A 48,202-nucleotide genomic window follows, 5' to 3' on the forward strand; every position below is an offset into this window, starting at 1 on the left:
GGACACATCCCACCACCTAACCGCATCGAAGCCGCCCTTCAGGCTTAAGATAGTAGGACGTCGTGAATACAATAACGTTATGGGAAATTACTGAAAAAAATAAAAATCTAGAACTAAGGAGCAATAGATGAAGAAAAAAATTATCATAACATTATTTATAATACTTATCCTTTTATCTTTTATATATTTTCTTCTTTGCCTACAGGAAAAGAAGAATGTGAAAACTACATTAAATGGATTCTACGAGGATTTCATTGATGAAGAGTATGCGGATCTTTATAAATATTTTGATATAAAATACAGAAATGACTTGGATTTTACCGAAAAACAAGGTTCTATTGCAACATTTCTTATAAATTATCGACATTGGTATGGTGATATTAAAGGAATTCAATATAAGCCAATACTCTGGCTTGGTAAAAATAAGCGATATGTTTTCGTTGAAGTAGAATATGGACATGATAGTACTACGACAGAGACGGATAGGATTATACTTGAGAAAATAAATAAAGAATGGGTAATTACTCAATATATTTCAGGATCACCTATTAAATTGCCATGACCGCAGATAAATATTTTTGTAAGTCGTTCGTAGGAAGTCAGTAAAATCACATAACACCCCATCCACACATCGAGCTGGCGCTCTCGGTCTGCCGAGGAATTTCGAGGAGGAGGAATCAGCAGATACCCTCACCGACTAAGATAAGAGCTATCTAAGTCGGTGGGGTTCGCGAATGTGACGACGTTATCAGAAAGACCATAAGGGGTGAAAAATATGAAATTATTTAAACCTAGCACAACAATAAAATTTAATGAGTGCAATACTGAACCATCAATTATTACTCCGTTGGGTACAGTTAATCTATCGCTTTATTATGGTGATCTTGATATCTTGTTAGAGAAACCGAATTTTAATAAAGTACTTACATCCGGAGGACGGATATATGGATGGGAAGCTAGAAACATTATTGTTGAAACTGTAATTTCTAATCCACCAATTTATATTCCGGAAACGATGAAAATAGATAGTGCTGTAGGTATTCTAATAAGAATATTATGTGAAACAGATAACATTTCCCTGAGATTTTTAACGTATTGGTCACAAAGATGTTGGGAAGATGGGGGAAGTGATACAGGACAATACCTGGAAGCATCGACTTGGGATAAAGATTGTCGGCGTCTATCTATAGGAGCCGAGGACTCGGAATATATGGTTCAAAGAATGAATGGTAATAAGTTAATGCCTATAAGATTAAGAGATTCGTATGATTTAGTAATGAGTAATGAAGAAGGGTTAACAATAGAACTTCCGAGTATTAGAGTTAATGAATTATGCCAATTTCATGTATATATAGCGTGGAATTCTATTTCAAACAAATATGATGCTTCAACTTGGTATGCTGTAGATCAAAGTTCTGAACAAATACTTTCATTTGAAGCTTTACTATAGAAACTCATGGAAGAATGGTCCCTCTGATAACACCATATTCACGCATCGAACCATTCGAAGAGCTATCTAAGGGGAATGAACGTCGTGAATATCTGAACGTTAGACGAAATTAACAAGATTTAAAAACATAAGAAGGACGTAAGTAACAGGAACAATCGATCTTCTTTTTTTGGTATATCATGGTAGAATAGTAAAAGACAATTGAATCTTGGGTGGGCATAGTATCCCTTCGAGCATAAGCTTACGAAGTAAGTTTCCTTCGGAAACTTTGTAGGAGGTGATACTATGGAAGTAAAAGATGCAATAACGATTATGTTCCTATTTGGAATGTTTATCCTTGCACTTTTAACATACATCAGCGATAACAACAAGAAAAAGTAAGAACCCACCCCAAGGTTGACGCCAAAGGTGGGTTCTTATTCCTCTTTAGACTCTAGAAGGGATAAACCCATCCAAGCCAATTGTTCAGCCGAGTGTTTGCCGCACTCGGCTTCTTCTAAAATATGATAACACAACTGGAAAAAGAAGTGAACAGAAGAGTGTTGAGAAAATGAATTAAGGCAATATAAAAATAAACTTAAATTATAAAGACATGTAAAGGCATTAAGAATAATTGTGTGCTTTTACAAGAAGCGTTAACTTCGCCTAACACCATATTCACGCATCGGGCTTACGCTCTCGGTCCGGTAGAAGTTGTTGAACAAGTAAGCGGAATTAGCCGGACACATCCGACTTCGTCGGACGTCGTGAATATCTGAAAGTCAAAATTTCTACTGATGAAGGAGAAAATCAATGAGTAAAGCAAGGGAAGTTTTTCAATTCAAAATCACCTTAAAAGGCACAAAACCGCCAGTTTGGAGAAGAATACAAGTTCCTAAAACTTATTCGTTCTGGGACTTACATGTGGCAATTCAGGATGCAATGGGATGGACCGATACTCATTTACATGAGTTCTCTATCGTAAATCCAAAGAACGGGAAGAAAGTTTTTATTGGTATTCCCGACGAAGAATTTTCGAGCGGAACTCTTCAAGATTGGAGTAATAGGATATCAAGATTCTTTACATCAGAGAATAAGGTTGCTGCATATGTTTATGATTTTGGAGACTATTGGGAACACCGGATTGAATTTGAGGGAGTATTTCCGGGAGAAGACAAGAAAAATTATCCAACTTGCTTGGCAGGTAAGAAAGCACGACCACCTGAAGATTGTGGCGGGATCTATGGCTTTCGAGAAATTTTGGAGGGTAATCATCCAATGCAAGATGAATACGATTGGTTTGAACCAGATGATTTCGATTTTAAGAATGTAATTTTTTCTGATCCCAAAGCGAGATTCGATCAGAATTTTGAGTTGATTTAGCGAGCTCAAAGAGGTGTAGAAACTTCGTCTAACACCGTATTCACACGTCGAAGCCTGGTGGCTGCTCAGTCCGCGCGATGCAATATCATTGAAGTCAACTCAGCGGACAACCCTACGAACCTAACCGCGTCGCAGCCGCCCTGTTGGGGATTAAGGTTCTCGGGTTCGTGAATACGAGGGACGTTATGCGAAATTAACGAAGTTTAAGAGCAACAATGATTTATTAAACCATTTTGTTGGTATAACATGGTAGAATAGTAAAGACAATTGAATCTTGGGTGGGCGTAGTATCCCTTCAAGCATATGCTTTCGAAGTAAGTTTCCTTCGGAAACTTTGTAGGAGGTGATACTATGGATATAGAGGATGCAATAACTATCATGATTCTTTTCGCTACATTTGTCATTGCACTTTTAGCATATATTGCAGATAATTACAAGAGAAAGTAAGAACCCACCCCAAGGTTACACGCCGAAGGTGGGTTCTTTTACCTTTTAGACTTTAGAAGGGATAACCCTATCCAAGCCAAGTGTTAGCCGCACTCGGCTCTTTTAAAATATGATAACACAATTGGAAATAGAAGTGAACAATATGAGTACTGAATTAAAGAATATAGTGAAGCATTAAGAAGAGTTGTTATGCTAGTTAGTCAAGAAGAGTTAACTTTGTCTAACATCATATTCACGCATCGATTCTTTTGGATCCCAGTGCACAGAAGAGATTTCGGGAAGCTATAAGCTGCGGACACATCCATTCCCCTAAGGTAAGAGCAGCTATTTGTGGGGAATAGACGTCGTGGATCTGAATGTTAGCTGAAACGCCACAAATTCAAATTTATTATTACGTCTTACAGAATAAATAATATGTAAGGAGTATAACTTGAAAAAAACACTTTTAATAGGACTATGTGTAACTTTAATTTTGATCTTTATACTAAATATAAGTATACCGAACGATCAAAAATACATTGATTGGTTACTAAGTGAACATGGTATTTCATGTACTAGTACAAATATTATGAATGATTGTACGCTAATGAATGAGAATAAACCTATTGATTGGAAATCAAGACATGTTCGAAACACTGGAATATACATTACAACAAGGGATAATTTTAAAGATCAGGAAGGAAATTTATATGTCGTTAAGTCAATTGGAATTATGTTAAAGTTCTATAGAAGGTAGGTGTAATTCTAGGAGATGGACAGGCGGACAACCCTGCGAGGTTATGTGGCCAAGCTACCTGGGTGACTGTCGCTTTAAAATTTTAGGGTTCAAGAATATAAGTACTTTAGTTAAAAAACTAGTGCGAGAAAGGAAAAAACAAAATGATTAATCTAAGACTTACAAAAGATTTATTGAAAGACATGAAAATAACTTCAGTTCAAGACATGAATGTGCCGTTATTTTTAAGTTGGCATGTAAATATTTATAACTTGAACAAACGCAAACATATCGTCTTTGTGAACGATTTAACAAGATTAGCTATAATCATTGATGGAATAAGAACAGGACAGTTAGAGCGTTTGAAAGAGAAATTCTTGTTGACTCTTCATGAATACTTGCACATAGAGGGAGTTAAAGAGAATTTGATCAATACATATTTAGAGTATGGTTCGGAAGTAGTTATTTCAAAGACAAACAGTAGAAGTGTACTAGGAACGATGAAGGAAGTTACGTTTTTCATTGAAGATGATTTTAAAGATAATTTTGAACGATTGAAGTGGCTGAACAGATTAATTCATAAACCAATTGATTATGCGAAACCAATAGATTTTTTTAAGGAATCAATTAAAGATCATAAGAACTACAACACATTGTGAATACGAACTCAGGGAAAGAGGTGATGTGGTATGAAAATGTTCCAGCATCAATTAGTTGCATTGTCGGAGAGGATTATTAATTAAGTAGAGAGTTCGAGATATCGGATTTCTCTACAATATCAGGAGGAGTCCGAAATGATTTTATTAAAAGCAATTGATAAGAGTAATTGGGAAGAATGTATTCAACTTAAATCAAGTCCAAATCAAAAAGGATTTATTGCTTCTAATCTTTACTCGATTGCGGAAGCGCAATTTTTAGAAGGATTTAATACTAAGGCAATCTACTACGGTGAAATTATGATTGGTTTTACAATGTTTGGTCTAGATCCGGATGATGGAAACTATTGGATTTACCGATTCATGATTGACGAGCGATTTCAAGGTCGAGGATATGGTCATCAAGCAATGCAATTGGTAATTAGTGAGATTAGAAATGCCAATGATCGAACCAGTATTGTGATGCTTGGTTATAAACCAGACAATGAACGCGCGAAAAAGCTATATGCAAAAACGGGATTCAAAGAAGAAGGCATGGCTCCATGGGGAGAAATGCTTGCGAAGTATACTTTTTCGTAAGGCATCCCAAGGAGGACACGAATATCGTCGTCTAGCATCGTATTTATACTGAGGGACATAATGGTCCCTTGCTTCGGAAGCTGAAGTGAAGAAACGATTATCGGGACATATCCATTTTCCTAAGATAAGACTATCTAAGGAAAATGGATGTTTTGAATGCGCAAACGTAAGCTGAAATCTTCAGAAAAAGAGCCAAACTATTGAAGACAATTACTGTTTGTATACGAGTATTCAGGGGAATACCCCAATAATAGCGGGAGGCGAAAGTATACTATGTCTGAGGGGATGAATTTAAAAGATACAACAATCAAATGCACGAGTGACCAAAAAGATGAAGTTAACTTGATTGCAGCTGAATTGGGATCAAATTCTACGCAAAAAGACGCGATCGATCATTTACTCCGATTAAATCGTATGAAGAGAGAAGAAGAGGCCGGTCGTACCATTCCACGATTAGATGATCTTCGCTACCTCTTTTCGAGATTCGAAGGTATATACTCAGAAATGTATCTATCAGCGCGTGACCAAGAAGAGCATTCAGTTCAGATTATCGAGATCCGTAGTAAAGAAATAGACGATCTAAAGTTACGATTATTTGAGATGAAAGAAATGTTGGAGAATACCCAGCAAGAGGCTTCACAACAAATAGAAGAAATGAACAACTCAGTAAGTAGAATCGTAGAGGAGAAGGATTCCGAGGTTAACAGAGTCAGAGGTGAAATTGCCTTAGTAAAGGAAGCATCCGAAAAAGAATTAGAACAGATGAGGTTACTCGTTAAGGAGTCACAGGAATCAAAAGAACAATCATCTTAGTACTTGGGAAAATAACAATGGATAGATCCCTAATACATCAGTAATGTTGATTCCCCAAGCCATCAATGTACCTTCTTCCATTAGTGCTGCTGTTTGTCTAGAGGCCCCTGCCAATTGCTTCACATTTGTTAGACCAGTCACTGTAATTGGAAAAAGACGACATATTGTTGTCCCATCTCCTAATTCGCCATAGGACCAATCCCTCACCGTACCATCTGTCATTAGCGCAAAGGACTTTCGCTCCCTGTTGACAGTTGCTTCACATTTGTTAAGCCTGGCACTGTTGTTGGTATAAGTTTTGACGTAGTTGTTCCATCCCCTAATTGACCACTATTGTCCCCCCCCAAGCCTTCACCGTGCCATCTTCCAAAAGAGCTGATGCATTGATAAACCTTTCCATTAATTAAAGTCATCACCAGTAAAAATACTGGAATTAATTGCGTTTGGAGCAGCATAAACATTTTGCTTTGAATGAATATAAACAATAGATTGTAGAAAAATAGTTAAAACAAAAATCTAATACATGGTATACTCTTTATCCTCAAAATATCCATCCCTTCTGTACAACTTTAAAATGAAACTTCTAGATACCTTTTTTAGTTAAATAAGACATCTGAATTATTTAGTCGAAACTGCGGAGAGCTGCATGGGTAGAAAACTTACAAAAGTAGAAGCTCGCACAATGAATTGGTTGTCTAGCTGTGAGCCAGACACATGTAATCACATAGTAAATTTCATAAATGAAGCCGCTCATCGACAACAACATACATAAATGTCGGATGACAAGAATATGAGCCGATTAATTACCGCGTAAATCGCGGTTTTTTTGTTTTATCGGTACATAAACACGATAATTGACAATTTTCCGTCTTTAGGTATAGCAATCGCTAAATATCATTTTACTTTTTTACATAATTCGATCTTATTTCTTTAGTTTCGACAATCAATTACAAATTAACCCTCTATCCAAAAAAGTTAATATATGGACAATTAAGATATAGATTAAATTTTGTTTTTTGAGGGTGGTATTTAATCGAAATTATGAAGCAGTAGGAATTACAATCAAATGATTATCTTATAATAGGCCTCATAGGATACAAATACGACAGTAATGGTAGGCTAACCGAATTTATCCTTCTTGAGACCGCATCGTACTGTTGTACGATTTAAACGGAAATCTAATATCAAAAACGAGAGTTCCACAGAGTTAAGGTAATATCGTTTTTTTGTACCATTATTAATAATTATGTAGATAATAATCAGTTATGTAAAAACGTAAGAATCTATTGTAGCGGAGGTAAAAAAATGAAGAAGAAAAACCGCATTTTATCATTCATTCTTATCATTTGTATGGTAGTTAGTATCTTTACCAATACCAGTATTACCCAGAAAGATAACGCTTTCGCAGAGGGAAACGAAGAAGTATTTACCTTATCCATTGAGTCTATTGTAAATAGATATGAAACGACTGATTTATTTGTACAACAGCAGCTTGACGCAGGATATTCATTGAATCAAATCTACACGGTATTCTTTCTTGCTGAACGAGAAAATTCAAATTTCGAACAAGCGTTAGCAGCCTTGTATCCATCAGAGGTTAATCTATCTGCCGAAGTGCAAGGAACAGTAGTAAACGAATTAGGCGATCCGATGTTAAGGGATGTTACGGTAGTAGAAGCGACCTACTTCGAATTGGAAGAGTTGATCGGGACATTTACTAAGAATGTTACTGTAGAAGAAGCCACCTCTCTATCGAAAGAACCTGATATTACGACAATTGATTCAGATGTTCCAGTTGAGGAGAGTCCCACTTTAGAAGACGAGGAGTTGCTTCTAGCAGCTAATTTTTCAGCAGAGCCACCGATTTAGGAACACCCACCAGTTTATGATAAATCTTCTATAAATGAAGCACCTTATAGTGTTGGTATTAACAATGAAACCATTTCTACTTTAACAGGTAGCTTATCTATGCAACAAACGGACTTGACGCTACCCGGAAGAAACGGATTATCCTTTGAATTAACCAGAAAATATGATTCTAAATCTGCTCAGTTCTATGAGATAGAGCACGGTGAAAATTACTATGATGCACCTGTTTATCTCTATTTTGTAACATTTAATGCTGTCAAAAAGCCTCTTATTCCTCAATATATTGTGAAATATGTAGAACAAAAATTCTCCGAGGAAGACTATAACAATGATGGAATTCCAGATTTTAGAACCGGTATTTTGTCGGGGACTACTAAAACTTGGGGGGTATATCCTACACAAGCACTAGCTGACCAAGCAAAGAATGCGGGTCTGTATTATAGCACGCCCACCGCAGCTGATACTAAAACTGTTAGTGAATATAGAATCAGTAGCACAGCTCCAACTATTCCTTACAATTCAGGAGGATATAGCGGGACATTGACTAAAGACGGGGCTCCAGAAGTATACGATGGAAGCTATACACCACAACACTCAAAACCAATGACTAGCACATGCGTAAACACGCGTCCAGGAATGTATGATGCACAAGGTCAGTGGACTGCCAGTGGGGATTGGACAAATCCTTGTCCAAGTTCAATCCAGTATAACAGCGGCGGTTATTAAGGAACACTACAACGTACCCCTATCACCACTGAGAATGAAGCATGTGCTAAAGATCCTAATAGAAAAAATCAATCATGTACACGGATGTCTACAGCAAACTATTCCGGTACAGTAACTAAACCAGCTTCTGCTGATACAAGACGATATATACAAAAATATACCGGTAATGTTACAAAACCAGGGAATTCAGGTTTAGAGAAATTTGATGCTTGGGTTCCAAATGGAGGGTTATCATATAGATATGGTTATAGGATAGGGACAACATCGGTTGACGTCACTTATGTTGAAGGGCCAGGAACTACCGTACAGTTAGCAATGGGACCGTTCGAAAACTATAATGATGCGATTGCCAAAAAGAACCAGATTGATAATTCACAGGAGGGTAAGGTAAGAGTTGAAGATGACGAAAGTAATAATTACTATGTTGCTACACCTACTAGCTCCTCAGTAAATAATGTACTGGTTGGCACATATCCAAGCTCAACCTATTACAATAAAACGAAAACTCCTATAGACCAGATTATGTTCCCAATCGGAAAAGGCTGGTCTTGGAGTCTTCCTTTTATTGAATCCAACCAAGGAAAGAAATATCTGCATATGGCTAATGGTGGAAGTTATGAAATAGTTGGCACGACACTCAAAGGTTATGATTGGGAAGGTTTAACCTTTAATCCCGATACAACGGTGAAAATCAATCCGAATACAATTAATGAGGAAACTTCCAGCTATTCATTATCCTCCGTAAGTGGGACATGGAAACAGCATTTCTCATCGGATGGTCGACTTATTCGGATATCCGACGCCTATGACAATACGATAGAATTTAGCTACACGCAGAATGCGACCTATGGTAGAAAGCTGTTGAGTCAGGTGAAAGATGCTATTGGAAATACCATTCAAATTACTTATTCAACTACAGAGGTTATCGTTACGAAAGGAAATCAGACGGTTATCTATAAGAAACGAACAGACGCAGGAATGGAGTTACTTGAGTCGGTCACTGATGTTGAAGGTAGAAAAACAACCTATGAATATAAATTAAAAGGCGCAAAGTCTAACCTATTTAATTACGATCCATTCCGAGCGATTTCTAATTCCTACGCACTAATAGAAAAAGTCAATCATCCTACTGGAGCTATATCGGAAATTATCTATGAACCAAGCCCAGTTAAGCGCTACTCGAGTACGTATGGCGTAAATGAGGAGTACCGCGTATTCTCGCGCCAAGATACGATCGTATACGATAATGGACAATCCGAGGCTTTCAACCGGCAAACCTTTGATTATCATGATGTTGACTACGGTCAGTCCTATGGACAAGACCTCATGATTATGACCACTGTTAACAATGGGACTATATTAAGTACGTCACATTATAAGAAAGATTTTATCAATGATCAAACACCCACTCAAATTTATCTGGAGAAGACTGAAACGAGTGCAGATAATGTAATTAAAACGTCAACGAATGCGTATAGCAAAAAGGTTGGCGCACGGGCTTATCCTGTTTCAGTCCCAACTTCGACTATAATGACCGATAATAAAACCCCTGATATATTAACTACGAGTATTACGTATGATGATTATGGGAATGTACTGCAACAAGTTGATGCAACGGGAGCCACTACAACCTACACCTATGACCCAATCAAATATTTATTACAGACTGTGAAGTCACAAGTGGATACAAATAAGCACCTATTCACCGCGTACTCCTACAACCCACAAGGTGATGTCATCGAAACTATAGTCAGAGCTAATAACGCTGAAGGTGAAGTGCTGCAGCAAGTCAAGTATGAAAACAGGGATATTCATGGTAACGTAACAACTAGAACCGTCATGAATGGTGATAAATCTAGTGTGACTACCATTGAATATGGAGCTGACTCTCATTATGCTTTTCCAACTAAACAATCGGTCAATGTGACGAATGTAGATGGAACTACATCGGTTGTATCTACGACAGCGATATTTAACCCGTTAACAGGGCTTATGTCATCTTCAGTAGACGGAAATAATAATGAAACCACCTATGTATATGATGATCTTGGCCGGATCGAGCAAGTTACCTATCCCGGACAGGAGACTTTTTCCGCTCTATACAATGATGTATTGAATACTGTTTTGATAAAAAATGAAATAGGAAACAAAACTCAGATTAAATGGAATGCGCTCGGGTGGAAGATGGAAGAAGGAGCCTTCGAATGTGCCGTATTACTTGGGGAATGTAACGAATACAAGAAGAAAGCGAAATACGGATATGATTCGATTGGAAGAAACGTATGGAGTGAGGATGCAGCCGGAAATCGAACTCAGTATGCGTACGATAATTGGAGTCGTCCAACAATCACAACCAATCCACTAGGTGACGCTTCTACTATCTCTTACAATGATTCTACACGGCAGATAACACAGGCGGACCCAGAAGGCAATAGGCAAATCCAGAGCTTAAATAAATACGGCCAGGTACTAAAGTTGGAAGAACAGCCGAAGCAGATCCCTAACCAGCCGATTGTACCACCTGTCCTGTTATCCGAATATGTCTATAACCCCATTAACGGCAAATTAAAGCAGCAGACGGATGCCAAGACTAATGTGACGAATTACAACTACGATTTGAATGGACAGTTAACATCCGTATCCAATGCCATAAATGAGACAACCGAGTATACCTATGATCAATTAGGTAATCTAGTGAAGACAACATCGGATGGAAGATTCAAGGAGAAGTTCTATGATGAGCTGGGACGACTCATACAGACAAAAGACGAGATGGGTCAGCCAGAGGATATATACTATGACGGTAATGGAAATGTAGTTAAACGAATAGACCGTGAAAGGAATACGACGAACTATGTATATGATAATCGTAATCGATTAATCACACAAGCTAGTCAGGACCAAACCGTGAGCTATACGTATGATGACTCCGGTAAGCGACTAAGCATGGGAGTTGGTACAGAAATAACTACGTATCAGTATAAGCCCTATACTGAACTCTTAGAAAAACTTTCCTACCCCGATGGATTATCAATGACAATAACCTATGATCAGAATGGATTACGCGAGAAGATGACAGGGCCATTTGGCCAAGATACGTATTATGGATATAATACCTTGAATCAACTTGAAACCGTTGGAACAATCGAATCCGTTGTGGGGACAAATGAGAATGTCGCAGATGCTAGGTATACGTATTTCAGAAACGGACTGTTGAATAATTCACTTAGCTTAAATGGAGTTAATAGTAACTATGAGTATAGCGGCAGCCAATTAACCTCACTCAAGCACAGAACGAAGTGGCTGTTAATAGCTACGACTATCAATTCGATGCGAATAAAAACATCAAAACGTGAACAGAGAAACGTTTTACGGGTAGCAGCACTACCACCGACGTTGATAGCTTCACTTATGATGGTCTTAATCGAATCGAGACCTCGACGGATTACGCTGAAACCTATACCTATGATAAACGAGGTAACCGTTTAACATTGGATTCGCAGCAGTCACCTAATTTGAGTTCTATGCAGAACACCTTCGATAAGCAAGATCGGTTAACACAAGTTATTGTCGATGGTAAAACAGTACAATATAGATATAATGGTGATGGTCTGTTAATTGAACGTTCGTATAACGGAGAGGTTACTCGTTACTACTATGATGGAGGATCTATCATTGCAGAGGCAACAGTAGTTAATGGGGCTCCTACACTCAAGGCAAGCTATATACGGGGTAACAAACTTGAGGCTATCCAATATGGCAATGGTACAAAGGCATACGTTCAATACAACGGCCATGGAGATATTGTTGAACTTAGAGATAAGGATGGTGCAATTTTAAATCAATACAGCTATGATATCTGGGGAAATCCTATCATAGAAGAAGAAACGGTCCATAATCCTTTCCGCTATTCAGGGGAGCTATGGGATGATACAACTAATTTGCAATATTTACGTGCACGGTGGTATGATCCGTCAATTGGTAGATTTATGAATGAGGATACGTATGAAGGGGAGATTAATAATCCTCTTAGTTTGAATCTTTATACGTATGTGCATAATAATCCGTTGAGGTATGTTGATCCTAGTGGACATGATGCCATTATCATTACTAATCCAGATTTAGCTTTCGGATTTGGTCACACCTCGTTGATTATTCAAAATGCTAAAGGTGAATGGTCATATTTTTATTATGGTGATAAGAGTGTTCAGTTTGAAAAAGTGGATCCGAGTGCTTTATTGAGCTTAAAAGAATTTAATGAGTGGGGGAGAAAACAAAAATTATCTGGGTTCGGTGAAATAGAAAGTGCTGGATACACATTATCGACTTATATACAAGGGGATTTTACTAAATCATATCTTTCCGCTGAAGAAATGGTGAAAACATATAACAATATTAAAAAAACCAATGGTGATAATCCAGAATATAATTTAATTACGTGTAGCTGCCATACCAATTCAAAGGATTTATTATCCATGGGCGTCTTATATAATGGGGTAAGTATGGAAAGATTTATGGCTACGTTGGCTACTAACGAAATTAAATATGGGGGCATGTCTGGATTCAGCATACCTAATATTGGACATTCTATGTTTTCTAAGACTTTTTACAACAATGCTTTTACTAAAAAAGAGTATCGAGAACAACTTGAAGTAAATCTGGCTGCGTATAACGATGCGAATTGGGTTTTAAAGAAAATCACAAAGGCTAACTTTCATATGTATAGAATTAATATTCTTCTAGGTCAAACACCATAGAGAGGGAGTTTATGCATGGATAAACAAAAAATAATGATTGGTATAGTCCTTGTTCTTATGCTAAGCAGCGCGACATATTTTGTTTATCAGAAAGTAAGTGGGTGGGAACATGACAAAGAGGAGTTCAAACAGAATGTGGAGTTGTATTTAAAATCAGAATACCCCAATGTTATATTAAAAAATCATACAACTGAATATGGTTTCAAAGAAATGAAGTACTATTCGGTGCTGACATCTAATGATGATGTGGTTTTTGTAGTACAACCTAGCTATTATGAGTCATTTCAATGTAACTATTTTATTGCAAAGTGGGAGAAAGTCCTCAATGATGAAATTGTTACATCTTTACAGCGAGCAATTCCATTAGATGCAACTATTAAAGTTATAATTAGTTTGACCGAGGATGAAGCAAGAAACAATAGTGTACAGTTTAACGTCAATAATTTCTTGGAAAAAAACGGGAATTTAACCGAAATAATTATTGGTTATTACGATAAAGAAATCTCAGAGGAACTTATTGAAAAAAGTTATGAGGTTATAAAGTGGATGGGTAATCAAAACTATAATATGAACTTCTTCATTCAGTTCAAGGATCGTCGACATTCTATACAGATTGCCCTAGAGGACATTACAAAAATAAACAAGTGGGAGGATCTGAAGCAATTTATGGGAGCATAAAATATCTTAGTATTATGAGGTACAACCGTACTTACAGATATAGGAGAAAAACCTATTGAGGATATTAAAATAGGTAAAGAACCGACAGCGAAAAGAACATGAGTAGAGCAGTCAATCTAGCTCTAGCTGTCGGTTTTTCTTCATTCATCTTACATAGAGTAAGGTCACTCATACTTTATAGTGGGAGGGTGTGCCATTAAGTATTATATTTGTAGTGGATGAGCTTGATTCAGAAGTGCGATTCAAGTGAACGAGTAGATTTTCTCACAATTACTACATTATTTCATCAAAGAAATTTGACAGTTAACTTATTGAAAAAATTGGTTTGCCTTCTTCTAATAAAGTGAAATTAACCATAAGTCCAGAGAAAACATATGAGTATAATAGTTTAAATCAACTAGAAAGAATTAGAATAGGTAATGATTTAGTAAGGCATATTTATAATTTGCAAGAACAGCTTATTTCTATTGAATATAACAGATATATAGAAGTTCATTTTATATACGACAGTAACGGGAATTTACTTAGTAGATACTTGAGCAATTAACAATTGAGGATTCGACGAATGATTAGTTGAAACATTAACTTCTAAGTCAAACCGCAAGTTAATCGAATAAAAGCAACTCATATCTAAATTTCACAGGGAAGAGATAAAATATCTATGAAAAAAAAGGTGGCCTTGTTTTTTCTAATCATTGCTTTAATGATCTCCACATCGTTTCCGACAGGTAGTATATCAGCTTTATTAACACAAAGGTAAGAAAGGAGTTGGCAAGCAAATACCAATTATCATTCTTAAGAAACTTGGATAGTTTTGCTGAAAAAACCAATATAATTGATGAAAAAGGAAATAGATTTCATTTTACCACAACTGGGTTTAAGCATAGATATGGATTAAAATTGTTTAAAATGGGATTAAATATGGCTCAAGTACAAAAAACAATTGCAAACGTCACTTCAGAAATGCTAATGAAATACGCTAGAATATTTCAAAAGGATATGTAGAATATAAAAAGGCTGCTCTTCAGATTGTTGATGATCAGCCTTTGTTATATGATGAATGAACTTGGAGCAATTGGCTTAGAGACCGGCGGTTTATTTATCGATAATGGCTGGCTAAGGATATTAGGGGCAGGAAATCAGAACCGCTTTCAAGGGGATTAGGCTTTTTTAATTTATCCACATTTATGGTCATTAGAGGGAAAAGATATTGAGAACACATCAAAGAATGCAGTCAATGTTAAAGAAATATGGGAAATGCATTTAGAATTTCGAAAGCAATGGGATGCACAACCATAGAAGAGAAGACTTCAGTTAATACATATTTATTCATCGATTCTATCGAATCACGACCCGCAGAAGCTAATTCAAGAAGTAAGATGACACATTCATTTCATAAGATAAGAATTAATCAAAATTAACCAGTAAATAAGTGAAAAACTTCTTGTGATTCGAAGAAGGCAGTAACTTTAAATAACTGGACGTCATGAATATCTGAACGTTATCCGAAATTACACGACGCTATATTTGAAAGTGAGTGATAAAGAATTGAAGAAATTAGTGCTAGTTCTAATGCTTATTAGTTTTTTAGTTACCGGTTGCCAATCTGACACTAAAGAAGAAAGGACAGAACAAAACAATATATTAGTATATTTTGCAAAAGGTGAAACTTGGGCTGCTTCTTATACATTATTTGACGGTGGCGAAACGAACTTTGACTCGTTATATATTCAACATATAGGGAATAGAGAATCTGAACAGAACCCAATTGAATACATATTAGAGGGTGATGGAATTAAGATGGAAAGTCAATATCCATTAAAGTTACAGGGAGTAAGAAGTTTACAAGTTTCTTCAGAATACAATAAAGAATTAGTGAAATTAGAAGATAACAATAATGAATATAAATTAATTATAAAACAAAACGGAGTATCGGAAGAGCTCATATTAAGATTAGTTAATAAAGAGAGATAACAACTTTCATGTGAAAACGTTCGAGGAATAAATCATAATAGCATTGATGAAAGAAGTGGACCTTTAGTATCGGAATTCAGATCGATCTATGGTACAAGAGCGGTTAGAATCCTATTAAATCTGAAATCGGCAAAACAAATTATAAATAAGGAGAGCTAATGCGAAAAAAATACATTGTAAATATATTATTACTTGTAATAATCATAGTTGCTACAAGCATTCTGTTTTATCATAATGATCGATTGAGTAGAGTTAAATCTGATATGGGATTTAGAATGATATCCGCTAATATAATCCAGCTTGAGGGTGCAATTATGTTTCAAATGCAAAATAATTGGAATGAACCTAACAATGTCATCGAGAAAGTAGAGGATGTGATAGAAGGTATATATATTACCAGAAAAGTATCAAGTGATTTACAAAAATTATCAAAAGAAGATGATGAAGTATTGTTGAGATTAATTCGTTATTTTGAGAAATTCCCTTCGTATTCAGGATTTCCAAATTATACGATTGATGCAAAAGAAATAAGTATGTTTGAGAAACTACGAGGGAATCTCAGGGATGTTGGTTGGGGAATGAATTTAGGTTACTCAAGTGATTGGAATGAATTGAAAGATAAAGCAAATAAATTAATGAGTATGTAATCACAGAAGCATAAACATTTGATAATACCAATACCATATTCAGACATCGCAGATTTGGGATGAAAAGTGGGTCGGGCGGACCACCCTGTGGGGTTAAGTGCGAGACCACCCAGTGACTTCGTTGCCTTAAGCCCCACAGGTTCGTGAATAAAAGAACGTTAGGTGAATACCGAAGGGGAATAAGCAAAAAAACTTCAAAAATGTTCTATTGCATGTACTAACACATGTAGGCCAGTCTATTTATTTAAGGATGTATACACCAGGAGTAGTTAGTGCCGTGATCCTTGTTCTCCCTTATACGTTATATTTGTTTACAAGATTAATAAGGGAAGAATTAATAACATGGGAGTTGATTTTATTAAGTATACCAGTTGGATTTTTGATAATACCAATTGTACTATTGGGTCATGAACTAGGAAAGAGAATAATTAAGTGAAAGAATATTGACAGTATATCGAAGATGAGTTGCGAATCAGATAACTAAAATTTTCGCACGTTATCAGAAATCACAGAATATCCTTAAAACAGAGGTGACAGGTGAAATGATTTATAGAAGAAAGACATACATAATAGAACCATCTTTCATTGAAGAATTCAATGCTTTGTTTAATGAGATTTTACTCCCGTCACAGCTTAAGTACGGCGCTCGGTTGATAGGACGATGGATGATAAACAAGAATGAAGAGAATACAGAAGTGTTTGCCCTCTGGGAATACGATAGCTTCCAAAAGTATGAGGAAATTGAATCAAAAATAAAACAGGATGAAGAACATGTAAAAAGAGTCCAAAAAAGATTTGATGAAATTGGTAGAGAAAGAATAAAAAAAGTACTGAAAGAAGATATAAAACAAGAGTTTATTGAAAGTACAGTGTCAAGAGATAGAACAATTTTAAGTTCGATTTAGGGATTATTCAATGATACCAGAAACTTTGAAGGGTGATCAATTCCAGATGAACATAAATGCAGTTATTTTTGATTTAGACAACACGTTAATAAATCGAAAACTTGCTTTTAAACAATTTTCAAATAGACTTATTGAAAATTACATAATATATTTAGACTCTTCTGAAAAAAATGAAATCGCCCAGTATATTATCGAAGCAGATAATGACGGATACAGAAGCAAGAAAGAATTATATCAAGAACTTCTTAACAATTTGAAGTGGAAGAAAGAAACAACACTCCAAGAATTACTGGAATATTGGTTTTCTGAGTTTTTTAAATGTACTGTATTAATGGACGGTGCAATGGAAGTAATTCAATTTCTGAGAAGTCAGGGACTGAAATTAGGTTTGATCACAAATGGTTCTGTGCATTCACAAAATTCAAAAATTGATTATGCTGGGATACGGGGTTTCTTTGATACAATCGTGGTTTCAGATGAGGTACAGGTGAAGAAGCCTGATAAAAGAATATTTGAAATTACTCTTGAGCGATTAGGGGTAAAACCGGAAACGTCATTTTATATAGGCGATCATCCGCTTAATGATATTAAAGGAGCAAGAGAGGCTGGACTAAGAACAGTTTGGCTAGAAGGATTCCGAGAGTGGGACGTCGTGGGATTTCAGCCACATTACACGATAAGAGAATTAAGGGAAATGATAAAGATTTTCGAGGGTGGTTAAAAATGTAAAGGGACTTCAGATAACAATCTATCCACGCATCGGGCTAACGCTCTGGGTCTTGACCACAGATTTGAAGAAGTAATAGCTGCGACGGCTCCCTATGGGAGTTCGTGAATGGGAGGAACGTTATGTGAAATTCACTAAGAAGGGACAGAAACCATGGAAGGAACTATAAATCTTCAAGCAGTGTTTATAGACCGAGATGGAACTATCGGTGGAACTGGACATTTTATCCCCCCCTAACAATTTCAAGTTATTTGAGCATGCTCAAGTTGCCATTAATCTTCTGAAAGAAAGTGGTCTAAAAGTATTTGCATTCACAAATCAGTATAGAATTTCTCTGTGGAGAGGCAACGATTGAAGAGTTTGAAAATCAGTTTAGGATTTTTGGGTTTAACCATTCATATATTTGTCCACACGAACAAGATTGCGAGTGTAGAAAGCCAAAACCTGGAATGTTAATAGAAGCCGCGAATGAACATAATTTGGATTTAAGTAGATGTGTCGCTATAGGTGATGTTGGTAGTACAGATATGTTGGCAGCACATGCTGTAGGAGCCATAAAAATATTAGTTAAAACCGGTTGGGGGAAGGACTCTCTAACAAAATTCAGGGATAAATGGATAGAAACTGAACCAGATTATATTGCAGAAAATATTTTAGATGCAGTAAATTGGTTAATTACAAACAGATAAAATTGTAAGTATGTCTAAGAAGAGTGAAGCTCACGGTCCGGACATCAATTCCCCTAATGAATCTAACGTTACAGGATGATGAATATATACGTGTATGAGGCATAACCTCGGCCGTTGGATCTTGGTCCGTATTCCATACAAATAAAGAAAGGAACAAATAATCAGTGCTAAAATTGTTTTCTTTTATTTTTGAGTTAATAAGAATCATTTTATTACTAGCTTTCACCATGCTAATATTTGGTGGAATTGAACGTTACATTTATCAGTTCATATTTGGTGAACCCATATACCATTGGTTAATGTTAATTGGGAACTTTATATTATTTTTTGTTTTATATCGAAATTATCTTCAATTTAAAGGATGGTATAAATCAAGTAAAAGTGAAAAATTGGACAGATTTACAACAAGAAGTCTTATAATCATTGCAATCGCATTGATTTTAATACCGTCAGTAATGTGACCTCCAAAACCACTAAAGGGGAGTGGGGTCGCGAATACCAGAACGTTAGCCGGGGGAATATTTCATCAGCAATAAAAAAAAGAAAAAGTAAGAACCCACCCTAAGGTTACCGCCCAGGTGGGTTCTTACGACTTTTATTAGGCTGCTTAAGCCTATCGGGTTTGTGAATAGAAGACAACATTTGCAGGTTCACGAACCCTTATTTTACTAGTTTGATCACGGTTCCATTTGATATTTAGAAAAAAGTTTCCACACCAACTCGTTTCGGTTAGATACCTGTACTTTTTGGAAGACAGCCTTCAAATGGTCTTGCGCCGTATGGTAGGAAATCATTAAATGTTGGGCAAGTTCTTTTGTTGAGCTCCCTTTAATAATTTCCAGAACAACCTCCTGCTCGCGTAAGGTGAGATGATAAGCCTTCATCAAATAGGAGAGCATATCCTTGGGTGTTGCATTATTTAATGAAACAGCAATCTGAAAGTTGTTTTCTTGAGTCGATCGAAGGATGGAGACTTGTGCGACAATATATCCTTGTTCATGCACAGGGATCAACAAGGGTGCAGACGGTTGATGACGTGCCAATAATCGGGTACACATAACTTGCAATGGTTTGGGCAGGTAAGGTGCAGCAATGTCTTCCATTTTCCGCAACGAATCTAAAGTTTTTGAAGCCTTTGAATTAAGCGATATAATATTTAGCTGAGTATCTAAAATGATAACGCCTTGTTCCAATTCTCCTTCAAAAGTTTGCACCTCAATTATAGAGAGATAATAGGCTTGCAGCGCCTCAGCCATAATCGGACCGATTATCTTTAGTCGATCAATATCTTCATTTGAAAAGAACGGATTAGCAGCCTGCTGCTTTTTAAATAATGTCAAAAAACCATAGCAACGTCCCTGAAAGACGAGCACACACCTTATTTCATCAGAAAAATGATTCGGTTTTAACACTTCCTCATAGCGGCGGCTTCTTTGTATTCCCAAGCTGTCACTTAACCTTCCAATATACACCCCATCTTTCAACAAACTTTCAAAACTATAAACATCGGTTTCGTCATATTCAATTTTTAGTATTTGGTGATGAATAGCTTCAATAGAATGCTCTGTTACAGCTCCAATAGAACATAAAGTGACCGGATCAACTAGAGTGCAGCAATAAGCATCGAATGGAATTTGTTCTTTTAGAAGTAAAAGCATATTTTTCCGGTACGTATAAGAATCGTTAGATTTACTTCTGAGTTCATCTGACCGTAATCTCCAATAATCCATCCCTTTAGATTTCATTAAATCCTTTCCCCCTCGTTTATGGGATACCGCTATATGGATAAATCTTTATAATTGAGAATGATTCTTAATTGTATTATACACGAAAGGAGATATTTATTTTGGATAGAGAAAAGAAATTTAGAGAAATGGGGGCTACTATATTGAAAGACGCAACAAAAATGCCTGATTACAGTGCTTCTCGTGTGTTGGGAGTAACTCATCAACTTTTGCAAGCACAACTCATTTATTCAGCAATCCGTTTGGATGTGTTTTCCCATCTTACTTCCCCGAAGACTGCTTTAGAATTTTCTAATGAAACTGGATATCACAAAAGAAATTCCGAACTTTTATTAAATGCATTAGCTTCGACAAGCTTTATTACTAAAGAAGATGAGCATTTTTCGAATTGTCCCGATACGGAATTATATTTAAATAAATCTAGTGAACTCTACCTGGGTGAATACCTTCTATATTGGTATAAAGTTAAGGATCTATCACGTGTAGAAGAGCTCGTATGTTTCGGCCCGACGCACCGTTCATTTCATGACCCTCTTGGTTCTGATTCATATGATTTTCAAAAAATGGGGGAGGTTTCCAAGATTCATATGTACACCGGCAGAGCGCAAACATTTATTACAGCAATGCAGGAGATTTTTGAAAAAGACGCACCTATACGTGCGATTGATCTTGGCGGCGGTTCAGGTGTCTTGGCCATTGAGCTTGCTAAACTTTTTCCTGCTTCGAAATCAATTATATTTGATCAACCCAAGGTCATTCCCATTGCAAACGATGGGATAAAAGAAAACCATCTGGAACAGCAAGTTGAAACCAGAGCAGGCAACTTTATCAAGGACGATTTTGGAAGTCATTACGACTTGGTCATTGCTTCGGGAATTTTGGATTTCTGCGGAGACCTTGATCAAATGCTAGGAAAAATTTACAACGCTATGAATGCTGGAGGGTATCTCTATGTAGATACTCATCGTATCAATGATTCTTTTACTGCCCCTAGTCAAAGTATCATCGGATTTTTGGCTACACATATGGACGGACTTAATATTTTAAAAACGAACAATCAAATTTTAACTGCCATAGAAAAGGCAGGGTTTATTAAACACGTATGTAATCAAGAAGATGCATCCTACTATCTTTTCGGAAAGGAATAATCATGGCAAGTGATAAGTTCTTCCCGGAAAGGCGTAAGGCAAATCTGGCGATGATGATTGGAATCATCGGCCTTCTGTTTTTTTCCTTTCTCGCTTTGTTTCTGGGACGCTATATATTGTCCCCAACACAGGTTATCACGGCATTCTACGACAAGTTTTATTTGGGGCTTGATACTACGGGAACTACTGTTGTCATTGATATACGTTTGTCTCGTGTATTATTAAACATTTTGGTTGGCAGCGCTCTTGCTGCAGCAGGAACAGCGTTTCAAGGAATCTTTCAAAACCGCCTTGTTAGTCCGGAGATTTTGGGTGTGAGCAACGGGGCTGGATTTGGAGCGGCTCTTGCATTACTTATTTCAGGGGGAAGTACTGGTTTCATTGTTCCGTTCTCGTTTTTAGGCGGGATCTTGAGCATATGTAGTACTTACTCTTTTTTTCGCTTAAAAAAAGATCATTCTGTTTTGACATTGGTGCTTTCCGGAATCATTGTGGGCTCCATCTTTAATGCTCTCCTGTCTCTTATAAAACTAGTCGCCGATACAGACTCCATTTTGCCTGCAATTACATACTGGCTTATGGGGAGTTTTTCGAATACTACGATGTCAGATGTCTTTTTGGCAGCAATACCGATTGGTATTGGGACTATTGTTCTTTTTGTGCTTCGCTGGCAAATTAATATTCTTTCCCTTGGGGATGAAGAAGCGATAGCGCAAGGAATTCGTCCTCAAAAAATGCGGCTAGTCATTATTGCAGCATGTACGCTGGTTACGGCAGCCTGTGTTTCGGTAACTGGAATGATTGGCTGGGTTGGATTGATTATACCGAACATTTTTCGATCACTTATCGGGGCAAATAATCGTTATCTCATACCACTTACCTGTATTTATGGCGCAAATTTTATTTTGATCGTAGATATTATTGCACGAACAGTTACTCCAGCAGAAATTCCGATAGGTATATTAATTGCGTTAGTTGGTGCGCCTCTGTTTCTAATCGTTTATCAAAAGTCGAAAGAGGGAGCTGCCAGATGAAATTAGAGGTTGAAAATGGTTCTTTTTCTTACACTAAAAACAAGATGGTTTTTAAGGAAATCAATTTCGCTCTTGGCAAGGGGCAGGTTTTATCTATTTTAGGACAAAACGGAATCGGCAAAACTACCCTGTTGAAATGCTTGACTGGAATTCTTCCATGGAGCAGCGGTCAAATTCGTATAGACGGTAAGGTGGCTTCGGGCAAATTGCAGTTCAAAGATATTGCCTATGTTCCTCAAGCGAAAGGAAACGCATTTCCATTTACAGTGTTGGATATGGTTTGTATGGGGCGTACTAAGATGCTTCATTTCTACTCTATGCCCTCGGACAAAGATTGGGATATTTCTATGCAGTGCTTGGAGCGGCTTGGTCTAAAAGGACTTGAAAATCGGCTGTGTACTGAACTAAGCGGCGGTCAACTCCAGCTTGTGTACATTGCACGAGCCTTGGCATCAAAACCAAAGCTTTTGCTGCTGGACGAGCCCGAGGCGCATCTTGATTTTAAGAATCAACGACATATTATGTGCCTCATAGCAGAATTGGCCCAAAGCGGCGAAATTTCCTGCATAATTAATACCCATCATCCCGAATCTGCTCTTGAGTTTTCTGATCTTACCCTCATTCTAGGGCAGAAAGAGTACGTTTTCGGAAAGACGTCAACTATAATGAGCGAGGATAATATAAGACGATTTTTTCACATTGATTCGCGAATTATTGACTTAAGTGATAGGAATATTGACAAAAAAGCATTTGTATTTATTTAACTATAAAAGGGAGAAAACGAAATGAGTCAAAATTACCTTAAGCCGCTTATTCTACTCTGCATAGCCGCTGTTTTCGCGGGGCTCCTCATACTTTCGGGCTGTTCTGGCTTAAGTGACAAGAAGAACGAGGGACCCCCTGCAAATACATCTTCTCCACAAGCACAGACAGTCAAGGAGGAAATCCGTACTATTACAGATCTTACCGGAGCTGAAGTTACAATACCTGTTGCAAAAAACATTGAAAAAGTAGTCATTATTGCTCCTCCAATAGTGTCAACTTATTTAAGTATAGTACATGATAACGGAAAACTTGTTGGTACACATCAGATGGCATTTGTTCTTGCTAATGAACAGGTTTTAAGTAAACTTCTTCCGAATTGGCAACAAATCAACACAACATTTCTAACGGGTTTTTCTTCAAATGCAGAGGAATTACTTAAGCTCGATCCTAACATTATACTTGTCTGGGGAGCTGCTCAAAAAGAAGGGTTAGAAAATATTAAAATTCCCATTGTAGACTTTTATCAACCAAGTCATGAAAATGAGGAATGGAGCGTCAATATCGATAAGCTAATGCGTGATATTTTCCAAATGGATTCCGGGAAAACACTACAGGATGAATGGAATATTACAAATGAGATTGTTTCTGCCGCGCTTACAAAGATCGATGAGAGTAAAAAGAAAACGGCGATCATGATAATGAACAATACAGGTGATACAATCACCGTTCGTGGCGGAGGTACACACGGCGATGACTGGCTTCAGAAGAGCGGGCTTAAAAATGCGGCAGAAACCTTGACAGGCGGTGATTATAATCAGGTTACAATGGAACAGATTTACGAGTGGAATCCAGATATTATTTATCTCTTTCAAGGCAATTTAGATAATGAGGCGTATCTTTCTAACTCAATAAGTGGACAGGATTGGTCTAAGACAAAAGCATTTGAAAACAAAACCATATACGATATGCCTGTAGGAATTATAAATTGGGGGACTCCTTCCAGTGATTCGCCACTTACATTGGAATGGCTGGTCATGACTAGCTACCCAGATACTATAAACGAATCGGTTTTCCTCTCCCGCATGAAGACTTATTATGAACAGCACTATAACATCATTCTTACTGATGAGCTTATCCAGAGTATTCTTAATCCTTAAAAGCACATTACTGTACGTTACAGATGAAAAGGAAACGGAAAGGCTGCCCATTCTCCGCCGTAGCGCGGATCGGGCAGCCTTTCAAGAGTATGATTAAGATTTGGTATGACGCACCATGTTCCAGCTTCCGAGATCAATGACATTGTTGGAGGCGACATATTCAGAATATGGCTTTTGAGGGTCGAATGCACCGTCAAATACGACGAGACGAATAAACGGTCCCGTGGACTTCATAACGACCGTCGTTCCATCAGGAGAGATCATCTCACCCCATTTGTCGCGGTAAATGTCAACGAGTGATAAATCAATGCTCCGCGCTGAAATTTGCTTTGGCTTATCCGTATTGTTGGCGATCACCAACGTACCGAAAGTTGAATTTTCATCCGGAGACTGATTAATCATGGAATGAACATAAATAGCACTGTATGCGGGCAAAGTGAAAGCTCGATCATTCGTAAGCGCATAATCAGCGGAATTACCGTTTTCCCCCGGCTTTTTCACATAGGCGGCAAACATATCGCCGCGGCCAAACAGACCATCATTGGTTTCGGTTGAGTCTGAGTCGCCTTTCTTGGCTCCCTGTTGTGCCAGCTCATAAATGCGTTTGGCCATAACGACAGCTTGTTCAATGCTGGCGTTTTTCCTTGGCCCGAAATGCTTGTCGTCCAATCCCTTTACAACGTCGATGGATGACAAATAACCGATTGCTTCCACCGCGTAAGGGGAAAACTGGCTGCGATCCTGAAACATTTTGCTCGTCCCCGCCGGGATGTCTACATTGGCTAATTTGATCACGCGCATCAGCATGGCTGCCAGTTGCTCGCGCGTAATTAAAGAATTAGGTGAAAAACGATCCTTTGATGTTCCGGTTACGATGCCCAGTTGATAAGCTTTTATAATTTCAGCGTTCGCAGTGTCCTTAAACGGATTGGAGACTGTTACGGATGTAGTGGTCCCGGTTATAGCTTCGTATAGCTTGACGGCAACCTCGCTGAACTTCTCGCGTGTAATAATCGTGCCGAAATGCAATTGGGCGACAGGATGGGTCAGCCCAATAAACTGCGCGTACGAGATATCCGCTGCGGCCCATGCCGATACGCCTGCCAGTGAAGCTCCGGTATTGGCACCCTCCGCAGTAATGGTAAACTTTACGGACGTTACCGTTCCGTTGTCGCCTCTTACTTCAAGCTGGTATTTCCCTGCTTGGCTCACTTTTTGGCCGCTTTTAAAAGGTTCACCGTTAAGCAAAGCTGTCGCATCGTTGAAAGTAATCGTTCGTTCTGTGTTATAAACGCTTTGATTGGATACGCCATGAATGACTGTGGCGCGAGGCTGAATAGTAAACTGCATGGCCGTTTCATTGCCCGCCGCGTCCCTCACCAAGAGCGAATGCACACCCTGCTCTTTGATTCTTACCCGGTAGTTGTCTGTTCTTTCGGACTGGTCGTACCAATAATCGGTTGCTGCCGATTGGCCGTTCACGAACGCTTCCCCTTCGTTAAATAGAATCGTTACAGCTTCGTGATAAAGTCCGCCATCCGCAACTCCGGTAACAATCGGCGCCGTACGGTCGATTGCAAAATAAACCTGTGTCGTAGCGCCGCCGACGCCGCTCAAGTTAAAGGTATGGTTGCCTTCCTCGCTGACGACGATTCCGCTTGGTACACTTTTTCCGTTCAGTTTGCCTGATCCTTCTTGAAAGGTAATGGTGACCGGGTTTTGGTAAGAGCCCCCGGAAACGATACCCTCCACCGGCAGTTTAAGCTGCTTTCGCAGTTCAAGCTCGACAATTAAATTTTGCAGGCCGGTCAATGATTGCAGAGGGCTTAGATCCTTGATTGGATTGCCTCTTATAATCAACCTGGATAATTTTATCATATTCGACAGCGCAGCTATATTAGAGATGGAGTTGTTTTCCAAATGCAGCTCTTTCATGCCGGTCATTCGCGCCAGCGCCTCCACATTACTGATCCGATTATTGGACAAAAGGAGCGTATCAAGTTGAGTCAGCGACGAAAGCGGGCTAATATCCGCAATCTGATTATCAGCCAAAATCAATTGGGTCAAGGCATGCAGGCCAGAGAGCGCATCTACTTTTTCAATGTCATTGCTCCCTAGACCTAACAATTTCAAATGGTTCAATCCTTGGAGCGGTCCGAGATCTTGAATTTGATTAAAAGACAAATCCAATAATTTAAGGCTTTTGAGCTGAGATAATGAAGACAGATTTATGATCCGATTGGCAGCGGCATCCAGAATTTGCAGGTCTTTCTTATCGGACAGCGGCGATAGATCCGATATTTGGTTATTTGACAAATACAGTGATTTTAAGGCTTTTAAGGGAGCAAGTCCACTGATATCGGAAATTTGATTATAATCCGCAAGTAGACGCTCCAAGCTGACAGATGCGGATAGCGGCGAAATATCCTTGATTTGATTGACGCTCAGGTCGACATGACGCAAATATTTGAGAGAGGACAAGGCACTAATATCACAAATCTGATTAAGCGCCCCATAAAAGACCGTCAAATCGCTCAATGACGCCAGCGGCGAAATATCTGTAATTTGATTGTGGGTGATATCCAGCATGGATAATCCGGTCAGCGTTGCGACAGGGCCCAGATTACGAACTTTTGAGTCCGCGATCCCGAGCATACGAATGTTTTCCATTCCAGCAAGCGGCGAAAGATCCGTTACTTGGGTTTGGGTGAGCATAAGCGAATCCAAAGAGGTCAACGACTTCAATGGACCGATGTCGGATAATGGATTCTGGTTCAGAGATATAGATTTAATATGAACGGCATGTTCAATACCGGAGAGATTCGTAATACCGTAACCGCGCAAATCAAGATGCGAAAGGCCGTTGCCCATACCGCCGATATCAGCACGGCTGGCCATCTCCTCACGCGAGATTTGACCGTCTTTGTTCAAATCGACGCCGTTGGCAATCAGTGCCTTTTTCAAATTAGCGTCGGGAAATGTAATGTTGCCGGCATCCGCCGCATGAACTGCTGCCGTATTCACGTTTGCAGCGAGTATTACCGACGTGAGTAAAACAGCAAATCTCTTTTTAAATGTAATCAATAAATGTTCCTTCCTTTCCGTCTATCGGATATGTCTTTAGTCCTGGGTCAAGACTTTGGAATATAGTTCCATGCTATCATTCGACAAGAACTGGCATATTCCTTTTTTTCTTTTCACAGTGATAAGAACAGCACGAAATATTATTATGGGAGTGGATCCCCTAGTTCCACGGATATTTGGTAACATTGACGTTCCATTTTGTTGGTATATCATGGTAAAATAGTAAAAGATAAAGAACCCACCTCAAGGTTAGCGCCAAAGGTGGGTTTTTGTACCTTTAACATGGAAGGGATTAGCCGTCCAAGCCAATTGTTCAGCCAGAAAGGAGATCTCAATGAAATTTCCAATAATAGTTTTAGATTTAGATGGTACACTCCTGAATTCCAAAAAAGAAATATCGAATCGGAACTATAAGGCTATTATGGATTGCTCGAATAGGGGGATGAAATTTATTTTTGCAACAGCACGCCCTCCAAGGGCTGTGAGGTCGTTTATGAACGAGGAAATGCTTAAATTGGGTTCATTTATTTATTACAATGGAGCCTACATTGATTGCAAACATACAGGAATGAACAAACATATATCCATTGAAGCTGAAGTTACAGCAGAACTTTTAGATTATTGTCTCAAATGTAACCCGGATCTTGACTTAAGTTTAGAAGTGAAAGATGAATGGGTGACTTTAAGAGAATATGACTACTCAACTGTCATACAAGTTAAAGACAATCCTATTGTAAGGCCGTTGGAAGAACTTAAATGTCTTGAGGCATCAAAAATCTTGTTTACAGGAAAAATGGATATGATTTCATTCCAGGAGAAATTTAAAATGAAACTAAACATTTTGATAACAGACAATGGAAATCTTGTTCAAGTTTCATCACTGAAGGCTTCTAAAGAAAGTGCAGTAGCAGCTTTGTGTAAGGAGATGAACGTTTCTCTCGAAAACGTTATGGTATTTGGTGATGATTCTAATGATATAGGATTATTTAATACTTGTGGTTGGCCTGTGGCAATGGGAAATGCGATAGATGAATTGAAATTGAGATCTAAAGAGATTACAGAAACTAATAATAATGACGGAGTGGCAATGATTTTGGAGAGACTTTGCGGGTAAATCAAAAGTAGTTCGGTGAACACCATTTTCATATCGGGCCAGTGAAATTGATTTTATTATTCTAGACTATCCATTTGCATATTTACATAAGGAGTTGGCAGAATATATTGATTTTAGTGTTTTTATCGACACCCCTCTTGATATTGCAATGGCTAGGAGATTAATAAGAGATTTCGAGGACTCTTCTTCTATTGAAAAAGTAATAAATGAACTTTCTTTATATTTGTCCAGGGGGAGAATGGCATATCTAAATATGTTGGACACAGTAAAACCAAATTCAAATTTCATTATCGATGGTTCATTACCGGTTAATTTAATCGCTGAGCAGATATGTGAGGAGATACTGTGATATCAAGGATTTCGTCGGTCGTTTAGTCAAAAATATCCAAATAAATATGAGCAATCTCAAGGAGCGAAACAATGAACACAAGGGAAATTCCAAATTCTATCTTAAATTTTATAGGTGAAATCCAACAAATTCATTTCCCTGCGCAAGGACATACTTCTGTGGTTGTAAGCTTGACTACAATGAGCGGGAATTTTATTTTAAAGAAAACAACCGAACCGTTATACAGTGCCTGGCTAAAGCAGGAATTTGAAATATTAACGCAACTTGAGAATCGTTTGTTACCGATCCCCAAAGCGTATTTGCTTGTGGAAGAGGAGAAACATTGCTGGTTATTAATGAGTCAGTTTCATGGAATTCGCATGCGGGAATTTTTACTTCGAGAACATGATGTAGCGAAAAGAAAAAAGGTCATTAGTCATTTTGGAGAAATTTTAAGGGAGATCCATTCGACTTTGTGTCCGGAGCCATTGATCACGACCCGTGAGTCGTGGTTAATGTCAAAGCTAGAAGAGGCGGAATATAATCTTAGGAACTATAAAGTGGATGGAACGAAGGAATTATTACATAAATTAAAATCGTCTACTCCCAAAGAAATACCGAATACTTTAATTCATGGTGACTTTACCATTGATAATGTGATGGTGAATGACAATAAAATTGTAGGTGTGATCGATTGGGGAGGAGCCGCATTTGGGGACCCTAGATACGATTTGGCCTTGGCTATTAGACCAAAACAAAATGCATTTAAGGAAGAAACTGATAAGCAATGGTTTTTTGAAGCATATGGCTTAAGAAGTATTTCATATGAAGAATTTGAGTATTTCGAAAACGGACTCTATCAATTCTTTTAATTAAGCCTTCGAAGAAGCGAATTAAGTAGTACGGAAATATAAAAATATATATGGAGGCTATCATGAGAGAAATAGATTATACTGATTATTTTTGGCAAGATGAAAGGGTAAGATTGCGGGCCATACAGGACGAAGACTGGGAAAGTTATTACTTAAGTGATTTTGATACTCCTGCTCGTCTTTTACTAGAGTGTGCCATCGAGTTACCGCCCACGATATTGGGGACAAAGAAATTTGTGGAACAAAATGCTAACTTTACTTCTACCAATGGACGAATTATGTTCACTATTGAAAACTTGGATGGGAATAGTATAGGTGGCATCAATTTAAACAGTATTGACGAGCGAAATGGGACATTTAGTATAGGTATTGTAATTGATAAAGGCTATCGTGGTAAAGGTTATGGAACAAGTGCAATGAAGATTTTATTAAAATATGCCTTCCTTGAACGGAGGCTTAATAAATTCAATAACTATGTTCTTGAAGGAAATGAAGGTTCAGCAAAGATGATGAGAAAACTTGGTTGCGTTCAAGAAGGTATCCGTCGCCAGGTAGTATATACAAACGGGAAATATTTAGACTTTATTTTGTTTGGGTTAACGAAAGAGGAATTTATCGCAAAGAAGATGGAGAAATGCAATAAGCGATGTTAGAAATGTATAACTGGAAACATTATCAAAAGAAAACGTAAGTGGATAGGAGCTAGGAATTAATGAAGCATTCAATACTGGCGTTCCTAATAATATTCATATTTGTTTTGACTGCTTGTACCGCTACAGATAAACGATTCGATGATAATGATATTGAGATCAACTTGCTGAACCAAGAAATAAATGAAGAATACAGAACATATGCAATAGAAGTTAAAAATTCAGGGGAACTGGAGATTAAGTACTTGCATTTTTATTTATATTATCCAATTATTATGCCGAATGGATCTAAGGGAAACCCATTTAAAATTGAAGGAAAAACAGATATTAGTCATCCCGTAATACTTAAACCAGGGAAATCAATTAATTATACTTTTTTTGTACCAATAAAAGAGGTATTTGGTGACTCCAAATTATTAGATTTTAATGATCCTCAGATTGAGTTGAACGGATTAGTACAACATGGCAAGACCGACGTGCCTTTTGGTATGGGTGGAGGTTATTTGCATATGAGGTAACCCAATGCCTGACTCATACTGCGGTACTGGCATCCTATGCCTGTTAGGATATATAATCATGGAAGGAGCTCAAATGTTACAAATCCATCAAAACGGAGTGATAATATTGCTAGATGACTTTACAAAAAAGAGAATAACCAAAATACTGGATAACTATTTTGAACAAAAGGTTCCCGAACATCTTAAAAATGAAATAAAAATGTATTATAAATTTCGGGGGAATACAGTCACATTATTCCTAGAAAGACCAGGGTATATGGAAGAGCGTTATGAGTATCCTATTGCACAATTAAGATTAGAAGATACTCTTTGGAAGGTGTATTGGCAAGATAGTAGAAAAAAATGGCATTTTGTAGAGGACATTCAACCAGATGAACAATTTGAAAAGCAATTAAAGGAAGTAGATGGTAATAATATTTTCTGGTCTTTTTTGTAAAGAAGATGTACGAGAATTTGAATAATTATAAAAAATCAAATAATACCGATAAGCTCAGAGCAACAAATGACCCAGCCTAGGATAAGAGTTATCTCAGGCTGGGTCGCGTTATACATTCGACTTTATAGCAGAGCTTGTATATTAATCTATAAACGGGGTGATATGCGTTTGGTTACAGTTGAAACGGAAGTGCTTATTAAAGCACCAATAGAAATTTGTTTCGATTTCGCTAGAAATATTGAAGTACATACTCAAACTGTTTGGCAACATACGAAGGAGAGAGCAATCGAAGGAATTACGGAAAGCATGATCGGAGAAGGGGAAAGCGTAACATTTCAAGCGACTCATTTTTTTATTAGACAAAAGCTTACATCGCAGATCACAGCATATAGAAGACCTTATTATTTCATAGATGAAATGAGGAAGGGTGCATTTAAGAGCTTAAGACATGAACATATTTTTGAGGAACAAAACGGCATGACATTAATGAAGGATAGACTTGCGTTTGAAGCGCCATTTGGAATCATTGGGCGGATTACAGAAAGAATGATTTTGAAAAGATATATGAAGAGATTTTTGGAACATCGGAATTATCAATTAAAGCTGCGAATTACAGAAGAATATAAGAAAAATGAAGGCAAGATCAAACGGTAGGTCAATAGTGCTGGAAGAATTCATGTTTAACAAAGGGGGGATTAAATGAATCGCATTTTAGTAATAGGATCTGCCGGATCTGGAAAGTCTACGCTATCTCAACAGCTTAGTGAGCGATTACAACTCCCAATCATACATTTGGATAAGTACTATTGGAAACCAAACTGGATTGCAACCCCGGATGAGGAATGGGATCAATTTATTGCAGATGCAACCAGCCAGGAACAGTGGATTATGGATGGCAATTACTCAAGAACATTGGATTCGCGAATAAAACGGGCAGATGTAATTATTTTTTTAGATATGCCTAGATTGTTATGTATATACCGAATTATTAAACGAAGGATTAGATATCACGGAAAAACAAGACCGGATTTGAATGAAGAATGTCCTGAAAAACTTGACTGGGCATTTTTTATTTGGGTTTGGAACTATAAGAAAAGAAGTAGAATGAGAGTTATAAAAATGTTGGAATCAGTTAAGGGTCAAAAAGAAATTATAATTGTAAAGACAAGAAAACAAGTGAAAGAATTAATGAATCGAGTAAAGGTAACTGGTGGATTTCAAGGTGAATTATAAGGTGAGAGTGAAATGAATGTACAAGATTAATGTTGTAAATAGGTCGATAATAGTAGCTGTATTATTTTGTATAATAAGTGCATGCAGTAAAAATGAAAAACCATATGCTGTGAACGTGACAAATGATATTATAGTTAATTATAATGAAGAGGATTTCAAAAAGATTGAATATTTTGTTTCCAGCTTTAATGATGGCAAAGCAGATTACCTACTTGTAGTCCCTCCAATAATTGATGGCGGTTACTGGATTTATGACTTGTTTACAGATGGTAAAGAAATAAAGATAAGGATTGATTCATCAAGGGATTTTTATTCAGATCGTAAAAATCATGAGTTTACTTGCAAAGAAATTGCAATAAATGAAAAAACTGATGAAGGTAAGGGGAGAAGAATTTTAGAGGCAAATGGTTGTAAAGGAACTGATGCTATAGCGAAGCTTGAAGTATTAGTGCTTGAAGAAACTAAGTAACGATATTTTTTGGATTTAATCGTTGATGATCATGGAGCGGAATATCCCTCCTTGGTTTTAAGGAGTTTAATTATGGAAGTAGCTCAAACAACACACGACCCGGCCTAAGATAAGAGCTATCTAGGGCTGGGTTGTGTTGTAAATACGATATTTGATGGACTGAATTCAATAACAAAACGAGGTATATAATATGGATGATTTAAAGTATAGAGAGTCAATGGCTCAAATATTTCTAGTTAGACCGACGGTAGAATTAAGAGAAGCATATATAGAGTTTTTTCAAGATTGGCAAGAGTCTGGTGAAGATATGGTACCTTGGGTGATTTCTAAAGATCCAACAAATTATGAGGAAATGCTTGAATTTCTCTTTAAGAATGAAGATAAGCAAGATATTGCAGATGGATGGGTACCGAGCAGTACATTTTGGTTAGTGAATGAAGATCGAAAAGTCGTAGGCGCCGTCAATATAAGGCATGCATTAACTGAGAAACTCTTCAATAGTGGCGGACATATTGGATATGGAATACGCCCTTCCGAAAGAAAAAAAGGATACGCAACTAAATTATTGGCAATGGCACTTGAAAAAAGTAAAGAGATAGGAATCAGTAACGCTCTTGTAGTTTGTGATTATGTTAATGTTGCATCTAGAAAAACCATAATAAACAATGGTGGGGTGCAGGACAAAGACTTTATTGAGGAAGACGGAAACATTATAAACAGATTTTGGATAAAGCTTGCATAGAAGGGGTTTTGGAGAAAAGACCCGAAAAAAGAAAGTGGGATACTATTATGGAAGATCAATGGAGAATTTCTGAATATGATCCTTCTTGGCCCTTATTGTTTGAGGAAGTTGGAAAAAGATTAAGGGATTCGTTAAAAGAAATCGCCTTAAGAATTGATCATATTGGTTCAACTTCAGTTAATAGGTTAGCAGCAAAACCGATTATTGATATACAAATTTCAGTATCTAGTATAAATAATTTGCAAGAATATCAATCTAAAATTGAAGCAGTTGGATTTGTTTTTAGGGAAGAAAATCCTGATAGAACTAAAGGTTATTTTAGGGAAGTACCTGGCACTAGAAGAACACATATACATGTAAGGCAAGCAGGCAGTTATTCAGAACAACTATCACTACTATTTAGGGACTACTTAAGAACTCATCCTGAGGACTGTATAAGATATGAAAAAGAAAAATACAGATTAATGAACCTTTATAAGCAAGAAAGATCAAGATATGTAGAAGGTAAAGAACCGATTATATGGGATATTATTCAAAAGGCCCATCATTGGTCTCAGGAAATTGGATGGCAAGCCGGGCAATCAGATATATAAAAATTGAAGGATGAAAGAACGACGATAAACGAGAAATGCTATAAGGAAAGGTGAAATACTCGAGAGAAAAAAGGAGATCGTGAATTTGAGAAAAGTAGGGTACATCTCAGTATTACTCATTACTATACTAATGATTTCAGGTTGTTCCTCTACTAAGGAATTGTTTGTGGGAAATTGGGAAGCTCTCCAAGCGTCGCAAAAAGAAGGGACAAACGAAGAATTATCACATTATAACTACTGGGAGGTTAGGGACAAAGAAATTTCATTTTCAAATTATTATTTAACGAAAGAGAATGGAATAGAGACGAAAAAGTTTAATAATGAAAACAGGAAGAAATATGAATATACGTGGGATTCAAAAGCCGAAATAGTAATCAATAAGAAAGTGTACAAAGTAGAAATTAATAAAAATAAGTTAACTATTTCGAATAATAATATGGAAATACTATTTGAGAGAGTGGACTGAGGATAATGGGGTAACAAAAGGAGTCCTGACTTAATGAAAGTCGTAAGTGAATATTTGCCGAGAGATAAAGGTGATTTTGAAAGAGTTAATAAGTTGGCGGACTTAGATAAATCGATCATTGTATTATTAATCCCAAACTTAATCGAATGGTTACAAGACATAAATTGGCCTATTGCAATGAAGGTTTCAGGGTTATTACTAAAATACCCTAAAGAAACAATACCATATGTAAAACAAGTTCTAAGCACTAACGATGATATTTGGAAGGAATGGTGTTTGGTATACTTTGTTGAAAAATTACCGCAAGAGCTAAAAATAGATTTCATAAATGACTTAAAAAGAATATTATGCAGTCCAACAGCAGGCGAAAAACTTGAAGGAGTAAACGAAACAGCTGAAAGGATATTAAAATCAATTAATGCTCCTATAAATGATTAAGACTGAAATGAAAATAAAAAGAGGTGCTGCAGATGGCAAAGTCTTCTCGTGAAATGGTGGAGGAGTTTAAATCGTTTATTACTTTTGTAGAGGAACTTAGATCATTGGAAGAAGAATACTGGGATAAGCCCATTTCTGAAGGGAAGTGGAGTGTAAAAGATATTATAAGTCATATCATGTTATGGGATAGGTATTTTTATGATGAAGGAATTGGGAAGATTAAATTAGGAGAGTCAGTGACGGTAAAGCATTTGAATTTTGATGACTTTAATTTGAAGGCAAGGGAGTATGCCAAAACTCAAACCAGTGATGCAATAATTGAGCAGTTTCTAGCGCATAGGAACAAAATAATAGAGAATATTTCAGGATTAACCGAGGATGAATACTTGAAGGAATATAAGGATGGCGACAACAAGAAATTTTCAATAAGAGGTTACTTGAAAGGGTTTATCCCTCATGATAAGCATCATAAGAAGCAGATAGAAAAATATATAAAGTCACAAAAACAAGTGAAGGTAAAGTAATGAAGAAGAATTTAAACAGCTTTATAATAATTTTTTTATCACTTGGTTTAATAGTAATCGGTTTTAAATATATAGAATCCCAAAGTGCAAGAAAAGAGCTTCAAAGCACAATTGATAATTCATTTAGGCAACAATTAGGAAGTGTCCTTGGAAGTTTTAGTATGGAAGTAAATGATTATACGTATAGATCAATGATATCCACAGTGTCAAATGTATCTGCAATGTCGGAGCTGACTTCATACGGGAGGATTAATGACAATTTAGATATTAGTTTAAATTATTTGTATATATCATTAAGAGAAGAGAAGTCTAAAGATTTAGTTTTATTACGAGCAGACCAACTAAGAGAAATATTCCATTTATTGGTACAGGATCCTTCTAGTCAAGAAGCAACGGACAAAATAATTGAAATAACGAAAGAAGTATTTTTTGAAAATACGCAAGAATAGCTATTGTAGGGGGATAACTCCATGAAGCTAAGAAAAGGATTATTAACGGCTTGGATCATTCTACAAGTATTTTTACTATTTTTAAACATTCGTGTTCTTATATTTATATCTGTTAACATGGAAGGCCTTAGGGAAATCAATGAATTGGGACGATGGTTATTTTTTTGGATTGTATTCAGTGTTATATGGGTGATAGGCTCATTAAGAATTTTTAAATGGTATAAGCTCGGGAAGTTTCATATTGAAATTATAGATAAGAATATAGCTGGAAATAACCAAATGAAAAAACTGCCTACATTACATCTGGATAGATTATTATTGCGTCCCTTTAGATTGGAAGATGCCAAAGTAGTTCAGCAATTAGCGGGAGATAGGTACATTGCTGAAATGACACTAAATATTCCTCACCCATATGAGGATGGCGTTGCAGAGAAATGGATAGAAACACATAACAAAAACTTTAATGAAGACCGATTACTTGAATTAGCAATCGTGCATAAAGAGGATAACTATTTCATTGGCGCAATAAGTATAGGAATTAATAAAAATTATAATCATGGGGAGCTTGCTTATTGGGTCGGTAAAAAGTACATGAATAATGGTTATTGTACTGAGGCTGCTAAAGGAATTGTAAAATATGCATTTGAGGAAATGAAGTTAAATCGTATATTTTCACGACATTTAGGGAGAAACCCTGCTTCAGGAAAGGTTATGAAAAAAATAGGTATGCAATACGAAGGTCTGTTAAGGCAGCATGTTATAAAATGGGAACAACATGAAGATCTTTTGTATTATGGTCTTTTGAGGGAAGAATATTTTCAGACTACAAGCAATTGATAAAAATCTAGTCGTATTGGAGGCCCCTAGGATGGCACCGGATATAACCATTCGAGTAGCGGTAGAATTTGATGCAGTACAATTACAAAAACTGAATTGTGAATTTAATGGACCAGAATTAACATCTGTAGATGAAATACAAGAAAGCATAAAGACCTCGAACGAAGTAATAGCAGTAGCATTAAAGAATGAGGTTTATGTTGGGTTTATTTGTGCCCAGTATTTTAAGTCGTTTTGTTATCGCAATTTACAAGGGGAAATAACGGAAGTATATGTTAGAGAAGCTTTCCGGGGGAGAGGAATAGCTGCTAGGTTAATTTCCTTCGTTGAGAAAGAGCTTCATAATCGGGGAGTAAGAGACATGAAAGTTTTAACAGGCGGTGATAATCACGAAGCAATAAAGACTTATTCACGGTCCCAATATGTGAAAGATGATGATTTAGTATTTTATAAAACATCTTGGTAGAATAGTTGAAGGGGGCATAATCATGGGATCAAGAATAATGCATGCGGTTATTGCTAATAGAATTGCTGAGACTTTGTCGATAGAAGATGGAACTGCATTTCTATTGGGAAGCATTGCTCCAGATGCTGTTTCACCAAAAGAGCTTTCTCACTTCTTTAAAGGGGAAGTGCATGATTATACAAGGTCCATTGATTATAAGGGTTTTTTAAATAAATATAGCTCACATAAAGAGAGCTATTACGTATTGGGTTACTTTACACATTTGATTGCTGATGATCTGTGGCTGAGAGGCTTTAATCTTCCTTGGCTTAAAAATAGAATGGAAGCTAATAAAGATTTATATGCTTTATATCATAACGATTTTCGACTGCTTAATAGTAAATTATTAGAATACTATGGATGTAAAGATAAATTGAAAAATATGTTTAGTTCTCATCGTGGCATTTTGGATTTGCAAGAGGTTAGTTCGAAAGATGTTGAGCAATTCCTTCCTTATGTATTAGGTGATATGGAGTATGATAAGGGAGTTCTGGATGAAAAACTTAATGTTTTTACGTTTGATCAGATAATTGGTTATATAGAGACATCCGTTGACTTGGGGATGATGAAATTAAAACTATAGTTTCTTTTAAGTAATATTAATAAGAGATGAGGTGTTTGCTATTAATTTCATTAATTTCGATGGCAGAACGTTCGTATCCATTCAGAATACAGAGAATGGGGAGGTTTCGAGTGAAACGTTATTTCATTATAAACAACGAGATCGCATTGTTTGGGCTGACTATTCAGGCGGAGGAATAGTGATTGGCCACTTAGTTGGAACGGTAGATGATAATGGTGTATTGAATATGAGCTATCATCATATTAACGAACATGGGGAATTAATGACCGGATTATGCAAATCGACTCCAGAGATATTAGAGGATGGCCTTATCAGAATGCATGAACAATGGCAATGGACATGTAAAGACCATTCTAGAGGGCATTCAATAATTGAAGAGATTAAGAGTTGATCGTTAAAAATATTGCTCGTAACGAAATCAAAGCAGCAATATTTGAATAAGTAAAGGGAATTGTCTATACTCTTATTGATAATAATAATCAATATCATAATTAGATATCAATTGATATACAAAGGAGGGAAACGATTTGAAGCTGCAAATGAATACCCATAACCTAGGATGTTTATTTAATAAACTAGATCATGTTTCGTTGTCATCACCTCAACTTGAGCAATATCATCAGAAATATTCGCTTCCGCTGCAAAGCGGGAAAGGGCATGTACAACGAATTCGTTTGCGCAATGGGATGGAAATGAATTGGTTTGACGCGAAGTTTGATGAAACGATTAAATTAGATGTAGGTGTTCAATATCCACATTTGGAAATCTCCTATACGCTAAGAGGGCAAGGCAACTGGAAGAAGGCTGGCCAAGCAAGAAGCTATGATTTGTCCACGGGTATTTCTACGCTGCTCTACGTTCGCAATGAAAACGTTCATGCAGAGCTTTCCCCTTATGAGCGAATGCTTCATATGGAGCTTCGAATCGATATTAGGCATTTGAATGAGCTGCTTCCTGAATTGGCGCGCATGTCGAATGAAACGTTCTTCTGCAGACAAGTAGCAGGGTCTCCTCATATTTCTTTAATTGTGGAGCAAATGAAAGAATGTCCATACAGCGGTGTTCTTCAGAAGCTCTATTTGGAAGGAAAAGCGTTTGAACTGCTAGCTTATCATTTGGATGGAGCGGCGAGGGAAAAGTTAAAAGCCGAGGCAATATCAAAGCTAAAAGCCGGCGATATTCAAAGTCTGCATGAAGCCAAAAATTTTCTGTCTCATATGTGGCAGCAGCCTCCCAGTCTGCTCGAGCTTGCCAGAATGGTTGGCCTGAACGACTACAAGCTCAAGCTTGGGTTCAAGGAATTGTTCGGCACGACTGTCTTTGGCTATGTACGGGGCTTGAGAATGCATGAAGCTCGAAAAATGCTAGAGCAAGGAGAAGGCAATGTGAGCGAAGTCGCCAGCATAGTTGGCTATCACAATTTAAGCCATTTTGCTAATTTATTTCGTAAAACTTATGGCTATAATCCAAGCGAGGTTGAAAAGGGTTATTTTCACAAGTAAGTTAATTTGAAAAATCAAATAATCCGTTAAGCGTTAAGGATAATCCGTTTGTTGGCAGATAATCTTTTCGTATTCGTTGATAATGAATGGTAATCTCTTGAAATCTCGCCAGAGTAATCTCGGGCTGAGAAATTAGGGATTACGATCAAAAAGGTCAATGCTGCGAAAGGAGATAGATGCAAGGATGGTACGAGTAAGATTCGGCATTTTTTTTAGTGTATTTGTTGCAATGGTTGGCTTGATGATTATCGCTCCTGTTATGCCTCCACTAATACGTGAATTGGGGCTAAGTGAAACTCATTCTGGCTTAATTATTTCTTTGGGCTCTGTTGCGATGGCCATAATGGCTCCAGTGTGGGGGAGATGGAGTGATTTAAAAGGAAGAAAGTTTATTGTTTTAATAGGATTCTTAGGAATGTTTGTCAGTTATGTTCTTTTCACTCTTACGATGTATGCTGGATTATCGAAGCTTATTAGTGGCGGACTACTGCTTGTATTGTTAATTGCTGCTCGCAGTTTGGTCGGTTTGTGCATTCCAGCCGTTCCAGCTTCGGCACAGGCATATATGGCTGACGTTACAGATGAAAAAGGCAGATCAGCAGGAATGGCATTAATTGGTGCGGCTAATGGAATGGGGCTTGTGCTTGGTCCTGCGATTGCCGGTGGATTTGCACTTATCGGACTTATCTGGCCGCTTTATATCGGTGCAATATTACCTCTTGTTGCATTTGTCGTTGTGCTAATGCTCATTCCCAATCAAAAGCCAGTTATTCACGAAAAGCCACCGAAGGTAAACCCGTTTCAAAAAGGGCTGCGCCTTTACTTGTTTGCAGGATTCGCAACCATGCTTAGCATTGTTTCTTTGCAAGTAATAGGAGGTTTTTATTTTCAAGACCAGCTGGCTTTAACTACGAAGGAAACTGCACGAATGATTTCTCTAGGGCTAATGTTCAGTGGAGTGGCGATGATTGTTACACAAGGGGTACAAATGAAAAAGCATTGGCAGCCAAAGTCTGTCATTGTAGCAGGATCTTTACTTGTGATGATCAGTATGGCGCTTTTTTTATTAGTAGTTAACTTAGTTGCTTTTTATGCTGCTTTCTTCATGTTCGGTATTGGAGCGGGCCTCATGATGCCTGGCTTTATGGCAGGCTCCTCCCTTTCTGTTGCTCGTGAGCAGCAAGGAGGCGTGGCCGGTCTTGTGGCTTCGGTGCAGGGCATTTCTGCCGTAATCGCTCCCATTTTAAGCACAAGTCTTTATCAACGGGATAAGCATCTTCCAATTCTTTTTGTAGCAGCTGTTGTGTTTATTATGATGGTCACTTTATTATCAGTGAAAAAGAAAGCGGCCGCGAGCTTGTCAGCATAGCCTCATATAATAAAGGAACATGAAAAACACTGTACCCAATTATGAGGTGCGGTGTGTTTGTTTTTGTAAACCTATTGCGAATAGTTCTCAAATCGAATATAATAATGATAATCATTATCAGTTAAGTTGATAAGTACATAGGGGGCACATGGAGAAAATGTTAAAAAAATATATGGCAGTCGTTATCGTATTTGCGTTTATTTTAACGGGGTGTATGGAGAAAACAGATAATTCGCCAAAGGAACAAAACAATAATGATAATTCTTCTGGAAATCAAACCATTGAAATCGAAGATGGCTATGGTACACAAACCTTTGATGGTGTTAAGTCTCGGGTGGTTACGCTAGAATGGAGCGTCACGGAGGAAATGCTTATTACAGGCGTTCAGCCTGTTGGCGTCGCAGACATAGAAAACTTCAATAAATGGGTAACGATTGACGCAGAGCTATCCAAAGATGTCGTTGATGTAGGCGGCCGGATTGAACCGAATTTGGAAGTTATTTCGCAATTGAACCCTGATGTGATTATCGGGATAAAAGGGCGTCATGAAAAAATAAAAGCCGAGCTCGAGAAAATCGCTCCTGTCATTATGTATGACAATGCAACAGCAGAAGCGCAAGCTGATCTGTACGCTCATATGATGAAAACGTTAAAACAGACAGCTAAGCTGGTGGGCAAAGAGAAAGAAGCGGATGCAGCAATTCAGCGGCTGGAGGGCCAGTATGCAGAAGCTAAAAAAGCAATTGAAGACGCTAAATTAACAACAAATGAATTTGTGTTTACTCAGGCGTTTTCCGTTAATCAGGCTCCCACATTCCGTATTTTTACAAAAAACTCAATTGTTAGCCATGTGCTTGAAAATTTAGGGCTGGTCAATAAAATTCTAGATGAGGCACAGTCGGCAAGCGGCCTTATTGAAACAAACGTTGAGGGCTTATCCAAATATCAAGAAGCGATGCTGCTTCATACGGTTCAAAAAGATGATCCTTTGTTCAACAATCTTGAAAATAATGCAGCATGGAAAGGCCTTTATTTCGTAAAAGAAAATGAAATGTATGATGTAGGCGCTGGTGTATGGACGTTTGGCAGCGTGCTATCGATGGAAACATTAGTTGAACATGTTAAGCAAGCGCTAGTGAAGTGAGTGCAATGAAAAAATCTTTATCTTTATTAGCAGGTTTTATTGTCCTTTTTGCAGTACTTGGAGCTATCCATGTAAGCCAAGGGCAAGCCTCGCATGGTTTAATCGCCTTTTGGCAAGAGGTTTGGCACGATGAGCAGCAAATGAACTTTTTGCTGTACAGCAGGCTTCCGCGATTTGTGATTGGCTGTTTAGCGGGAGCCGCGCTTGCTGTTGCTGGCATGCTGCTGCAATCCATGACTAGAAATCCGCTCGCAAGTGCGAGTACGCTGGGGATTCATGCAGGGGCTTATTTTTTCGTAGTGCTATTTACGATTTTTTTGCCTTCGATAAGCGGTAAATTTCCGATTCTGATCACAATGTCAGGCGGAATTGCAGCTGCCTTAATCGTAAGCTTTCTAGTTGGCAAATCACTGGATCCTGTCCGCATTGCGCTTACAGGGATGATTGTCACGATGTTATTTTCATCCTTTACCAGTGCGTTGCAATTGTTGTTCGAGAATGAAGTTTCCGGATTGTTTCTCTGGGGCTCGGGTACTTTGCTTCAGCTGGATTGGAGCGGGGTACAATTTGCATGGCCTTGGATTACGGGAGCTCTGTTGTTTGCTTTGTTAGTCAGCCGGCGTTTTGATATACTGCTGCTTGGTGATGAGGTAGCATCCGGGCTAGGGCAAAATGTCACACTTAGCAAGTCTCTAGGATGGCTTATTGCGATTTTGCTTGCAGCCGTAACCGTGTCCGCAGTAGGACCGATTGGATTTGTAGGAATCATTGCACCGCATCTGGTCAGGCTGATGGGGTTCCGGATGCATCGCACCATGATTATTGGAAATATCGTTGTAGGGGCAGCTTTGTTAATTGGTGCTGATATTTTGGTACGTATCGTTTCCACAACATCCGAGCTTCCGGTTGGAGCAATGACGGCAATTATCGGAGGTCCATGGCTTGTTTACTTGGCTTTTAAAATGGGCGTTTCAACACGTACAAAAGCAGGATCGCTGGATGGCCAAGTACGCATCCGATCATTAACTCGTTTTTATCCTGTTGTTATATTGTTTGTTCTTTTATTAGTCATTGTAAGCTTGTCGTTTGGAGGAACGCGTTTTACATCTTTAGCTGACTTGCCGCAGCAATTGATGCATAACCGTTATGTATGGGATTTCCGGGTACCGCGTGTAATAGTCAGCTTTATTATTGGCATGATGATGGCGATGAGTGGATTGATCCTGCAAAATGTATTGCGCAATCCGCTGGCAGACTCTTCTGTGCTTGGTATTACGTCGGGCGCGAATGTGATGGCGATGCTGTTTTTGCTTGTATTTCCGCAAGCTCCGTTTATATTTGTACCGATTGGCGCATTAATTGGTGCATTTGTGACGATGATCATTGTGCTGAGTATTAGTGCAAAAAGCGGATTTCAACCGATGATTTTGTTGTTAATGGGTATAGCCTTTTCGGCAGTTGGTGCTGCGCTTATTCAGATTTTCATTGTGAAATCCAACTTACACGCATCTCAGGCGCTGACTTGGCTGGCAGGCAGCACTTATGGCACAAGCTGGCATCATATGTGGATCGTAATCGGTACTTTCCTTCTTATTCTTCCCATTGTGCTTTACTTTGCCAGAGCAATCGATGTTTTATCCTTTGGAGATGAAGTGTCCACAGGCGTTGGTGTCAATACGCGAAAGTCGCGGCTGCTCATTATTATTTTAGTTGTTGCATTGTCAGCTATCAGCGTCTCCGTAGTTGGAGCAATCGGGTTTATTGGTCTGCTCGCTCCTCATATTGCAAGACAGCTGGTTGGTCCCAAAATGCTGCGACTGCTGCCGCTGACGCTTTGTGTCGGAGGAATTTTATTAATTAGTGCAGATTTCTTTGGTCGGGTAATCTTAGCGCCGAAGGAGATACCTGCAGGAATTATTGTTTCTTTAATCGGTGCACCATACTTGCTTTATTTATTGAAGAAAACGAATAAGATAAGTACAAAATAAAGAAGATAGAGCTGTTTCGTATGTCATTAAGATGATATATGGAACGGCTCTTCCATTTTTAAGGGAAATTTAATAGAATTGGTAGTAAATAGCTGTTGTTCTATCCGGCGGATATAGATAAGGAGGCTAATAATGAAATACATTCTAGAGCCTTACGTAAAAGATTTACAACTTTCAGGTGAATTGGAGAACAATATCCGATTATTCTTTTTATCCCATAATGACCTCGAAACCCTCAATCATACAATTACAGTGGCAAATGAGGCTGAGCGTGTAGCCAGGCTATACGGTGCAGACCCACACAAGGCTAAACAGGCCGGTTTACTGCATGATGTTAGCAATGTCATTCCTGCTAGTGAAATGTTAGCAGTTGCTAAACAACTTTCAATTGAATTATTGGATGATGAGTACAAATACGGACGAATAGTACATCAGAAATTATCAAAAGCAATGGCTGTGGAAATATTTAAAATTCATGACGAGGAAATATTAGACGCTATCGAATGTCATACAACGTTAAAACCGAAATCAAGTCTGCTTGATAAAGTGCTATTTATCTCGGATAAGATATCGTGGGAACTGCAGGGTGATCATCAATATCTGATAGATATCAGAGAAAAGGTCAACGATCATAAACTTGATGAGGGAATCTTGACATACTTAAATCATATTTGGGAACAGAGAGATAAGATGAAATTAGTTCATCCATGGTTGATAAAGGCAAGAGAAGAACTGCTGAATTTGAAATTGTAACAAGGAGAGCTTAAAGATGAGGATAACCTACAAGGACAGTATGGACATTAAAGCCGAGGATCTTTCAAAAGTATTTCTGGCTTCAGGGATTAAGAGACCTTATGAGGATCTAGAACGATTACAACGAATGATTAACAATGCTGACATCATAATTACAGCATGGGAAGATGAAAAATTAATTGGAATAGCACGTGCGGTAACTGATTACGCATACTGTTGTTATTTATCTAAAAGAGGGAAATAACAATTGACCAGACATTACGAGGGGTAAATTTTCTGGAAGTTAAAGTAATAACAGAAACATAATATTTCACTTTCGATCGTATACAAGTTTATAGGAGACTGGAGGGAAAACATGTTAAACATGAATAATATCTATCTCATTTCCGACATACCTGGTTATTCTCCTCAAATTAGCCGGTTGCTGTCGATGATGAATTATGCAAGGTTTACAACATTAGAAGCCGTTAAAAATTTAACTATAGATCAACTGGATTTTTTACTAGATGAAGAGAGTAATTCCATTGGCGCTTTGCTGCTGCATTTTGCGGCGGTAGAATATGCATATCAGTTGCAAACCTTTGAATTAAGAGAGTTAAATGATAAAGAAATATCCATTTGGGGTGCAGCTTTGGAGCTTGGTGAAAAAGGACGAAAAGAAATTAGAGGAAATGATCTGAAATATTATATGGATAAATGAAGTCAGAAATCGAACTTTCGAATTATTTAAATCGGTTAATGATGATTGGCTATATAAACAGGAAGAGTTCTGGTATAAAAAACAAGCAAATTATTACTTTATGTGGTTTCATGTTTTCGAAGATGAAATTAATCATAGGGGTCAAATTAGAATGATAAGAAAAAGATTGGAGATAATCGATTAGCCGAGTGTTTGCTGCACTCGGCTTCTTTATAAAGATAAACTATTTCTAAAAAGCTAAGCGTGGAAAGTGAAGTGACGAAGTGAAAGGGTATTATTTATTAGTTGCTCTAGTATTAGCATCATTAGTTATACAGAGCTGTTCAGGGGCTGATAATAAACAACGAATAGCTGCTGTAAAGAAAGGGGAATTATGAAAAAAAAGATAATCTTGATAGGTATTAGTGTGATTGTTTTAATAGTAATTATCACTAATGCCAGCATTCCAGGGGAAAAGAAGTACATCAATTGGTTACTTGAAGAACATTCCATTTCTTGTACAAATACGTATATACTTAGTGATTGTAAGTTAATAGATGACAATCAAAAAATTGACCGCTTATCAAGGAATGTAACAATTGTTGGAATATACACTACAATTTCAGATACGTTTCGAGATCAGGATGGAAATATAATAGTAATAAACTCTTTAGGGATAATGAATAAGTTCTATAATAGATGAATTGAACCATTTGAAAGGAGCTTTACCAGCTATAAGCTTGTTTTTCGTTTCAATAACTGCACGGAGGGATAGTTGATGTCGAAAAAATTAACAGGGCAATATGGGATTATGTTATATGTAAAAGATTTTAGAAGTATCGAGTTCTTAATATTAGAGCGATAAATGAAAAATAAAATTTTGACATTAGTAATAATGCTGCCCCTCTTAATAGTAACAATTATTTCGGCTGCGAAGATATTTGCTTCTTATAATTTTGAAAAAGAAATGAAGAATATTGCGTTTAATCAAGTAAGACTTTTTATGTCGCAATCAGAAGTGGAGAAACTGTACGGCTTGGGCAAAGATTTAACACCAGGATGTTTTGGCTGTGAGTTGAATTTTATATACCCAGATATTTATTTATCGGGAAGATACTCAGATACCTACGATAGAATGAAGGGAGTTAACATTGATCATAATAAAAGCCCTAAAATAAAGAGAATGGAAACAGCAAATCAATCGAATAAAATATTTAATATTAGAGTTGGAGATACATTTGAAAAGGCTGAACAAATTTTAAGATCGAAAGGATTTCAAAAAATTAAATCAGGTACTTTTAAAAAGAAAAATTATAGGGTTGAAATATTTGACGATGCAGAAATTAATGATTCGAATACCGCCAAACATGAAACGGATGACGGAATAATTAAAAGCATGGCAGTTAGTTATGATGTAGAGAAGGATAATTTAATACAATACTAAGCAAAGAATAGGCTTGATTAGTGAGACCGCATTAGGAAGGTGATGATTTGCTCTATCATATTAGCGAGAATTCGAATATTGAACAATTTATGCCAAGAAAATCTGATACGAGACCGGATTTGCCTCCTATTGTTTGGCGTTAAATGAAAAACGCTTGGTCAATTATTTGTTTCCAAGAGAATGTCCAAGAATTATTTTTACCAAGGGCCCAGAGGTCAGTGAAGAGGATCAAAGAGTGTTTTTTGGGCATACAACTTCACAAACAATTATAACCGTTGAAAGCTCTTGGTATGAGCGGATAAGGGAGATAACATTATTCAAATATTCATTTGAACAAAGTCATTTTCAATTAATTGATGAGATCGCAGGTTATTATATTTCGGAGGAGATAATAAAACCTGTTAACGTTGAACCTGTAAACAATTTAATTGATCAAATACTATCATACGGAGTTGAATTAAGGTTTACGCCCAATCTACACCCCTTAAGAAATGCATTATTAGAATCTTCGATTAATGATTTTTCCATAATTAGATTTAGAAATGCAGAAAAGTAGACGGGAATCGGGATTCGGGATACCTTTCAACAGAGGGGATGATAACTATGTTTTATGTTAATGCAAGAGCTATTATTGAACGG

56 protein-coding genes and 1 pseudogene are annotated in these 48,202 nt (G+C 37.4%); 53 read left to right on the forward strand and 4 right to left on the reverse strand.

Going from position 1 to position 48,202, the window contains the following annotated elements; all coding sequences use genetic code 11:
- The first annotated feature begins 127 nt into the window (after positions 1 to 127).
- From V1L65_RS24340 to V1L65_RS24375, 8 genes are all read left to right on the forward strand, one after another.
- Positions 128 to 562, forward strand: a complete 435-nt coding sequence (locus V1L65_RS24340; RefSeq protein WP_331701874.1) for a hypothetical protein — start codon at positions 128 to 130, stop codon at positions 560 to 562.
- 213 nt (positions 563 to 775) lie between these two features.
- Complete coding sequence (locus tag V1L65_RS24345; RefSeq protein WP_331701875.1) at positions 776 to 1,450, forward strand: hypothetical protein; 675 nt, start codon at positions 776 to 778, stop codon at positions 1,448 to 1,450.
- Positions 1,451 to 1,735: 285 nt separating this feature from the next.
- A complete protein-coding gene (comI, locus tag V1L65_RS24350; RefSeq protein ID WP_331701876.1) occupies positions 1,736 to 1,831 on the forward strand; it encodes a competence inhibitor ComI in 96 nt (31 codons plus the stop codon).
- Between the two features lie 411 nt (positions 1,832 to 2,242).
- Complete coding sequence (locus tag V1L65_RS24355; RefSeq protein ID WP_331701877.1) at positions 2,243 to 2,812, forward strand: plasmid pRiA4b ORF-3 family protein; 570 nt, start codon at positions 2,243 to 2,245, stop codon at positions 2,810 to 2,812.
- Between the two features lie 378 nt (positions 2,813 to 3,190).
- Positions 3,191 to 3,259 carry a putative holin-like toxin gene (locus tag V1L65_RS24360; RefSeq protein WP_331701927.1) on the forward strand — a complete coding sequence of 23 codons (69 nt, stop codon included), beginning with the start codon at positions 3,191 to 3,193 and terminating at the stop codon, positions 3,257 to 3,259.
- An 879-nt stretch (positions 3,260 to 4,138) separates the two neighbouring features.
- Positions 4,139 to 4,633 (forward strand): DUF6933 domain-containing protein, encoded by a 495-nt coding sequence (locus tag V1L65_RS24365; protein ID WP_331701878.1) that lies wholly within the window; start codon positions 4,139 to 4,141, stop codon positions 4,631 to 4,633.
- A 135-nt stretch (positions 4,634 to 4,768) separates the two neighbouring features.
- On the forward strand, positions 4,769 to 5,209 hold the full coding sequence (locus tag V1L65_RS24370; protein ID WP_331701879.1) for a GNAT family N-acetyltransferase: 441 nt from the start codon (positions 4,769 to 4,771) through the stop codon (positions 5,207 to 5,209).
- A gap of 273 nt (positions 5,210 to 5,482) precedes the next feature.
- Entirely contained in the window at positions 5,483 to 6,022 is a 540-nt protein-coding gene (locus V1L65_RS24375) for a hypothetical protein (RefSeq protein WP_331701880.1), read from the forward strand.
- Here the strand turns inward: V1L65_RS24375 and V1L65_RS24380 are convergent.
- Together V1L65_RS24380 and V1L65_RS28790 are read right to left on the reverse strand one after the other, a co-directional pair.
- Complete coding sequence (locus V1L65_RS24380) at positions 6,014 to 6,244, reverse strand: hypothetical protein (RefSeq protein WP_331701881.1); 231 nt, start codon at positions 6,242 to 6,244, stop codon at positions 6,014 to 6,016. The genes V1L65_RS24375 and V1L65_RS24380 overlap by 9 nt on opposite strands.
- Positions 6,244 to 6,483, reverse strand: a complete 240-nt coding sequence (locus V1L65_RS28790) for a hypothetical protein (RefSeq protein WP_442955717.1) — start codon at positions 6,481 to 6,483, stop codon at positions 6,244 to 6,246. Before V1L65_RS28790 ends, V1L65_RS24380 begins: the two co-directional genes overlap by 1 nt.
- A gap of 844 nt (positions 6,484 to 7,327) precedes the next feature.
- Here V1L65_RS28790 and V1L65_RS24385 point away from each other — a divergent pair.
- From V1L65_RS24385 to V1L65_RS24445, 13 genes are all read left to right on the forward strand, one after another.
- On the forward strand, positions 7,328 to 7,891 hold the full coding sequence (locus tag V1L65_RS24385; protein WP_331701882.1) for a hypothetical protein: 564 nt from the start codon (positions 7,328 to 7,330) through the stop codon (positions 7,889 to 7,891).
- Positions 7,892 to 7,963: 72 nt separating this feature from the next.
- Positions 7,964 to 8,617 carry a hypothetical protein gene (locus V1L65_RS24390; protein ID WP_331701928.1) on the forward strand — a complete coding sequence of 218 codons (654 nt, stop codon included), beginning with the start codon at positions 7,964 to 7,966 and terminating at the stop codon, positions 8,615 to 8,617.
- A gap of 84 nt (positions 8,618 to 8,701) precedes the next feature.
- Entirely contained in the window at positions 8,702 to 12,106 is a 3,405-nt protein-coding gene (locus tag V1L65_RS24395; protein WP_331701883.1) for a hypothetical protein, read from the forward strand.
- Positions 12,107 to 12,141: 35 nt separating this feature from the next.
- A complete protein-coding gene (locus tag V1L65_RS24400; protein WP_331701884.1) occupies positions 12,142 to 13,374 on the forward strand; it encodes an RHS repeat domain-containing protein in 1,233 nt (410 codons plus the stop codon).
- Positions 13,375 to 13,389: 15 nt separating this feature from the next.
- A complete protein-coding gene (locus V1L65_RS24405) occupies positions 13,390 to 14,052 on the forward strand; it encodes a hypothetical protein (protein WP_331701885.1) in 663 nt (220 codons plus the stop codon).
- A gap of 768 nt (positions 14,053 to 14,820) precedes the next feature.
- On the forward strand, positions 14,821 to 15,057 hold the full coding sequence (locus V1L65_RS24410) for a hypothetical protein (RefSeq protein WP_331701886.1): 237 nt from the start codon (positions 14,821 to 14,823) through the stop codon (positions 15,055 to 15,057).
- A 48-nt stretch (positions 15,058 to 15,105) separates the two neighbouring features.
- Positions 15,106 to 15,216 (forward strand): DUF2625 family protein, encoded by a 111-nt coding sequence (locus V1L65_RS24415; RefSeq protein ID WP_331701887.1) that lies wholly within the window; start codon positions 15,106 to 15,108, stop codon positions 15,214 to 15,216.
- A gap of 369 nt (positions 15,217 to 15,585) precedes the next feature.
- Positions 15,586 to 16,026: a hypothetical protein gene (locus tag V1L65_RS24420; protein ID WP_331701888.1), complete on the forward strand. Its 441-nt coding sequence runs from the start codon at positions 15,586 to 15,588 to the stop codon at positions 16,024 to 16,026.
- A 158-nt stretch (positions 16,027 to 16,184) separates the two neighbouring features.
- A complete protein-coding gene (locus tag V1L65_RS24425) occupies positions 16,185 to 16,673 on the forward strand; it encodes a hypothetical protein (RefSeq protein WP_331701889.1) in 489 nt (162 codons plus the stop codon).
- Between the two features lie 208 nt (positions 16,674 to 16,881).
- The gene (locus tag V1L65_RS24430) at positions 16,882 to 17,109 is read left to right on the forward strand and encodes an HXXEE domain-containing protein (RefSeq protein WP_331701890.1); all 228 of its coding nucleotides are present in this window, start codon (positions 16,882 to 16,884) and stop codon (positions 17,107 to 17,109) included.
- 106 nt (positions 17,110 to 17,215) lie between these two features.
- Positions 17,216 to 17,578, forward strand: coding sequence for an NIPSNAP family protein (locus V1L65_RS24435; RefSeq protein ID WP_331701891.1), 363 nt, complete (start codon positions 17,216 to 17,218; stop codon positions 17,576 to 17,578).
- Positions 17,579 to 17,588: 10 nt separating this feature from the next.
- Positions 17,589 to 18,299 carry an HAD family hydrolase gene (locus tag V1L65_RS24440; protein ID WP_331701892.1) on the forward strand — a complete coding sequence of 237 codons (711 nt, stop codon included), beginning with the start codon at positions 17,589 to 17,591 and terminating at the stop codon, positions 18,297 to 18,299.
- A gap of 311 nt (positions 18,300 to 18,610) precedes the next feature.
- Complete coding sequence (locus V1L65_RS24445) at positions 18,611 to 18,994, forward strand: HAD-IIIA family hydrolase (protein ID WP_331701893.1); 384 nt, start codon at positions 18,611 to 18,613, stop codon at positions 18,992 to 18,994.
- A 677-nt stretch (positions 18,995 to 19,671) separates the two neighbouring features.
- Here V1L65_RS24445 and V1L65_RS24450 read toward each other — a convergent pair.
- Complete coding sequence (locus V1L65_RS24450) at positions 19,672 to 20,739, reverse strand: helix-turn-helix transcriptional regulator (protein WP_331701894.1); 1,068 nt, start codon at positions 20,737 to 20,739, stop codon at positions 19,672 to 19,674.
- A gap of 101 nt (positions 20,740 to 20,840) precedes the next feature.
- Between V1L65_RS24450 and V1L65_RS24455 the strand changes: the two genes are divergently transcribed.
- From V1L65_RS24455 to V1L65_RS24470, 4 genes are read left to right on the forward strand one after another with little or no spacing between them, the layout of a single operon-like run.
- On the forward strand, positions 20,841 to 21,887 hold the full coding sequence (locus V1L65_RS24455; RefSeq protein ID WP_331701895.1) for a methyltransferase: 1,047 nt from the start codon (positions 20,841 to 20,843) through the stop codon (positions 21,885 to 21,887).
- 2 nt (positions 21,888 to 21,889) lie between these two features.
- The gene (locus tag V1L65_RS24460; RefSeq protein ID WP_331701896.1) at positions 21,890 to 22,921 is read left to right on the forward strand and encodes a FecCD family ABC transporter permease; all 1,032 of its coding nucleotides are present in this window, start codon (positions 21,890 to 21,892) and stop codon (positions 22,919 to 22,921) included.
- Positions 22,918 to 23,685: an ABC transporter ATP-binding protein gene (locus tag V1L65_RS24465; protein ID WP_331701897.1), complete on the forward strand. Its 768-nt coding sequence runs from the start codon at positions 22,918 to 22,920 to the stop codon at positions 23,683 to 23,685. The genes V1L65_RS24460 and V1L65_RS24465 overlap by 4 nt, the downstream gene beginning before the upstream one ends.
- A 21-nt stretch (positions 23,686 to 23,706) precedes the next feature.
- Positions 23,707 to 24,843: an ABC transporter substrate-binding protein gene (locus V1L65_RS24470; protein ID WP_331701898.1), complete on the forward strand. Its 1,137-nt coding sequence runs from the start codon at positions 23,707 to 23,709 to the stop codon at positions 24,841 to 24,843.
- A 93-nt stretch (positions 24,844 to 24,936) separates the two neighbouring features.
- Here the strand turns inward: V1L65_RS24470 and V1L65_RS24475 are convergent, their stop codons facing one another.
- Positions 24,937 to 27,927 carry a leucine-rich repeat domain-containing protein gene (locus V1L65_RS24475; protein WP_331701899.1) on the reverse strand — a complete coding sequence of 997 codons (2,991 nt, stop codon included), beginning with the start codon at positions 27,925 to 27,927 and terminating at the stop codon, positions 24,937 to 24,939.
- Between the two features lie 334 nt (positions 27,928 to 28,261).
- On the opposite strand from V1L65_RS24475, the gene V1L65_RS24480 reads away from it, so the two are divergent.
- The 28 genes and pseudogenes from V1L65_RS24480 to V1L65_RS24615 all read left to right on the forward strand — a co-directional run bounded on the left by V1L65_RS24480 (position 28,262) and on the right by V1L65_RS24615 (position 48,119).
- Complete coding sequence (locus V1L65_RS24480) at positions 28,262 to 29,041, forward strand: Cof-type HAD-IIB family hydrolase (RefSeq protein WP_331701900.1); 780 nt, start codon at positions 28,262 to 28,264, stop codon at positions 29,039 to 29,041.
- A gap of 58 nt (positions 29,042 to 29,099) precedes the next feature.
- On the forward strand, positions 29,100 to 29,390 hold the full coding sequence (locus tag V1L65_RS24485; protein ID WP_331701929.1) for a hypothetical protein: 291 nt from the start codon (positions 29,100 to 29,102) through the stop codon (positions 29,388 to 29,390).
- Between the two features lie 71 nt (positions 29,391 to 29,461).
- Positions 29,462 to 30,241, forward strand: a complete 780-nt coding sequence (locus tag V1L65_RS24490; RefSeq protein WP_331701901.1) for a phosphotransferase family protein — start codon at positions 29,462 to 29,464, stop codon at positions 30,239 to 30,241.
- Between the two features lie 62 nt (positions 30,242 to 30,303).
- Complete coding sequence (locus V1L65_RS24495) at positions 30,304 to 30,894, forward strand: GNAT family N-acetyltransferase (RefSeq protein WP_331701902.1); 591 nt, start codon at positions 30,304 to 30,306, stop codon at positions 30,892 to 30,894.
- Between the two features lie 59 nt (positions 30,895 to 30,953).
- Positions 30,954 to 31,409, forward strand: coding sequence for a hypothetical protein (locus V1L65_RS24500; RefSeq protein WP_331701903.1), 456 nt, complete (start codon positions 30,954 to 30,956; stop codon positions 31,407 to 31,409).
- Positions 31,410 to 31,467: 58 nt separating this feature from the next.
- Complete coding sequence (locus tag V1L65_RS24505) at positions 31,468 to 31,845, forward strand: DUF3024 domain-containing protein (protein WP_331701904.1); 378 nt, start codon at positions 31,468 to 31,470, stop codon at positions 31,843 to 31,845.
- 168 nt (positions 31,846 to 32,013) lie between these two features.
- Positions 32,014 to 32,499 (forward strand): SRPBCC family protein, encoded by a 486-nt coding sequence (locus V1L65_RS24510; RefSeq protein ID WP_331701905.1) that lies wholly within the window; start codon positions 32,014 to 32,016, stop codon positions 32,497 to 32,499.
- A 45-nt stretch (positions 32,500 to 32,544) separates the two neighbouring features.
- On the forward strand, positions 32,545 to 33,078 hold the full coding sequence (locus tag V1L65_RS24515) for a DNA topology modulation protein (protein WP_331701907.1): 534 nt from the start codon (positions 32,545 to 32,547) through the stop codon (positions 33,076 to 33,078).
- 16 nt (positions 33,079 to 33,094) lie between these two features.
- Positions 33,095 to 33,547, forward strand: a complete 453-nt coding sequence (locus V1L65_RS24520; RefSeq protein WP_331701908.1) for a hypothetical protein — start codon at positions 33,095 to 33,097, stop codon at positions 33,545 to 33,547.
- Between the two features lie 190 nt (positions 33,548 to 33,737).
- Entirely contained in the window at positions 33,738 to 34,289 is a 552-nt protein-coding gene (locus V1L65_RS24525) for a GNAT family N-acetyltransferase (RefSeq protein ID WP_331701909.1), read from the forward strand.
- A 47-nt stretch (positions 34,290 to 34,336) separates the two neighbouring features.
- Positions 34,337 to 34,882, forward strand: a complete 546-nt coding sequence (locus V1L65_RS24530) for a GrpB family protein (RefSeq protein ID WP_331701910.1) — start codon at positions 34,337 to 34,339, stop codon at positions 34,880 to 34,882.
- Between the two features lie 85 nt (positions 34,883 to 34,967).
- Positions 34,968 to 35,348, forward strand: coding sequence for a hypothetical protein (locus V1L65_RS24535; RefSeq protein ID WP_331701911.1), 381 nt, complete (start codon positions 34,968 to 34,970; stop codon positions 35,346 to 35,348).
- 33 nt (positions 35,349 to 35,381) lie between these two features.
- Complete coding sequence (locus V1L65_RS24540) at positions 35,382 to 35,786, forward strand: DUF5071 domain-containing protein (protein ID WP_331701912.1); 405 nt, start codon at positions 35,382 to 35,384, stop codon at positions 35,784 to 35,786.
- Positions 35,787 to 35,818: 32 nt separating this feature from the next.
- Positions 35,819 to 36,310 carry a DinB family protein gene (locus tag V1L65_RS24545; protein WP_331701913.1) on the forward strand — a complete coding sequence of 164 codons (492 nt, stop codon included), beginning with the start codon at positions 35,819 to 35,821 and terminating at the stop codon, positions 36,308 to 36,310.
- Positions 36,310 to 36,759 carry a hypothetical protein gene (locus V1L65_RS24550; RefSeq protein WP_331701914.1) on the forward strand — a complete coding sequence of 150 codons (450 nt, stop codon included), beginning with the start codon at positions 36,310 to 36,312 and terminating at the stop codon, positions 36,757 to 36,759. The genes V1L65_RS24545 and V1L65_RS24550 overlap by 1 nt, the downstream gene beginning before the upstream one ends.
- Before the next feature lie 21 nt (positions 36,760 to 36,780).
- Positions 36,781 to 37,596 carry a GNAT family N-acetyltransferase gene (locus V1L65_RS24555; protein ID WP_331701915.1) on the forward strand — a complete coding sequence of 272 codons (816 nt, stop codon included), beginning with the start codon at positions 36,781 to 36,783 and terminating at the stop codon, positions 37,594 to 37,596.
- Between the two features lie 31 nt (positions 37,597 to 37,627).
- A complete protein-coding gene (locus tag V1L65_RS24560) occupies positions 37,628 to 38,062 on the forward strand; it encodes a GNAT family N-acetyltransferase (protein ID WP_331701916.1) in 435 nt (144 codons plus the stop codon).
- A 22-nt stretch (positions 38,063 to 38,084) separates the two neighbouring features.
- A complete protein-coding gene (locus V1L65_RS24565) occupies positions 38,085 to 38,684 on the forward strand; it encodes a zinc dependent phospholipase C family protein (RefSeq protein ID WP_331701917.1) in 600 nt (199 codons plus the stop codon).
- A 527-nt stretch (positions 38,685 to 39,211) separates the two neighbouring features.
- Positions 39,212 to 40,186 (forward strand): helix-turn-helix transcriptional regulator, encoded by a 975-nt coding sequence (locus tag V1L65_RS24570; RefSeq protein ID WP_331701918.1) that lies wholly within the window; start codon positions 39,212 to 39,214, stop codon positions 40,184 to 40,186.
- A gap of 184 nt (positions 40,187 to 40,370) precedes the next feature.
- Positions 40,371 to 41,555 carry an MFS transporter gene (locus tag V1L65_RS24575; protein WP_331701919.1) on the forward strand — a complete coding sequence of 395 codons (1,185 nt, stop codon included), beginning with the start codon at positions 40,371 to 40,373 and terminating at the stop codon, positions 41,553 to 41,555.
- 157 nt (positions 41,556 to 41,712) lie between these two features.
- A complete protein-coding gene (locus tag V1L65_RS24580; RefSeq protein ID WP_331701920.1) occupies positions 41,713 to 42,699 on the forward strand; it encodes an ABC transporter substrate-binding protein in 987 nt (328 codons plus the stop codon).
- A gap of 5 nt (positions 42,700 to 42,704) precedes the next feature.
- Entirely contained in the window at positions 42,705 to 44,687 is a 1,983-nt protein-coding gene (locus V1L65_RS24585; RefSeq protein WP_331701921.1) for an iron ABC transporter permease, read from the forward strand.
- A gap of 132 nt (positions 44,688 to 44,819) precedes the next feature.
- Positions 44,820 to 45,440, forward strand: coding sequence for a bis(5'-nucleosyl)-tetraphosphatase (symmetrical) YqeK (gene yqeK / locus V1L65_RS24590; RefSeq protein WP_331701922.1), 621 nt, complete (start codon positions 44,820 to 44,822; stop codon positions 45,438 to 45,440).
- 16 nt (positions 45,441 to 45,456) lie between these two features.
- Positions 45,457 to 45,684 carry a hypothetical protein gene (locus V1L65_RS24595; protein ID WP_331701923.1) on the forward strand — a complete coding sequence of 76 codons (228 nt, stop codon included), beginning with the start codon at positions 45,457 to 45,459 and terminating at the stop codon, positions 45,682 to 45,684.
- 111 nt (positions 45,685 to 45,795) lie between these two features.
- Positions 45,796 to 46,324 (forward strand): annotated as a pseudogene (locus V1L65_RS24600) (DinB family protein).
- Between the two features lie 189 nt (positions 46,325 to 46,513).
- Positions 46,514 to 46,822 (forward strand): hypothetical protein, encoded by a 309-nt coding sequence (locus V1L65_RS24605; RefSeq protein ID WP_331701924.1) that lies wholly within the window; start codon positions 46,514 to 46,516, stop codon positions 46,820 to 46,822.
- 162 nt (positions 46,823 to 46,984) lie between these two features.
- Positions 46,985 to 47,563: a hypothetical protein gene (locus V1L65_RS24610; RefSeq protein WP_331701925.1), complete on the forward strand. Its 579-nt coding sequence runs from the start codon at positions 46,985 to 46,987 to the stop codon at positions 47,561 to 47,563.
- A gap of 166 nt (positions 47,564 to 47,729) precedes the next feature.
- Positions 47,730 to 48,119, forward strand: coding sequence for a DUF6886 family protein (locus V1L65_RS24615; protein ID WP_331701926.1), 390 nt, complete (start codon positions 47,730 to 47,732; stop codon positions 48,117 to 48,119).
- Positions 48,120 to 48,202: the final 83 nt, after the last annotated feature.

This window comes from Paenibacillus sp. IITD108 (assembly GCF_036541265.1).
Taxonomy (GTDB): Bacteria; Bacillota; Bacilli; order Paenibacillales; family Paenibacillaceae; genus Pristimantibacillus.

Coding starts and splice junctions, on each gene's coding strand:
- V1L65_RS24340 (WP_331701874.1), top strand. CDS start 128: ATGAAGAAAAAAATTATCATAACATTATTTATAATACTTATCCTTTTA.
- V1L65_RS24345 (WP_331701875.1), top strand. CDS start 776: ATGAAATTATTTAAACCTAGCACAACAATAAAATTTAATGAGTGCAAT.
- comI (WP_331701876.1), top strand. CDS start 1,736: ATGGAAGTAAAAGATGCAATAACGATTATGTTCCTATTTGGAATGTTT.
- V1L65_RS24355 (WP_331701877.1), top strand. CDS start 2,243: ATGAGTAAAGCAAGGGAAGTTTTTCAATTCAAAATCACCTTAAAAGGC.
- V1L65_RS24365 (WP_331701878.1), top strand. CDS start 4,139: ATGATTAATCTAAGACTTACAAAAGATTTATTGAAAGACATGAAAATA.
- V1L65_RS24370 (WP_331701879.1), top strand. CDS start 4,769: ATGATTTTATTAAAAGCAATTGATAAGAGTAATTGGGAAGAATGTATT.
- V1L65_RS24375 (WP_331701880.1), top strand. CDS start 5,483: ATGTCTGAGGGGATGAATTTAAAAGATACAACAATCAAATGCACGAGT.
- V1L65_RS24380 (WP_331701881.1), bottom strand. CDS start 6,244: ATGACAGATGGTACGGTGAGGGATTGGTCCTATGGCGAATTAGGAGAT.
- V1L65_RS28790 (WP_442955717.1), bottom strand. CDS start 6,483: ATGTTTATGCTGCTCCAAACGCAATTAATTCCAGTATTTTTACTGGTG.
- V1L65_RS24385 (WP_331701882.1), top strand. CDS start 7,328: ATGAAGAAGAAAAACCGCATTTTATCATTCATTCTTATCATTTGTATG.
- V1L65_RS24395 (WP_331701883.1), top strand. CDS start 8,702: ATGTCTACAGCAAACTATTCCGGTACAGTAACTAAACCAGCTTCTGCT.
- V1L65_RS24400 (WP_331701884.1), top strand. CDS start 12,142: ATGCAGAACACCTTCGATAAGCAAGATCGGTTAACACAAGTTATTGTC.
- V1L65_RS24405 (WP_331701885.1), top strand. CDS start 13,390: ATGGATAAACAAAAAATAATGATTGGTATAGTCCTTGTTCTTATGCTA.
- V1L65_RS24415 (WP_331701887.1), top strand. CDS start 15,106: ATGATGAATGAACTTGGAGCAATTGGCTTAGAGACCGGCGGTTTATTT.
- V1L65_RS24425 (WP_331701889.1), top strand. CDS start 16,185: ATGCGAAAAAAATACATTGTAAATATATTATTACTTGTAATAATCATA.
- V1L65_RS24435 (WP_331701891.1), top strand. CDS start 17,216: ATGATTTATAGAAGAAAGACATACATAATAGAACCATCTTTCATTGAA.
- V1L65_RS24440 (WP_331701892.1), top strand. CDS start 17,589: ATGATACCAGAAACTTTGAAGGGTGATCAATTCCAGATGAACATAAAT.
- V1L65_RS24450 (WP_331701894.1), bottom strand. CDS start 20,739: ATGAAATCTAAAGGGATGGATTATTGGAGATTACGGTCAGATGAACTC.
- V1L65_RS24460 (WP_331701896.1), top strand. CDS start 21,890: ATGGCAAGTGATAAGTTCTTCCCGGAAAGGCGTAAGGCAAATCTGGCG.
- V1L65_RS24465 (WP_331701897.1), top strand. CDS start 22,918: ATGAAATTAGAGGTTGAAAATGGTTCTTTTTCTTACACTAAAAACAAG.
- V1L65_RS24470 (WP_331701898.1), top strand. CDS start 23,707: ATGAGTCAAAATTACCTTAAGCCGCTTATTCTACTCTGCATAGCCGCT.
- V1L65_RS24480 (WP_331701900.1), top strand. CDS start 28,262: ATGAAATTTCCAATAATAGTTTTAGATTTAGATGGTACACTCCTGAAT.
- V1L65_RS24490 (WP_331701901.1), top strand. CDS start 29,462: ATGAACACAAGGGAAATTCCAAATTCTATCTTAAATTTTATAGGTGAA.
- V1L65_RS24495 (WP_331701902.1), top strand. CDS start 30,304: ATGAGAGAAATAGATTATACTGATTATTTTTGGCAAGATGAAAGGGTA.
- V1L65_RS24500 (WP_331701903.1), top strand. CDS start 30,954: ATGAAGCATTCAATACTGGCGTTCCTAATAATATTCATATTTGTTTTG.
- V1L65_RS24505 (WP_331701904.1), top strand. CDS start 31,468: ATGGAAGGAGCTCAAATGTTACAAATCCATCAAAACGGAGTGATAATA.
- V1L65_RS24515 (WP_331701907.1), top strand. CDS start 32,545: ATGAATCGCATTTTAGTAATAGGATCTGCCGGATCTGGAAAGTCTACG.
- V1L65_RS24520 (WP_331701908.1), top strand. CDS start 33,095: ATGTACAAGATTAATGTTGTAAATAGGTCGATAATAGTAGCTGTATTA.
- V1L65_RS24525 (WP_331701909.1), top strand. CDS start 33,738: ATGGATGATTTAAAGTATAGAGAGTCAATGGCTCAAATATTTCTAGTT.
- V1L65_RS24530 (WP_331701910.1), top strand. CDS start 34,337: ATGGAAGATCAATGGAGAATTTCTGAATATGATCCTTCTTGGCCCTTA.
- V1L65_RS24540 (WP_331701912.1), top strand. CDS start 35,382: ATGAAAGTCGTAAGTGAATATTTGCCGAGAGATAAAGGTGATTTTGAA.
- V1L65_RS24545 (WP_331701913.1), top strand. CDS start 35,819: ATGGCAAAGTCTTCTCGTGAAATGGTGGAGGAGTTTAAATCGTTTATT.
- V1L65_RS24550 (WP_331701914.1), top strand. CDS start 36,310: ATGAAGAAGAATTTAAACAGCTTTATAATAATTTTTTTATCACTTGGT.
- V1L65_RS24555 (WP_331701915.1), top strand. CDS start 36,781: ATGAAGCTAAGAAAAGGATTATTAACGGCTTGGATCATTCTACAAGTA.
- V1L65_RS24560 (WP_331701916.1), top strand. CDS start 37,628: ATGGCACCGGATATAACCATTCGAGTAGCGGTAGAATTTGATGCAGTA.
- V1L65_RS24565 (WP_331701917.1), top strand. CDS start 38,085: ATGGGATCAAGAATAATGCATGCGGTTATTGCTAATAGAATTGCTGAG.
- V1L65_RS24575 (WP_331701919.1), top strand. CDS start 40,371: ATGGTACGAGTAAGATTCGGCATTTTTTTTAGTGTATTTGTTGCAATG.
- V1L65_RS24580 (WP_331701920.1), top strand. CDS start 41,713: ATGTTAAAAAAATATATGGCAGTCGTTATCGTATTTGCGTTTATTTTA.
- V1L65_RS24585 (WP_331701921.1), top strand. CDS start 42,705: ATGAAAAAATCTTTATCTTTATTAGCAGGTTTTATTGTCCTTTTTGCA.
- yqeK (WP_331701922.1), top strand. CDS start 44,820: ATGAAATACATTCTAGAGCCTTACGTAAAAGATTTACAACTTTCAGGT.
- V1L65_RS24595 (WP_331701923.1), top strand. CDS start 45,457: ATGAGGATAACCTACAAGGACAGTATGGACATTAAAGCCGAGGATCTT.
- V1L65_RS24605 (WP_331701924.1), top strand. CDS start 46,514: ATGAAAAAAAAGATAATCTTGATAGGTATTAGTGTGATTGTTTTAATA.
- V1L65_RS24610 (WP_331701925.1), top strand. CDS start 46,985: ATGAAAAATAAAATTTTGACATTAGTAATAATGCTGCCCCTCTTAATA.